This is a genomic window from Cohnella sp. GCM10027633 (assembly GCF_042675445.1).
Classification (GTDB): Bacteria; Bacillota; Bacilli; order Paenibacillales; family Paenibacillaceae; genus Cohnella.
This window is the reverse complement of record NZ_JBHTGV010000001.1, coordinates 1,033,234-1,090,904: the sequence shown is the minus strand read 5'-3', so window position 1 is coordinate 1,090,904 and position 57,671 is coordinate 1,033,234. Positions and strand designations below refer to the sequence as shown.

General features: G+C 56.6%; 37 protein-coding genes (2 of these 37 only partly in view). 27 read left to right on the top strand and 10 right to left on the bottom strand.

What is annotated here, in order from left to right; genetic code table 11:
- The 3 genes from ACFQZG_RS04695 to ACFQZG_RS04685 form a co-directional block, all read left to right on the top strand.
- Positions 1 to 13, top strand: the 3' portion of a protein-coding gene (locus tag ACFQZG_RS04695) for a hypothetical protein (RefSeq protein ID WP_378150362.1). 326 nt of this gene lie to the left of the window's left edge; only the last 13 of its 339 coding nucleotides appear in the window; its start codon lies beyond the left edge, outside the window; its stop codon occupies positions 11 to 13.
- 321 nt (positions 14 to 334) lie between these two features.
- On the top strand, positions 335 to 1,660 hold the full coding sequence (locus tag ACFQZG_RS04690) for an ABC transporter substrate-binding protein (protein WP_378150360.1): 1,326 nt from the start codon (positions 335 to 337) through the stop codon (positions 1,658 to 1,660).
- 327 nt (positions 1,661 to 1,987) lie between these two features.
- Positions 1,988 to 2,782: a divergent polysaccharide deacetylase family protein gene (locus ACFQZG_RS04685; RefSeq protein WP_378150359.1), complete on the top strand. Its 795-nt coding sequence runs from the start codon at positions 1,988 to 1,990 to the stop codon at positions 2,780 to 2,782.
- Here ACFQZG_RS04685 and ACFQZG_RS04680 read toward each other — a convergent pair.
- Positions 2,761 to 3,477: an N-acetylmuramoyl-L-alanine amidase family protein gene (locus tag ACFQZG_RS04680; protein WP_378150358.1), complete on the bottom strand. Its 717-nt coding sequence runs from the start codon at positions 3,475 to 3,477 to the stop codon at positions 2,761 to 2,763. The two genes, ACFQZG_RS04685 and ACFQZG_RS04680, sit on opposite strands and share 22 nt — an antisense overlap.
- Positions 3,478 to 3,645: 168 nt before the next feature.
- Between ACFQZG_RS04680 and ACFQZG_RS04675 the strand changes: the two genes are divergently transcribed.
- Positions 3,646 to 3,876 carry a YqzE family protein gene (locus ACFQZG_RS04675; RefSeq protein ID WP_378150357.1) on the top strand — a complete coding sequence of 77 codons (231 nt, stop codon included), beginning with the start codon at positions 3,646 to 3,648 and terminating at the stop codon, positions 3,874 to 3,876.
- A 4-nt stretch (positions 3,877 to 3,880) separates the two neighbouring features.
- On the opposite strand, the gene ACFQZG_RS04670 is transcribed toward ACFQZG_RS04675, so the two are convergent.
- The 3 genes from ACFQZG_RS04670 to ACFQZG_RS04660 form a co-directional block, all read right to left on the bottom strand.
- Positions 3,881 to 4,774: a hypothetical protein gene (locus tag ACFQZG_RS04670; protein WP_378150355.1), complete on the bottom strand. Its 894-nt coding sequence runs from the start codon at positions 4,772 to 4,774 to the stop codon at positions 3,881 to 3,883.
- 131 nt (positions 4,775 to 4,905) lie between these two features.
- Positions 4,906 to 5,778: a YqhG family protein gene (locus tag ACFQZG_RS04665; protein WP_378150354.1), complete on the bottom strand. Its 873-nt coding sequence runs from the start codon at positions 5,776 to 5,778 to the stop codon at positions 4,906 to 4,908.
- Positions 5,775 to 7,448 carry a DEAD/DEAH box helicase gene (locus tag ACFQZG_RS04660; protein ID WP_378150442.1) on the bottom strand — a complete coding sequence of 558 codons (1,674 nt, stop codon included), beginning with the start codon at positions 7,446 to 7,448 and terminating at the stop codon, positions 5,775 to 5,777. The genes ACFQZG_RS04665 and ACFQZG_RS04660 overlap by 4 nt, the downstream gene beginning before the upstream one ends.
- Before the next feature lie 431 nt (positions 7,449 to 7,879).
- Between ACFQZG_RS04660 and ACFQZG_RS04655 the strand changes: the two genes are divergently transcribed.
- The 4 genes from ACFQZG_RS04655 (at position 7,880) to ACFQZG_RS04640 (ending at position 14,360) form a co-directional block, all read left to right on the top strand.
- On the top strand, positions 7,880 to 11,395 hold the full coding sequence (locus ACFQZG_RS04655) for an LAGLIDADG family homing endonuclease (RefSeq protein WP_378150353.1): 3,516 nt from the start codon (positions 7,880 to 7,882) through the stop codon (positions 11,393 to 11,395).
- A gap of 142 nt (positions 11,396 to 11,537) precedes the next feature.
- On the top strand, positions 11,538 to 11,861 hold the full coding sequence (locus tag ACFQZG_RS04650; protein WP_378150351.1) for a hypothetical protein: 324 nt from the start codon (positions 11,538 to 11,540) through the stop codon (positions 11,859 to 11,861).
- Positions 11,862 to 12,148: 287 nt separating this feature from the next.
- The gene (locus ACFQZG_RS04645; RefSeq protein WP_378150350.1) at positions 12,149 to 13,366 is read left to right on the top strand and encodes a Gfo/Idh/MocA family protein; all 1,218 of its coding nucleotides are present in this window, start codon (positions 12,149 to 12,151) and stop codon (positions 13,364 to 13,366) included.
- Between the two features lie 28 nt (positions 13,367 to 13,394).
- Positions 13,395 to 14,360, top strand: a complete 966-nt coding sequence (locus ACFQZG_RS04640) for an aldo/keto reductase (RefSeq protein ID WP_378150349.1) — start codon at positions 13,395 to 13,397, stop codon at positions 14,358 to 14,360.
- 37 nt (positions 14,361 to 14,397) lie between these two features.
- Here ACFQZG_RS04640 and ACFQZG_RS04635 read toward each other — a convergent pair whose 3' ends face one another.
- Positions 14,398 to 16,635 carry a helix-turn-helix domain-containing protein gene (locus ACFQZG_RS04635; protein ID WP_378150347.1) on the bottom strand — a complete coding sequence of 746 codons (2,238 nt, stop codon included), beginning with the start codon at positions 16,633 to 16,635 and terminating at the stop codon, positions 14,398 to 14,400.
- 267 nt (positions 16,636 to 16,902) lie between these two features.
- On the opposite strand from ACFQZG_RS04635, the gene ACFQZG_RS04630 reads away from it, so the two are divergent.
- From ACFQZG_RS04630 to ACFQZG_RS04575, 12 genes are all read left to right on the top strand, one after another.
- Entirely contained in the window at positions 16,903 to 17,754 is an 852-nt protein-coding gene (locus ACFQZG_RS04630; RefSeq protein ID WP_378150441.1) for an ABC transporter permease, read from the top strand.
- Positions 17,755 to 17,778: 24 nt separating this feature from the next.
- A complete protein-coding gene (locus ACFQZG_RS04625; RefSeq protein WP_378150345.1) occupies positions 17,779 to 18,660 on the top strand; it encodes a carbohydrate ABC transporter permease in 882 nt (293 codons plus the stop codon).
- Positions 18,661 to 18,723: 63 nt separating this feature from the next.
- Positions 18,724 to 20,337, top strand: coding sequence for an extracellular solute-binding protein (locus ACFQZG_RS04620; RefSeq protein ID WP_378150344.1), 1,614 nt, complete (start codon positions 18,724 to 18,726; stop codon positions 20,335 to 20,337).
- A gap of 88 nt (positions 20,338 to 20,425) precedes the next feature.
- Complete coding sequence (locus ACFQZG_RS04615) at positions 20,426 to 21,253, top strand: sugar phosphate isomerase/epimerase family protein (protein WP_378150342.1); 828 nt, start codon at positions 20,426 to 20,428, stop codon at positions 21,251 to 21,253.
- A 25-nt stretch (positions 21,254 to 21,278) separates the two neighbouring features.
- A complete protein-coding gene (locus ACFQZG_RS04610; protein WP_378150341.1) occupies positions 21,279 to 22,253 on the top strand; it encodes a Gfo/Idh/MocA family protein in 975 nt (324 codons plus the stop codon).
- A gap of 2 nt (positions 22,254 to 22,255) precedes the next feature.
- Positions 22,256 to 23,398: a GNAT family N-acetyltransferase gene (locus ACFQZG_RS04605; protein WP_378150339.1), complete on the top strand. Its 1,143-nt coding sequence runs from the start codon at positions 22,256 to 22,258 to the stop codon at positions 23,396 to 23,398.
- A 16-nt stretch (positions 23,399 to 23,414) separates the two neighbouring features.
- A complete protein-coding gene (locus ACFQZG_RS04600; RefSeq protein ID WP_378150338.1) occupies positions 23,415 to 24,293 on the top strand; it encodes a sugar phosphate isomerase/epimerase family protein in 879 nt (292 codons plus the stop codon).
- Entirely contained in the window at positions 24,283 to 25,287 is a 1,005-nt protein-coding gene (locus ACFQZG_RS04595; protein WP_378150337.1) for an N-acetylglucosamine kinase, read from the top strand. Before ACFQZG_RS04600 ends, ACFQZG_RS04595 begins: the two co-directional genes overlap by 11 nt.
- Positions 25,277 to 26,287, top strand: coding sequence for a Gfo/Idh/MocA family protein (locus tag ACFQZG_RS04590; RefSeq protein WP_378150335.1), 1,011 nt, complete (start codon positions 25,277 to 25,279; stop codon positions 26,285 to 26,287). The genes ACFQZG_RS04595 and ACFQZG_RS04590 overlap by 11 nt, the downstream gene beginning before the upstream one ends.
- A gap of 14 nt (positions 26,288 to 26,301) precedes the next feature.
- Entirely contained in the window at positions 26,302 to 26,841 is a 540-nt protein-coding gene (locus tag ACFQZG_RS04585; protein WP_378150333.1) for an SGNH/GDSL hydrolase N-terminal domain-containing protein, read from the top strand.
- Positions 26,842 to 26,857: 16 nt separating this feature from the next.
- Positions 26,858 to 27,400, top strand: coding sequence for an SGNH/GDSL hydrolase family protein (locus ACFQZG_RS04580; protein WP_378150331.1), 543 nt, complete (start codon positions 26,858 to 26,860; stop codon positions 27,398 to 27,400).
- A 21-nt stretch (positions 27,401 to 27,421) separates the two neighbouring features.
- Positions 27,422 to 28,558, top strand: coding sequence for a Gfo/Idh/MocA family protein (locus ACFQZG_RS04575; protein ID WP_378150330.1), 1,137 nt, complete (start codon positions 27,422 to 27,424; stop codon positions 28,556 to 28,558).
- Positions 28,559 to 28,565: 7 nt separating this feature from the next.
- Here ACFQZG_RS04575 and ACFQZG_RS04570 read toward each other — a convergent pair whose 3' ends face one another.
- The gene (locus ACFQZG_RS04570) at positions 28,566 to 29,489 is read right to left on the bottom strand and encodes an AraC family transcriptional regulator (protein WP_378150328.1); all 924 of its coding nucleotides are present in this window, start codon (positions 29,487 to 29,489) and stop codon (positions 28,566 to 28,568) included.
- A 164-nt stretch (positions 29,490 to 29,653) separates the two neighbouring features.
- Here ACFQZG_RS04570 and ACFQZG_RS04565 point away from each other — a divergent pair, with 164 nt between their 5' ends.
- Entirely contained in the window at positions 29,654 to 32,128 is a 2,475-nt protein-coding gene (locus ACFQZG_RS04565) for a glycoside hydrolase family 38 N-terminal domain-containing protein (RefSeq protein ID WP_378150326.1), read from the top strand.
- An 11-nt stretch (positions 32,129 to 32,139) separates the two neighbouring features.
- Here ACFQZG_RS04565 and ACFQZG_RS04560 read toward each other — a convergent pair whose 3' ends face one another.
- Positions 32,140 to 33,012 carry a helix-turn-helix domain-containing protein gene (locus tag ACFQZG_RS04560; protein WP_378150325.1) on the bottom strand — a complete coding sequence of 291 codons (873 nt, stop codon included), beginning with the start codon at positions 33,010 to 33,012 and terminating at the stop codon, positions 32,140 to 32,142.
- 124 nt (positions 33,013 to 33,136) lie between these two features.
- On the opposite strand from ACFQZG_RS04560, the gene ACFQZG_RS04555 reads away from it, so the two are divergent.
- A complete protein-coding gene (locus ACFQZG_RS04555; protein ID WP_378150323.1) occupies positions 33,137 to 34,504 on the top strand; it encodes an MATE family efflux transporter in 1,368 nt (455 codons plus the stop codon).
- Between the two features lie 55 nt (positions 34,505 to 34,559).
- On the opposite strand, the gene ACFQZG_RS04550 is transcribed toward ACFQZG_RS04555, so the two are convergent.
- Positions 34,560 to 35,024: a ferritin family protein gene (locus tag ACFQZG_RS04550; RefSeq protein ID WP_378150321.1), complete on the bottom strand. Its 465-nt coding sequence runs from the start codon at positions 35,022 to 35,024 to the stop codon at positions 34,560 to 34,562.
- A gap of 141 nt (positions 35,025 to 35,165) precedes the next feature.
- On the opposite strand from ACFQZG_RS04550, the gene ACFQZG_RS04545 reads away from it, so the two are divergent.
- A complete protein-coding gene (locus tag ACFQZG_RS04545) occupies positions 35,166 to 35,561 on the top strand; it encodes a VOC family protein (protein WP_378150320.1) in 396 nt (131 codons plus the stop codon).
- A 126-nt stretch (positions 35,562 to 35,687) separates the two neighbouring features.
- Positions 35,688 to 36,560, top strand: a complete 873-nt coding sequence (locus ACFQZG_RS04540) for a sugar phosphate isomerase/epimerase family protein (protein ID WP_378150318.1) — start codon at positions 35,688 to 35,690, stop codon at positions 36,558 to 36,560.
- A 3-nt stretch (positions 36,561 to 36,563) separates the two neighbouring features.
- On the opposite strand, the gene ACFQZG_RS04535 is transcribed toward ACFQZG_RS04540, so the two are convergent.
- Positions 36,564 to 37,451 carry an AraC family transcriptional regulator gene (locus ACFQZG_RS04535; RefSeq protein WP_378150317.1) on the bottom strand — a complete coding sequence of 296 codons (888 nt, stop codon included), beginning with the start codon at positions 37,449 to 37,451 and terminating at the stop codon, positions 36,564 to 36,566.
- A gap of 128 nt (positions 37,452 to 37,579) precedes the next feature.
- Between ACFQZG_RS04535 and ACFQZG_RS04530 the strand changes: the two genes are divergently transcribed.
- Both ACFQZG_RS04530 and ACFQZG_RS04525 read left to right on the top strand, forming a co-directional pair.
- On the top strand, positions 37,580 to 40,963 hold the full coding sequence (locus ACFQZG_RS04530; RefSeq protein WP_378150315.1) for a DUF5107 domain-containing protein: 3,384 nt from the start codon (positions 37,580 to 37,582) through the stop codon (positions 40,961 to 40,963).
- 314 nt (positions 40,964 to 41,277) lie between these two features.
- Positions 41,278 to 48,768 carry an immunoglobulin-like domain-containing protein gene (locus tag ACFQZG_RS04525; RefSeq protein ID WP_378150313.1) on the top strand — a complete coding sequence of 2,497 codons (7,491 nt, stop codon included), beginning with the start codon at positions 41,278 to 41,280 and terminating at the stop codon, positions 48,766 to 48,768.
- A gap of 73 nt (positions 48,769 to 48,841) precedes the next feature.
- Here the strand turns inward: ACFQZG_RS04525 and ACFQZG_RS04520 are convergent, their stop codons facing one another.
- Positions 48,842 to 49,216, bottom strand: a complete 375-nt coding sequence (locus ACFQZG_RS04520) for a hypothetical protein (RefSeq protein ID WP_378150311.1) — start codon at positions 49,214 to 49,216, stop codon at positions 48,842 to 48,844.
- A gap of 410 nt (positions 49,217 to 49,626) precedes the next feature.
- Here ACFQZG_RS04520 and ACFQZG_RS04515 point away from each other — a divergent pair, with 410 nt between their 5' ends.
- A protein-coding gene (locus ACFQZG_RS04515) for an immunoglobulin-like domain-containing protein (RefSeq protein ID WP_378150310.1) crosses the window boundary here: on the top strand, positions 49,627 to 57,671 show its 5' portion. 460 nt of this gene lie beyond the right edge of the window; only the first 8,045 of its 8,505 coding nucleotides appear in the window; the start codon lies at positions 49,627 to 49,629; the stop codon falls past the right edge of the window.

The window sequence follows — 57,671 nt, the reverse complement described above, 5'->3', positions numbered from 1 at the left end:
AGCCGTCGACTAACGGCGGCGGATAATGGGTAATCTATGTGAGGCGATCGGCGCGGCTGGCGAGCTGCGACGGCGCCTCTTTTTTCTTCGGGGCGTGACATGGGAATTGACGAGTTAGGGAGGTGATAACGCAACAGCACCTAACAATACGCGCTCACCCGCATTTTGTAAACTAATTTTATTTAATTGTTATCATAATGCGAGACAATAAAAACAAAATAAAAGCATTTTCATTGGCAACGAAAAAATTTATATTTACAAATGTAAGCGATGTCAACGGTTCGGCCTCGCCGAGCAGGACTCGCAAAAATCGAAATATGGGGGTATACAGAACATGAAAAAAGCAATCGCACTTGCATCCGTTCTGACGTTGTCCGCCGGCATGCTGGCCGCTTGCGGCAGCAATAACAACGACAACGAAGGCGCTTCTCCATCCGCATCCGCACCGGCATCGTCCGAGGCGGCTAACCCAAGCGCATCCGCACCGGCCGAAGCTTTGACCGGCAAACTCGTCGTACTTACGCACCGTACCGACCTCGTCGACGACGGCACGATGGACAAATACGCGGAAGCATTCAAAGCCAAATACGCTCCTGACGCGGAAATCGAATTCGAAGCGATGACGAACTACGCGAACGATATCAAAGTCCGCCTGACGACCGGCGAAGCCGGCGACGTCAACATGATGGACTCCAGCTTGCCGAACAGCGAGCTCTCCAACTACTACGAGCCGCTTCCGGACGCCATGAAAGAAAACGTATGGTTCTCGGACTACAGAGCGCAAGACGGCAAAAGCTACGGCCTGCCGACCGGCGTGAACACGCAAGGCATCGTGTACAACAAGCAAGCGTTCGCCAAAGCGGGCATCGACAAAGTGCCTACGACGCTCGACGAATTCTACGCGGCGGCTCAAAAGCTCGAAGACGCGGGCATCGTCCCTCTCTACATGAACTACGGCGCGCAATGGCCGATCGGCAACTGGGCGGAGAACTCCGTCAAGTACGTCGCCGGCGACATGAAGTACTTCGACAAGTTCGTATCCTCCGACACGGTATGGACCGTAGACAGCCCATGGGGCACGCTGATGAACATCGCCCGCAAGTTCGTATCGGAAGGTTGGACGGAGAAAGACCTCGCGACGAACAACTGGGAAATGTCCAAAGGCGAAGTTGCATCCGGCAAGGCCGCGATGTACTTCCTCGGCAACTGGGTAATCCCGCAAGTCATCGGCGCGGGCGCTAAATCCGAAGACATCGGCTTCTTCCCGCTCCCTTACGACAACAGCGGCAAGGTGAACGCTCCGCTCGGTCCGGACTACTTCATCGGCGTCAGCAAAAACAGCGAGAGCAAAGACCTCGCGTTCAAATGGGTCGAGTTCTTCGTGAAAGAATCCGGCTACGTGGACGCTCAAGGCTTCATGCCGGTCGACAAAACGCAGGAAGCGAAAGTGCCGCAACTGGCCGAGTTCCAATCGTACAACCCGACGCTGCTCGAAGACCAAGCGACGGATCCGAAGTGGAACGAAATCGCGAACAAAGCGGAAATCGACCTCGGCGTAGGCAAATACACGCAAGACGCGATCGTCGCGAAAGACCTTGCGAAGTATTACGACGAGCTGAACGCGAAATGGAAAAAAGCAAGAGAAGCGCTAGGCTACTAATAGAATCGATGAATCACGAAAAACCTCGCGGGCTCCGCGAGGTTTTTTTTGCGCAAATGGGTAGGTGTGGCGACTAACGTTATGACACAGCGCTAAACCGTTGAACTCGCGCCGACTCGCCAATTAACGCTATGAGGCAGCGCTAAACCGCTGAACTCGCATCGACTCGCCGATTAACGCTATGAGACAGCGCTAAATCGGCGAACTCGCACCAACTCGCACCCAATCGACTCGCGCGTCGGTAATATTTTCTTCCAAATGAAGGAATGCTGAAGAGGTAAGTTCGACTATTCCCTCGAAACGAGATACGAAAGGTGTGGCCCCCGAATGAAGCGAATTGTCCCGAGCTTGCTCCTAGGCGCAGCAGGCTTCCTCCTTATCCTCGGCAACGACGCTGCCGCCGCGAGCGCGGCGCCGGCGAAGCAGATCGCGATCGTCATCGACGACTTCGGCAACGGGATGAAGGGGACGGAGCAGATGCTCGACCTCCCGGTCAAAATCACGGTAGCGGTCATGCCGTTCCTGCCGACGACGAAGCAGGACGCGGAAGCCGCCTATCGCAAAGGCCACGACGTCATCGTGCACCTTCCGATGGAGCCGATGCGCGGCAAGCGCAGCTGGCTCGGTCCGGGATCGATTACGACCGACTTGTCCGACGAAGAGATCAAGAAGCGCGTGGAAGCGGCGATCGACGACGTGCCTCACGCGATCGGCATGAACAACCATATGGGCTCCAAGGCGACGTCCGACGAGCGCGTCATGAGAGTCGTGCTCCAAGTGTGCAAAGATCGAGGGCTGTTCTTCCTCGACAGCCGGACGTCTTACCGGACCGTCGTTCCGAAGGTCGCGACCGCGCTAGGCGTGCCGACGCTCCACAATAACGTCTTCCTCGACGACGTCTACACGCAGCATCACGTCTCCCGCCAGATCGTCGAGGTCCGCAAGTATCTCAAGGACCACGAGCGCTGCGTCGTCATCGGCCACGTCGGACCTCCGGGCATAATTACGTCCGGCACGCTTAAGAGCGCGATACCGGGTCTAAGCAGCGAAGCGACGTTCATACCGATCTCGGCCATGCTCTCCACTCCGCCGGCTCCGGTTCACGGAGACAAGCTCAAGTAAGCGATGATGCCGCCGGCGATCGCGGACGCGATCCGCGTCTGTCCTGGGGACGACGTCAGCATGGCGCGATCTTCCGGATCGCTCAGAAACGCGGTCTCGACGATGACGCTCGGCGCTTGGACGCGGTTCAATAAGTAAAATTTGCTCGCGACCTCCGGCAACCGGTGCCGATTCTGCTGCTTGTTCAGGCTGCTCTGGATGAGCGCGGCCAGCAGGGCGCTGTGCCCCTCTTCTTGGTGAATAACGAGGGGGCCGCGCTTGTTGCCTCTCGGCGACCAATTCACGTGGACGCTGACGAACAGATCGGCGATGATCTCGTCGGACAGTCCGCGGCGCTGGGTGAGGTCCCTGCGATGCCGGGAGCGCGACAGATGCCACCGGTTGTCGTCGCTTAGCGCATAGTCGCCCGTTCGGTTCAAGATGACGACGAGTCCTTTGCTTCGCAGCAGCAGATAGAGCTTGCGCGTGATGGCGAGGTTGATGTCCTTCTCCATAATGTCGCCCCAGTGGGTACCGCCGTCGATGCCGCCGTGGCCCGCGTCGATCAACACGTCGGCCGTCGGCAAGGCGCGCCGGATATCGGGCGTCTCGGCATGGGCCGGTTCCCCGGGAACGGCTGGGATACCGCCGGCTTCCGGCGTGCGCCATCCGACGAGCAAGAGGAGCGCGCATCCGGCGATCAGCATTCGAATCATAAGCAGTCGTCTCCGTTCGCATGTAAGTTCACCCTTTTATCGTGGCTTACTTGCTACGCGCTCATGCAATGCCGTGCCGGTGGCCGCATTCGCCAAATCGAACCAGCCGGACTACCGTTTGACGAGGTCGGAAAGCGGGCATGCTAGTACCCGAGGAGGCGATCCATTATGAGCGACAGCACCGATTACGTGAAATACGTGACCGAGAAATTCGTAGGCTACTTGGACAAATCGCCGGAAGCGGTCGAGAGCAGGCAGGAGAAGAAACAGCATCGCGAGCATTGGGCGACCCGCTGGTTCGGCGTCGTTCCGCTGGGCGTCAGCATGTGGTGGGGCAACTTCGATTCCCGCCGCAACAAAAACCGCGCCGAAGCGCGGTCCGTTAATCCGCCGAACTAATGAGCTAACGATAGAACAGTCCATCTTGCAATAGCGTGCCGAGCGGGATGAATCGTTCACCATGCATGTCGAGCGCCACGTCGACCCGTCCGCTGGCCCAGCGCTGATAGCCTATTACGGATAGCGCGTACAGCATCGTGTTGCCCAGCGGTTCCGTTACATATCTCAGGTGCTTCCGTTGATCGAGACGCGCCTGAAGCTTGGAGACCTCTTTCGCCGGGAAAGGGGTCTCTTGCATGAGCCACGGGATGCGCTCGTACACGTCGAACGTTTCGTTCAGCTTGGCGCGGCTGATCTTGTCGGCATCGGCGATCGTCGCCAGCGCCTTGTATTCGGTCGGGAACAGCTTCGGAAAGTTACCTTCGTCCAGCGGGAGCAGCTCCGCCGTCTTGGCATCAAGCCAATACGTATCGCCGCCGATCGTCACTTCCCACGCGGCCGCGAACGGATGAACGTATATTTTGCGTACGGCGGCGGGCATCGGAAGATCCGACGTCAGCAGACCGCCGTTCTCGAGCGATTGCTTCAATAGCTCGTAAGAGAACAGCGGATAAGGGCCGAGCCCGTACTCGCCGAGCTTGAACGTGCCGTCCAGCGCGGCGTTCACGACCATATAGCCGATATTCTTGCCTTCCTTCGTGAACAGGACGAGCCAGCTGTGCGTGCCCGGACCGAGCGCTTCGATCTGGGGATCGGCGCCGTGCCAAGCGGCGAACGGCTTCTGCTTCGAGAGGGCGCCTACCCAATCCGCGACTTGCCGTTCGAGCTTGGACGGCATCTTCGCAGGGGCTGCCGGATCTTCGGCGCGCGCGGGGGCCGCGGAAAACGCGGTCTCCGGAACGACCGCAAGGAGCAACAGGGCAGCCAATAGGATCAATCGTATTCGTATTCGCATCACGTACGCACCTCCTTGCGGATAGCGGTTTAATGGCTTCATTGTGCTTCATTGTAACGGACAAGCCGCGCCGAAGCTGTTGAATCGTGTCAGCGCGGCGCCGTGCCGATGGGGCTATTTTTGCGCGCGAGCGCTTAGTGGATACCGGGCAGGTGGAAAATTCCGCAATTAATCGTCGACAACGTCACTCTCGGCCGGTACTGCCAGTCGATCTCGGCTTTGCGCTGCTCGAACCGGCTCTGAAGCGCCTGCCGCTGTTCCTCCTCTTCGGCTTGCGCGAGCAGCGGCTCGTAGTAATGCCCGATACGCGCGAGCTCGTCCTGGCGGCGCTCTTCGGCCTCGGCGGCCCATGAGAAGTCGGCGTTCTTCAGCTTGCGCTCCATCGCCGTCTCGAGCTGGGACATGCCCTTGCGCAGCGACAGCCCGTTGCGCAACAGATGAATGTTGGCGGGCAGGCGCGGCGTCAGCTTGCGTCCCTTCAGCCGGTCCATGAACTTGTCGTCGACGATGCCGGTCGCGAGAGAGATGCCGTAGCTGTGCAGCTCCTCCCGGCGCATGTCGCAGGCGAAGCTGACTTTGAAGTTGGCGCCGAGCCAGGCGGTATACGGCTGCGAGCCGAACGGGTCGAGGCCGCCGCGGGCGGGCTCCTCGAACAGCGTGACGTTGCGCCCGCCTTGGCGGACGACGTCGAACAGTTGCTGCAGCCTCCGCGAGCCGAAGTAGACGCCTTCCTGCACGATTCGGCCCGACGGCGTCATCAGGTAGGACAGCGGCGACGATTGGCCGTCCTGCGCGGAAGGCGGCTCGAACGACCAGCCGTACGTCAGCGTCTCGGGCGGCGTGCCCGTGCGGTCGACGAAGCTCCAATAGAACGGACGGTTCGTCAGCGCGCGGTCCGCTTCGGGCGACAGCTTGACGGTAATGCGGCCCGGGGCCTTCTCAACGATCTGGCAGTCCATCGATTCGACGTAGGACATGACGAACTTCTGCACTTGTTTCGTATTCATCGCGGTTTCTCCTTGCCGTCCTTGCCTGTCTGCTTGGTCGCGAGCAGCGCGTCGCCGAAGCCGTCGATCCGTTTGCGCAGCTCCTCGCCGCTCTCCGATTCGAGCACGATCTGGGCGATCCGGCGCTCGAGCGGTTCTTCCTTCTCCAACTGTTGAATGATCTCGTCGAGCTCTCCGATGACCATCTCGAACATGTTGATTTTCTCATGGAGCAGGTGCACGATATGCTCTTCGATTGTGCCAAGCGTGCATAGGTTGAAGATGCGAACGTCCTCGGATTGTCCGAGCCGATGGACGCGGCCGATCCGCTGCTCGACCCTCATCGGGTTCCACGGCAAGTCGAAGTTAATGATATGGTGGCAGAACTGCAGATTGATGCCTTCGCCGCCGGCTTCGGTCGCGACCATCACTTGGGCGCGCCTGCGGAACAAGTCCATCATCCAGTCTTTCTTCCCGCGGTTCATGCCGCCGCGGTAAGGTACGGCGGACAGGTCGTGATCCTTGAAAAACTTCAACAAGTAATCCTGCGTCGCGCGGTATTCCGTGAACACGATGACCTTGTCGTCGATGCTCCGAATCAGCTCTAGCGTCTTGTCGGCTTTCGTGTTCGATTTGATGCCCTTGATGACGTCGACGAGTTCGCGGATATTCCGGCCGAGAGGAGAATCCTCTCCCATCTTCTTCACCATATTGAACAGCGTAAGGAACACGGCGTCCCGACTCGAGCACACTTCGCGCTGCAGCGTAACGAGCGACAGCATGCTCGTCAGGTCCATGCCCGTCTCGCCTCTGGCGTGCTTGCGGACGTAATCCGTGACGGCCTCGTATAGCGCCATCTCTTCCGGCGACAGGCGAAGCGGTACGTTCGTGACGTGCCGCTCCGTGAAATGCACGCCGCCGTCGCTGCGGCGGTTGCGAATCATTACTTGGCTGAGCGCGGCATGGAGCTTGTCCTCGTTCTTCGGCACGCGGCGGTCGAGCACGAAGTTCGACGCGAAGTCGCCTTCGCCGCCGAGCTGGCCCGGCTTCAGCAGGGTAATGAGGTTATATAACTCGGATAAGTCGTTCTGAACCGGCGTAGCTGTGAGCAGCAAGCAATACTTCTTGCGGAGCCCGCCCACGAACTGATAGTTGCCGGTTCGCTTGTTCTTCAGCTTGTGCGCCTCGTCGATGATGAGCAGGTCGAACTCGGCGTCGAGCAGCATCGCCCGGTGCGGGTCGCGCTTGGCGGTGTCCATGGAAGCGACGACGACGTCGTTGTTCCAGGAGTAATCCTTCTTCTGGGCGACGGCGGGAATATCGAACTTGCCGTTCAGTTCGCGAACCCATTGCAGCACCAACGAAGCGGGGACGAGGATGAGCGCCCGCTTGACGAGTCCGCGGATCAAGTATTCTTTCAATATTAGTCCGGCTTCGATCGTCTTGCCGAGGCCGACCTCGTCGGCGAGAATGGCGCGGCCGCGCATCTCGTGCAATACTTTGCGCGCGGTCTCTACTTGGTGAGGGAGCGGTTCGAACCGGGGGAGCAGCTTCGTGCACTGCAACGCGTGGAAGTCGGTCACGAGCTCCGTCTCTTCCGCCTCCAGCGCCATCTGGTACATCGTCCAATCGTCCCACGGCCCGTTCCGTTGGACGCGGCGGTCCAGCTCCTCGAAGGCGCCTCGGTCGATATGGAGATCGACGAGCGGATGGAGCTTCCGGGGATGGGGGTCGACGAACGCCGTGGCGGCGCCTAACGGCGCGGCGGGAGCCGGTCCGGCGTCCGCTTGCTCTTCGGTCCCGGAGACGCCCAAGCGACTAGATTCGATCGTTTCCTCGGTATAATTCGCTTCCAAGGCAGGCTCGGACGATTGCAAGGAACATTCCTCCTAAGGTGCCGCGTAACGCAGGCGGATGGCAGTCAATCCTTAGTATGGTCTTTCGTCCCTTATTCAAAACAAAGGAGTTCTCGATTCATGAGCAATGTCCTATGGAAATACCATATGTGGTATAATATAATGGTTAATGAACACAATATATTGACGATTGTACATATGCGAATCGGGTTGCGAGCTTTGTCTTACGCTATTATCGACTACTTTTCGGAGAGGGTGCACCGGAATTGGGAAACGCGAAGACGAACGACCGGTTGGAAGGATTGAGCGAGAAAATCTTCTTGGATCGGTACGCGAGGAAAAACGCCGATCCGAGCCATGCGCAAGTTGGCGACGTCGTCCTCGTGCTGACGAAGGACGATCCGAAGTTTCCCGCCAAGGACGTAGGGGAAGTCGTAAGCCGGGACGGAGACAACGTTACCGTCAAGCTGCGCAACGGGGAGCTCGTTCAGTCCACGGTCGAGAAGCTGACGTTATCGATCGAGAAGACGCCGGAAGAGATGTGGACCCGCCTCGCCGGCGCGATGTCGCGCGTCGAGTCGACGCCGGAGAAGCAGCGGGAATGGGCAGATAAGTTCCGCTGGGTTCTCGACGACTGGAAGCTCGTGCCGGGCGGCCGGATCGCGGCCGGCGCTGACGCGAGCGACGAGCTGACGCTGTTCAACTGCTACGTGATCCCGTCTCCGCGGGACAGTCGCGGCGGCATCATGGAGACGCTGACCGAGATGACCGAGATCATGGCTCGCGGCGGCGGCGTGGGCATCAACCTGAGCTCGCTGCGTCCGCGCCGGGCCATCGTCAAAGGCGTGAACGGCACGTCCAGCGGCGCCGTGTCGTGGGGCGGCTTGTTCAGCTATACGACGGGGTTGATCGAGCAGGGTGGTTCAAGGCGAGGCGCCTTAATGATGATGATCAACGACTGGCATCCGGACGTGCTCGACTTCATCACGGTCAAGCAGACGATGGGCCAAGTGACGAACGCGAACTTGTCCGTCTGCGTCAGCAACGGCTTCATGAAAGCCGTCAAGGAAGACTTGGAGTGGGATCTCGTCTTCCCGGATACCAAGGATCCGGCATACAACGAGCTGTGGGACGGCGACCTGGACAAGTGGAGAAGTCAAGGCAAGAACGTCGTTCACTACCGCACCGTTCGCGCGCGCGACGTCTGGAAGACGATTATCGAGAGCGCGTGGAAGTCGGCCGAACCGGGCGTCGTCTTCATGGAATACTACAATCAGATGTCCAACAGCTGGTACTTCAACCCGATCATCTGCACGAACCCGTGCTTCCACCCGGATACCCGAATCACGACCGAATTCGGCTTGATTCGCATAGAAGATTTGTATAAGAAGATGGGAAGCGAATCGTTCTATGTCGGTACGGATGCCCGATTGGCGGAACAGGCCCGCGTCGTCGGCGGGCGTTCCTACGAGGTACCCGGCGTGCATATGCGATCCGCCACCGTTTATCCGACAGGCGTCAAACCGACGGTCACCGTTGCCCTGCGCAACGGGATGGAACTCAAAGTAACGGCCGATCATCGTATCTATACGAACAACGGCTGGAAGGAAGCGCAGTATCTCACGGAGGAAGATGCCGTATACGTTCAATCCGGCGAAGGAAGATTCGCCGATACGGACGAACTCGGCGAACAATGGGGAGCGTCGTTAGGTTTGCGTTTAAATCGCGATCCCGAGAAAGAGGTGCCGGAAGCGATATTTACGGCATCCAAGGCCACGGTTACGGCATTCTTGCAAGGACTCTTCAGCGCGGACGGGACGGTATACGACAAAGACGCGATGCATCGCACCGTACGATTAGGCTCAACGTCGAAGAAGTTATTGCAAGGCGTTCAGCTGTTGCTGCTGAATTACGGCATTCATGGTTCCATCTACGCACGTGCCAAGAGCAATCAGGCGCTGTTCGAGTATACGACCGCGGACGGCGAGCACCGTACGTATGAAAGCCAACCGTTCTTCGAGCTGATTTTGTCCGGCAACAACATCGTCGTATTCAAGGAAGAGATCGGCTTCAAGTACGTCCATCGGAAGCAAGAGGCATTGGAGAGAATTACGCGTGTTTCCCGCAAATCGGAGAAGTTCATCTCCAAAGTCGCAAGCGTTACGCCGGGCGAAACGATTACGGTATATGACATCACGGAGCCGATGACCCATTCGTTGATCGCAAGCGGACTCGTCGTGCACAACTGCGGCGAGCAAGGACTGCCGGCTTGGGGCGTATGCAACCTGTCCGCGATCAACCTGTCCAAGTTCTACGACGAGGAGAAGCATGACGTCGCTTGGGACGAATTGGCCAAGGTCGTCCGTTATTCGACGCGCTTCTTGGACAACGTCATCGATACGACGCCTTACCACTTCCCGGAGAACGAGCGCAACCAGAAGAACGAGCGCCGCATCGGACTCGGCACGATGGGGCTGGCCGAATTGATGATCCGCTTGGAAGTCCGCTACGGAAGTCCGGAGAGCCTCGCGTTCCTCGACAAGCTGTACGGCTTCATGGCTCGAGAAGCTTACCTCGCATCCACGGAGATCGCGGCGGAGAAGGGCTCGTTCGAAGCATTCGAAGCGGAGCCGTTCCTGCAATCCGGCTTCATGAAGAACATGGTCGAGACGTATCCGGAAGTCGGCGAAGCGGTGAAGAAGCGCGGCATGCGCAACGTTACGGTCATCACCCAGGCGCCTACGGGCTCCACGGGCACGATGGTCGGCACGTCCACCGGCATCGAGCCGTACTTCGCGTTCGAATTCTTCCGCCAGAGCCGTCTCGGCTTCGATAAGCAATTGGTGCCGATCGCGCAGGAGTGGAAGGGCGCGCATCCGGGCGAAGAGCTTCCGGATTGGTTCGTTACGGCGATGGATCTGTCCGCGAAGGACCATATCCGCGCGCAAGCCGCGATCCAGCGTTGGGTCGACAGCTCGATCTCGAAGACGGCGAATTGCCCGGCGGACTTCACGGTGGAAGAGACCGCCGAGCTGTACGAGCTCGCGTTCGAGCTCGGCTGCAAGGGCGTCACGATCTACCGCGACGGCAGCCGCGACGTGCAAGTACTGAGCACGGCGAAGGACGAGAATAAAGCCGAAGCTCCTGCAGCCGAAGCCCCGACCGCGGCGACGCCTGCGGAAGCGGCATCGGCGAACGCCCTCGGCGCGTCGCTGAACGTATCCGTCACGCCGGCGCAGCGGCAGACGTTCGATAAGCAATACAAGTCCCGTCCGAAGGTGCTTCGAGGCGCGACGTATAAGTACAACACGCCGTTCGGCATGGCTTATATCACGGTCAACGACATCGACGGCACGCCGGGCGAGATCTTCCTCAACGTCGGCAAAGCCGGCTCCGACGTGTTCGCGATGGCGGAAGCGCTCGGCCGCGTCTGCTCGCTGTTCCTCCGGTACGGCGACCACGGCGACAAGGTTCAGTTGCTCGTGAAGCATCTCAAGGGCATCGGCGGTTCCGGCGCGGTCGGCTTCGGCCCGAATCGCGTGGAATCGATTGCCGACGCGGTGGCCAAAGCGCTCGAGCAACACGCTGGAATGCCGGATGAGCATGCGGCTGTATACGAGACATCCGCTTCGTCTGAGCCGTACAATGCATTGGCCGACAAGCCGAAGAGCGCGAGCGCGTACACGTCGAAGGACTTGTGCCCTTCCTGCGGCTCGGCGTCGCTGCTGAACGTCGAGGGGTGCAAGACTTGCGGAAATTGCGGGTATAGCAAGTGTAACTAAGATAAGCCCTCCAGCGACGGAGGGCTTATCTTCTGTTGTGACGGGGGATCTCGTTATTTTCGCATTTTGTTGACATCAATTTATACGAGAACACATTTTTGATAAAATGAGGTTGTCAAGAATCGCAAGGAGGGGGACGTCTTTGTCGGAGGAACGATTGCAGAGAATGGAAGATATGCTAGGGCAGTTGATCGGGATGGTGGGCAAGGTGATCAGCGAGCAGCATGAGATGCGATCGGATATGAAGGCGATGAATTCGAGAGTCGATAGGCTGGATGAACGATTCGACAAGCTGGATGTACGATTCGACAAGATGGACGAACGAATCGACAAGCTGGACGAACGTCAAGATCGTTTCGAGCAACAATGGCTTCCTTCTAACGACACCTTATCCTATTTAACGAATAAGACGGCCGAGCACGATCGGGATATTCATATGCTTAAGAGTCGGTTGTCGAAGACGTAAGGAATCATTCGCTATATTATCTTAGAAGCTTGCATGGATGTTCATGCAAGCTCTTTTTCGTTCTCGGTTCCGTGGTTGGAGTTATTGCCTTTCATGTTGAAGAAATCGATTGCTATATCTCCGGTGCTGATCTATAATCGCGGTATAACGTTATCCGGTATGCTGCGGATAATGCGGTCCGGACATTAACTTGAGAGTGTCTGGGCCGTTTGTTTAACTTAATACAGCAATCGATTACTATACCTAATTACAAAGCAAATCATCATCGATAACGGGGGAAATAAGCGATGCGTAAAAAATATGCATTGATCGGCACGGGCCACCGGGGATATACGATGTTCGCCAAGCCATTGCACGAGAAGTTCTCGGATGTCGCGGAATTCGTCGGCGTCTGCGATCCGAATCGGGTAAGGGCCGAATACGTGAGCGAGAAATGCGGGGGAGTTCCCGTGTACGACGACTTCGACGACATGTTGGCTCGCAGCGGAGCAGACACGGTTATCGTCACGACGATCGACAGCACCCACCACGAATATATTATTCGATCGCTTCGAGCCGGCTGCGACGTGATATCGGAGAAGCCGATGACGACGGACGACGAGAAATGCCGCGCGATACTGGCAGCGGAACAAGAAACGGGACGGAAGGTAACGGTGACCTTTAACGTCAGGTTCATTCCCTACGTGCGCCGGGTGAAGGAATTGATCGTTAGCGGCGCGATCGGCGATATTCTAAGCGTTAATCTGGAATATACGCTCGATACCGATCACGGGGCCGATTATTTCCGCAGGTGGCACCGTCATATGGAATATGGCGGCGGTCTGCTCGTGCACAAGTCCACGCATCATTTCGACATGATCAATTGGTGGGTGGATGACGTGCCCGACGAAGTGTTCGCGTTCGGTTCCACGAAGTTCTATGGACCTACTCGACAGGAACGCGGCGAACGGTGCTCGACATGCGCCTATACGGCAACCTGCGAATTTTACAAGGATATTTCCAAGGACGAGGATCTTCGCGGATTATACGTCAATGCGGAGCATGTGGACGGCTATTATCGGGATCAATGCGTATTCGGCGACAATATTACGACCTACGATACGATGTCGGTTCTCTTGAAATATGCCAAGGGGGCGCAATTAACGTATTCTCTCGATGCGCATGCACCTTATGAGGGGTGGAAGGTCGCGATTAACGGGGTGAACGGACGAATCGAGGCCGAGGATTACGAGGACCCGCTCGCTCCCGGAAGCGGTAAGCAGATTCGCGTGTACGACCGGCAAGGCGAAGTAACGGTCCATCACGTGCCGCAAGTGCAAGGCGTGCATGGCGGCGGGGATGAAAGACTGTTGCGAATGCTGTTCCGCGGCGACGTGGCGGATCCGCTGCGGCAGCAGGCCGGTTCTTGGGACGGCGCGCAATCGATCCTGATCGGAATCTCGGCCAATCGATCGATCGCAAGCAAGCAGTTCATCTCGGTCCAGCAGCTATTGACCGAAGCTTAATGCAACCTTATCGCGAGGAGAGATCAAGATGCAATATCGCAGACTAGGGAATAGCGGCGTCAAGCTCAGCGAGATCAGCCTGGGTAGCTGGAGATCTTTCGGCCATTCCGTGGATCGCGCGGAGGCCGAGAAGCTGATCGACTTCGCCTATGAATCCGGCGTTAATTATTATGATACTTCCGACAACTACGAGAGCGGTCAAGCGGAACGGTTCATCGGTTCGATCTTACGGAAGTACTCTCGCGATTCTTTTGTCGTCGGAACGAAGGTATGCTCGATTACCGCGCCTCACGCTAACGGGAGCGGTCTATCGCGCAAGCATATCCGGGATTCGTGCGACGCCAGCCTGAAGCGGCTGGGGCTTGAGTATATCGATCTCTACCAATGTCATCGGATCGATCCGGAGACGTCGATGGACGAAACGTTGCGCACGTTGGACGATTTGGTTCGCGCGGGCAAAATCCTGTATTACGGCATAAGCCACGAATTCCCCGATCTGGGCCAAGTTCAGGATAGCGTCCATACGACGGAGCGATACGGTCTTCATCCGATCGTATCCAATCAACAGCAATACCATCTGCTTGACCGACGATTGGAGAACGAAGTGATGCCGTATGGAGCGAGCCGCGGCATCGGTCATCTGATCTATTCGCCGCTCGCCCAAGGCGTCCTGACAGGTAAGTATAGGCCGGGCAAAGCCGAGGAGACGGAATCGGTCAGACTATCGCTAGGCAAGGGTAAGGTGAAGCGAGAGTTAAGCGCTTGGTTGTCCGAGGAAGTGTTGAGCCGGATTGAACAACTTGGGGAAATCGCCGAGGAGGAACGAGTGTCGTTGACCCAGCTGACGTTGGCATGGACGTTAAGCCATCCCGAGGTAACGAGCTGTATCGTCGGAGCATCGAGCGTGACGCAGCTTGACGAGAACATAAGGGCATCCGGCATCGCTTTGTCCGCCGAAACCGTTAGCCGAATGGAAGCCATTATGACGGTTTAACGAGCGAATTTCAATGCTATACGAACGACAAGGGGAGCTAATCGCTCCCCTTGTTCGTTTGCCTGAATTCGTTAGGCGTTAACCCGGTATATTTCTTGAACATCCGATTGAAGGAATTGATATTGTTATAACCGACCTTCAAGGCGATATCTTGTATTCGCGAGTTCGTATTCGCAAGCAAGCCCTTCGCCTTATCCGTCCGGATCTGATTCAAGTAATCCAAATAATTGATGCCCGTCTTTTCCTTGAAGTAGGTGGATAGATAGCTCCGCGACATGTTCAGCTTGTCCGCGAATAAGTCCATCGTAACCTCTTCGTCGTAATGCTGCTCCAAGTAATTGCAAATATAATCCGTCGTGGGGTCTTTCTGCCCCTTGGCGAGCTGAATTTGTTCTGCGCCGGCTCGAATGCAGGCGGAGAGAATATCCTGCAGCCGCTCGTAAGTATAACATTCGGAGAGTTGTTCTCTCGCCGTTTCTATAATCGCCGTATCCGCTTGCAGCGATGCAAGCGTCTTTTTGGTTCGATTAAGCAGGGCATCGGCGAAATCGACGACGATCAAGGCGCGGATACCGTTCTTGCGCGCGTAACTTAATTTGCGAGTCAACAGGTCGATCGGAATCGCGGGATTTCCGCTCTTGATGTTGACGTCCCATTCGTTCTCCTGCGTGGCCGTTAAAGCAAGAGCAAGCGGAGCGTTCTCTTTAACGTTCGCCGAATGAACGATCAATTGCGTCTGGTCGTCGTAGACGCGATTGTCCGCCAGGATCAAGTTGTTCTCATAGGCGCGATTGAGCTCCGAAGAACGATGGATCGGTTCCCCGATCACGATCGTGGAGAAGAAGTAAGCGCGGTCCAGATCGAGTACTTCCTTGATCGAGACGATCGTTCTGCTCATTTCCGACTCCGGGTAATCGCCTACGATCAAACACAAGATTTGATCTTTCTCCACCTGGAAGGTTAGTGACTCGGCATAAGCTTGCGACACCGTATTGTTAATGAACTCCCTGATATAGAACGCCGCGCGGGGGCCTTCTACGTCGAAATCCTCTTCCAGCTTGCTTTTGAAATAAAATCGGAACAACACGAGGCGGTAAGGGTACTTCTCTTCTACGAACACCTTCATGCTTACGAGCGGATCATTGATCTTCTTGACCTTATTAATGTACGAATAATACTGCAGCAACGAATTTTTCTCGGATAGATCATGATGATACATATCGTTCGTTTGTTTCATGTCCTGCATTCGGTTGTGAAGCACGTTGTATTCATCGATATAGCTGTAGCGGGAATGAACGGCATGCGACGCGTTTAAGGAATCGATCATGCGCTGCAGGGGCTGGTTGAGTTTCTTGCGGAAATAGAACGATGCAAGCACGCTGATGAGGATCGTCAGCGCGAGCAAGGAAACGAAGTTCAGCTTCCATTTGTATTGCAAGGTGATGCTGTTCGCCGGGATGATGTACAAGTAGGTAAACCCGGAGAAGGAACCCTTCTTGGAGAAGAAGTAGTGGTCTCCGAGTTTTTGGAAGTTGGTTCGGCCTTGCAGCTCGGGAATTTTACTCGCATCGAACGCTTGGGAATAATACAAAGGCTGCTGCCGGTCATCCATAATATAGAAGATGTTGTCTGCCGGCAGCGTGTCGACCTGACGCATCGCTTGAACGTCGAGCATGGCCGTAATATCGATGTCCGGGAGCATGGCGTTATGTACCGTGAGCGGCAATAAAACCTTCGTGCTAAGCTTCTTCTCGTTCACGTCGAGTTCGCTGAAATCGGCAATGGGATATAGGCGATACTTCAGATTGTCTCTCGATAGGGATGTCCAGAACGAGGCGGGATATCGTTCGCTGACCAAGTATTCTCCGAATAATCGATCCGGCGTCTTCCCCCGTACTTTCTCCAGCACTAAATCCCTCTTATTGTAATAGACCAACAAATTGTCAAGGAACAACGATTTGTTCTCGAGAAACTTCAATATATCGCCTTGGAGCCGCGCGGCTTGCAAATAGTCGAAGTCCGAACTCGCTTTCTGCGGAATGTTCTCGTTAAAGGAAAAGTTAAGCGTCGAGTCGATAATGAGCTGGAATCGGTTCTCGTAAGTTTGGACCGTATTGGACAAGAACAAGTCATTGTACTTAATGATTTGTTCTTTTACTTGTCCGCGAAAGTAACCGAGCGTGTACAGGATGAACAGAATCAGAAGCGAGATGATCGAGAAAAAACTCATGAGAAGCCAGAAGGACATGGATCTTGCCTTGAATGAAATTCGCATCGCGACGGTCACCTCTATATCGAATATATGTCGATTCCGACTAGAAGTCATTATGCAATTTGTTGGTTTGTTCATCATTTGTTCGATAATCCAACTTCGAGAGAACGATCGTACATACCGGCGATATACGGGACGGGCGCGTACCCCTTACGATGAGTCCAAGACATTCGAGGAGCAACATCAGCCACCGATCGAAAGGAGCACGCCGCATTGAACCGGACCGCATTGAATCGGATATGGAATCAGAGATTTTTATTTCTTCTCGCCATGCCGGGAATCCTCTACTTCATCGTATATCGGTACGTTCCCTTTTTCGGCAACATTATCGCTTTCCAGGATTTCAGTCCTTTCCTCGGCTTCTTCCATAGCGACTGGGTGGGTCTCAAGCATTTCAACAAAATATTCGAAGAGGTCGAAGTCGTCCGCGTGTTATGGAACACCTTGTACCTATCCCTGCTGCAAATCGTATTCGCTTTCCCGGCTTCCATTGTCCTTTCCTTAATGTTAAACGAGGTAAGAAAACAATCGTACAAGCGGATCATCCAGTCCGTCATCTACTTGCCGCATTTCCTGTCATGGGTCATCGTAATCGGCATCGCCAACGTCTTCCTTAGAAGCGAAGGCTTGATCAACAAATTGACGCACCTGTTATTCGGAATGGATTCCATTCCCTTCCTGCAGTCGCCGGGCTGGTTCATGCCCATCATCTTGCTGGAGGTCATCTGGAAGGAAGCCGGCTGGGGAACGATCATCTTCCTCGCCGCGTTGGCTGGCGTCAATCCGAGCTTGTACGAAGCGGCGATCGTCGACGGGGCGGGCCGTTGGAGGCGCATCTGGCATATTACGCTCCCGGCGTTAAGAAGCACGATCGTTATTCTGTTCATCTTAAGGCTCGGCCATGTTCTGGATAGCGGATTCGAACAAATTTTCTTAATGCTGAACCCGCTGACGATGGAAGTCGGCAATGTTCTGGATACTTACGTCTACTTCAAGGGGATCCAACAATCGGACTTCAGCTTCGGGGCGGCCGTCGGATTGTTCAAAGGGTTTATCGGCTTGCTTCTCATCCTCTCCGCGAACAAATTAGCCAAGAAATTCGGAGAACCGGGCGTATTCTAGTAAACTTAGGAAGGAGCATTCCTCTTGCGCAATCAGAGAACTTGGGCGGAGATCGTCGGAGAATCCATCAATGCGGTTCTATTGCTGCTGCTCGCTATCACCATGATTTTCCCTTTCTATTATATCCTCGTCGTTTCTTTCGCTCCTTATAGCGAGTACGTGCAATCCGATCTTCTGTTATGGCCGAAGCAATGGGTGATGGATTCTTACCATTTCATTCTGGGATCCAAGGAATTTATTCGCTCCATCGGGGTGACTCTGTATGTGACCGGACTCGGGAGCTTGGTCAATCTGGCCATGACCGCGACGATGGCCTACGCATTGTCGAGGAATATCGCCGGACAGAAGCTCATGCTCATGCTCGTGTTGTTCTCGTTCCTGTTCGGCGCGGGCTTGATTCCTACTTATCTGGTCGTCAAAAACACAGGTCTAATCGACAGCTTCTGGTCGCTCATTCTTCCGGTCGCGATCAACCCGTTCAATCTGATCGTCATGCGGCAGTTCTTCCTGGGCATTCCCAGCGAGATGAGCGAAGCCGCTCATATCGACGGCGCGAACGAATTGCAAATTTTCCGCAGCATTATCCTTCCGTTGTCTAAACCGGCACTCGCCGCGTTCGGGCTGTTCTATGCGGTCAATCACTGGAACACTTACTTCTCGGCGATTCTGTACTTGAACGATCCGTCGAAATGGACGGTGCAAGTCGTCTTAAGGCAGCTCGTCGTTCTGAACGATGCCAGCGCGTTAACAAGCGCCGCCCGGGACTTTCTCGACGGGAGTAGTCCCCCGGCCGAGACGATCGGAATGGCGGCCATCATCGTCGCGACGTTACCGATTCTGCTAGTCTACCCTTTCCTTCAAAAGCATTTCGCGAAAGGGGTGATGCTAGGATCGGTCAAGGGTTAGGCAGCTTAGAAGATTCTCAGACACCCGAAACGCATGAATATACTTATTCAAGGAGGGTTTCGCATGAAAAAACAGATGTCCGGTCTATTAGCTTGTCTCCTGCTCGGTACGGTATTGTCGGCTTGCGCCTCGAACAACGACAATGAGGCATCGTCGTCGGAAGCGCCAAGCCCGGAGGTATCCGCCAGCCCGTCCGCATCCGAGCCGGCAGCGTCCGAGTCGCCGCAAGCCGGAGAGAAATTCGAGGTTAGTCTGATCAAGGGGACTTGGGAAGCGCCGATTCCTCAGCCGGACGACGTAGGCTCCAAGATGATTAGCGAGAGGTTCAACATCGATTTCAAGCCGCAGCTCGTTCCGTTCGAGGAGTACGACGCGAAGCTGCCGGTCGTCATGGCGGCCGGCGATCTGCCCGACGTCATCGGTCAATCCTATGCGGATACGAACTTCGTGAAATGGGCCGAGCAAGGCGCGTTTATGCCCTTGAACGATTACGTGGATAAATTCGAGACGTTCAAGCTCGTTCCGGACAGCGTCTGGGAAGCGATGAGCGTCGACGGCAAAATATACGGCATCCCGCAATATTTCTCCTTCAAATACGGGAAGAAGCCGGTCATTCGCAAGGACTGGCTTGACAATCTCGGCCTTGCGATGCCGACCAATTACGAGGAGCTCAAGAAGGTCGCCATCGCGTTCACGAAGGACGATCCGGACAAGAACGGCAAGAACGACACGCTCGGTCTGGGCATCGGCAAAGACTTCGTGTTCGGCGCTTGGATGGGTACCTACTGGGATACGTCGTGGTCCCATCGCAACGAACAAGGGCAATTGATCCCTGGCGTTATCTCTCAAGGCTTCAAGGAGCAGGTCCAGCTGTTGCGCGATCTCTACCAAGAGAGCGCCATTCCGAAGGATTGGGCCGTAACGAATTACAAGGACGTGCGCAAAGACTTCTATGCGGGGAAGATCGGCATTTGGTACGAGCAGCCCGGCGACAATCAAAGCCTGTTCCAGACGCTGCAAGATGCCGTGCCGGGCGCGGAGGTCGTCATGATTCCTCCATTCAAGCAACCCGACGGAAACCAAGGCTTCACGGGCAGCAGAGGGTATTACGAGCTGATCTCGCTTAACGCCAAGCTGGCCGACGAGCCGGAGAAGGTAGAAAGAATATTAGGCATGTACGATTACTTCCAGACTTTCATTCCCGTAGACCAACGCATTCCTTCGAATACCGAGTTCAACTGGCAGAACGGCTTGGAGGGCAAAGGCTACAACATGGTCGATGGTACGCCGGTTCCCGACGAAGCGCAAATGGGCTTAAGTCCGAACACGTATATTCTTCGCAGAGGTTGGGCTCCGACCGACGAAGCGACGGAGCTGGGCAAGCTGACCCCGCAGCCGTTGGCCAACAAGTTTACGCAATCGACGATCGATACGTTGAAGAATATTAAGTTCTACGTGGATCCGATCAATAGCATCCATTCCAAGCTATGGTCGGAGAAGGAAGCCGAGTTGCTTAGCATCATGAACGTACACCATACGAAGATGATTCTGGGCGACGAGCCGATCTCGGATTGGGATAAAGCGGTCTCCGAGTTTCTGAGCAAGGGCGGTCAAGCCGCCATCGACGACGTCAACAAGCTGTTGTCCGAGAACAACATTACTCCGGAATGGAAATAGCCCGGCAACGACCGGGGATGGGGGGAGCGATCCCCCCATTTTTGATCCTATTCGCCCGCGTGGGCGTCCTTCAAGGGAGAGAGACGAAATGCTGAAAGGAATCAATCAATGGTGCTTCCCGGAAGGGACCTCGCTTGAGCATATGTTCGACGTGTGCGGCAAGGCAGGGATCGAGAGCGTCGAGCTGAACGTGAGCGAATCGGATCCGGTCGGCTTGACGATGCAATCGACGGCCGAAGACGCCCGCGCTATCAAACAGTCGGCCGATCGTAAAGGAATCAAGCTTACGAGCCTATCGACGGGGTTGCTAGGCAAATATCAGCTCTCGTCCGCGGATGAAGCGACAAGGGCGCAAGGGCGCAAAGTCGTCGAGCAACAAATTCGGCTGGCAAGCGCATTAGGGGCGGATACGATTCTCGTCGTGCCCGGAAGGGTGAACGAGGTCACCTCGTACGACGAATGTTACGAGCGAAGCCAAAGAGAGCTCCGCGCCTTGTTACCTCTCGCGGAAGCGAGCGGAGTATGCATCGCCATCGAGAACGTGTGGAATAAATTTCTGTTATCTCCGCTGGAGTTCGCCCGTTATATCGACGAATTGGATTCGCCCGCGATCGGCGCTTATTTCGACGTAGGGAACGTGTTGCAATTCGGCTATCCCGAGCAATGGATCAGAATTCTGGGACAACGAATTCGCAGAGTACACGTGAAGGACTTCCGCGTGTCGGTCGGCTATTACGACGGATTCGTACCGTTGTTGTCCGGCGACGTGAATTGGACCGAGGTCAGATCCACGCTGCGGGAGATCGGGTACGACAACGCGGTAAGCGCGGAATTATCCGCCTACAAGACGGATCCCGATCAATCGATCTATGATATCTCCTCGCAGCTGGAGGTCATTCTTGGGCGCAAGCCGTAACTATCGCGGAGAGAGGGTTTCACTTATGGGGATTAAAGTGGGAGTGGTCGGAGCGGGCGGAATCGCCAAGCTTCATTTGAAAATCGTTAGCGAGCTTCGGGAAGCGCAGCTCGTCGGCATCTGCGACGTCGTGAAGGACAATGCCGAGCAAGCAGGCGCCGAGTACGGGATTCCGGCATTCGAGGACGCGGTCGAGCTGCTGAATAAGACGAATCCGGATGTTCTGTTCATTTGCGTCCCTCCTTTCGCTCATGGTCCGATCGAAGAACTGGCCGCGGAGCGAGGGGTGCACTTACTGATCGAGAAGCCGGTCGGACTGGATATGGACACCGTTCGCCGGAAAGCGGAGCGCTTCCGCCAATCGAACGCGATCGTATCGACAGGATATTGCCTGCGTTACATGGAGTCGCTTAGGAAAGCACGGGAGTATTTGCAAGACAAGCAAATCGCGACGGTCAGGGCGCAGCGCTTCAGCGGGTTGGTCCAGGCTCCTTGGTGGAGAGAGATGAGCAAGTCCGGCGGTCAACTGGTTGAAATGACGACGCACACCGTGGATATGATCCGGTATTTGGCCGGCGACGTGACCAAAGTGTACAGCGACTCGGCGCTGCTCCTGAACGATCATGTCCCGAACATCTCGATTCCCGACGTGACCGCGGTTAGCTTCGTGCTGGAGTCCGGCGCGATCGGCCAGCTCATGACGTCGTTCATTCCGCAGCCCGCGGGGCGTTCGGATTTGGAGATCGCAGGCGACGGGTTCTTCCTAAGGCTAGAGGGTACGACGGTTACGATAACGGAGAAAGACAGAACGATCGTCTACGAAAGCTCCGCCGACTTCTACAAGGAGCAGGACGAGGCGTTGATTCAAGCGATTATTCGGCAAGATCGCGGACTCGTCCTTGCATCCTACGAAGAGGCGATGAAAACGCTGGAAGTGACTCTGGGCGCGAACGAGTCGATGAGAACCGGGCAGCCCGTGTCGCTCACGCAGGGGTGGTAGCGATGGAAGAGATCCGTCTTGTCCGACCGGAAGAGTTTTCCGAAGCGATTCGATTGGCCGACCACGTATTCCGCAAGGGAAGGAGGCCGTCGGTTCAGCACTCGTATCCGCATTCGTTCTCGTCCGCGCTATCGCAATCTTACGGCGTCTTCGAGGACGGCGAGCTCGTTACGTTCATGGGCCTCGTGCCGACGACGGTGAACGTTCATTCGGCTACGCTCTCGGCTTTCAAGATCGGTCAAGTGTGCACCGCGGAGCAAGCGCGAGGCAAAGGATTCGCGGGTCAAATCCTGGAGAAGGCCCTATCGCATGCGAATCTGAGCAATGCCTCCCTCATCTTCGTATCCGGAGATCGGCCCTTATACGAGAGAGCCGGCTGTTACCGTTACGGGCAAATCGCGTACGCCGAGCTTGACGGTCAGTGGGCGAAGAAGCGGGGAACCGCCGAGTCCCGTTCCTGCACGGTCAGGGAGATGAGCCCGTACGATTGGTTGGAAATGCACCGCCTTTCCGCCAAGAGGACGGTTTCGTTCGAATATAGCGTATGGGACATCGCCAATCTTGTCGAAGCGGCGTCGCTCGCCAGCACGAGCAAGAGGATCCATCGGGTTCTGATCGCCGAGCGGGAAGGCAAGATGACGGGGTGGCTCGTATGCGCCGTGGCGCTCTCGAACGAGACGAAGGGGACGTCGGAAGCGATCGAATGGTCCGGTTCCGCCGAGACGGTGGTCCAATTGTTGGCGGAGGCGATTCATAGATACGCGATCGATAGGTGCGTCATCGGCGTGTCCTGGTTCGAGGAAGAGCTGCTGCAGGAGCTGGAAGTTCCGTATTCGGTAAAGGCGGCAATCCCTGGCACCATTCACGTCGTCGATCCGGGACGGCTGCTTAATCAGCTGCGGCCTTACTGGGAACGGGAGCATGGCCCGGTTCCGAGCGACCTGCATGCGTACTACGATAACGAACGCAACGTCGTTATGAAGTCGGAAGGCAGGGAATACCGAATGACGGGTCAGTCGTTCGTACGGCTCTTATTCTCGCCGGAGCAACCCGCGTCTATCGATAGTCCTATCGATCCGGGAGACTGGATGAGGCGATGCTTGCCGGTGCCGCTTCCGAATCCGAACGGGTTGGGTTTCGTATAAGGGAGGCATTGGATCAATGAAGCTGGGCGTGAGTTCCTATAGTTTGGCTCCCTATCTAAGAGAAGGCAAGATGACGATCTACGAAGCGATTCGCTGGGTTGCGGACAATGGGGGAGAGCACATCGAGATCGTTCCTTCGAGCTTCGATTTCGATCCGGAGCGAATGCCGGAACGAATTCGCGAGGCAGCCGACGAGGCGGGAATCGCGATCTCGAATTATGCGATCGGCGCTAACTTCCTATGCGATTCGGAAGAAGACTTAGACCGTGAAATTCGGCGAGTAATGGATCATGTCGATATCGCGAGAAGACTAGGCGTTAAGAGGATGCGCCATGACGTCGGTCGGCGCGAGAAGCCGTATATCGCGAACCTCGTTACGGATATCCCCGTATTCGCGCGCGCATGCCGCGAGATAGCGGATTATGCATCGGCCTTCGGGATCGTGACGAGCTTGGAGAATCACGGTTACTACCTTCAAGGGACGGATCGCGTGCAATGGTTGATTCACGAAGTAGGCAGAGAGAATTTCCGGCTTACTCTGGACGTAGGCAACTACCTGTGCGCGGATGAGAATCCGGTCATGGCCTTGAACGATAATTTGCGACTGGCTTCGATCGTTCACCTCAAAGACTTCTACGTCAGACCACCCTCCCGCTATCCGGGGGAAGGATGGTTCGCGTCTTCGGGCGGGTCTTGGCTGCGCGGCGCGATCGTCGGCCATGGGGACATCGATATGCAGGAGGTCATCCGACAATTGATTGCATCGGGCTATGATGGCTTCGTTACGATAGAATTCGAAGGATTGGAAGATTGCTTGAAGGCCACGAGGCTAGGCTTGTCCAATGCGAGACGAATCGAGGCTGAGATTCGCGGGGGATATACGAATGGTTACTAACGATAACGTCTATCTGGTCGGCGTTGACGGCGGAGGAAGCAAGACGAAAGCCGTGGTCGCCGACGCACGAGGTCATAGGTTAGGCCAAGGGACGGCGGCGGGCAGCAATTACGTACGAAGCGGAATCGGCGAAGCGGTCGCGAACATTAAGCGAGCGGTCGACGATGCATTGGCGGAGGCGGGCCTAACCGAGGGAGACATCGCCGGCGTCCAATACGCCTTAGCCAGTGCCGATCGCCAAGAAGACTTCGAGATTCTTATTCCCGCGCTCGCGGCGCTGCCCTTCCGAAGCTTCGAAGTCGTATGCGACACGCTGGGCGGTCTAAGAACCGGGAGTCATGACGGTACGGGCGCCGTCGTCATCTGCGGCTTCGGCACGAACGCGGCCGGAAGAGACGGACGCGGCAAGCTGCATCAAGTCGGCGGCTTCGGCAGCTTCTTCGGGGACTATGCGGGCGGGAATTGGTTAGCCCGACAGACCTTCCAAGCGGCGATTCGTTCCTGGGAAGGCAGGGAGGAGCCGTCGTTGCTGACGGTCGCGGTACCGAAAGCGCACGGCTTCGAAGACGTGCAGACGATGGTTGATCATTATTTGAATAATGGGATAGATCGAGTACCCCCCGAGTTGACGATTATCGTACACGAAGCGGCGATGAAGGGAGACCGCGTCGCCATTCGTCTGCTCGAGAATATGGGCAGGGAATTGGGGCTGGCTGCGTCGGCGGTCCTTCATCGTCTGGAACCGCAAGGCGTTGAAGAAGTTCCGGTCGTCTTGATCGGCAGCGTTCTGCAGAAGGGAAGAAGCCCCCATCTGCTCGCCAAGCTGAAGCAGATCGTAATGGACGATCATCCGAACGCGCGTATCCGTCTACCCGAAGTCGAGCCGGTCATCGGCTCCGTCTTGCTTGCGATGGATCGGCTCCGACTCCCGGTCGACGATAGCGTCTATCGGAATCTAGGCATGAAGGAAGGAATGGGCAACAATGACGATTAAATTCGCGATCGCGGGGACGGGTTGGGTTGCGGGTCAATATTTCCAAGCGATTCTCTCTAACGAGGGAGCGGAATTGACCGCCGTATATTCGAAGAACCGAGAGAGAGCCGTACGGAAGCTGAAGGAACTGGGGGTGGAGGCTCGCGTGTACGACGACTTCGAGGATATGGTTAAGAATCCTCTCATCGATGCCGTCATCCTGTGCTCTACTCCCGATGTTCGCCCAAGTCAGGCTATTATGGCGGCAAGGGAAGGCAAGCATCTCGTATTGGAGAAACCGCTTGCGCTCGACCCGGCCAGCATGGGAGAGATGGCCGAAGCGATCGCTAGAACTCCGGTGAAGACGGTCGCCAGCTTCGTGCTTCGCTGGAACCCCGCCTTCAATATGACCAAAGCGCTTATCGAGGACGATGCGCTCGGGCGTATTCATATGGCGCAAATCGATTATTGGCACCACGTAGGTCCGCAATACGCGCAGTACCGATGGAGCAGCGGCAAGGCTCTCGGAGGAAGCAGCATTCTGTCCGCAGGCTGCCATGCCGTCGATGCGTTGCGTTATTTCGCCGGCGACGTTGTCGAAGTGTTCGCCTACGGAAGCAAGACATGGGACCATTCCGAGTACGGATTCGATCCGAACGCCTTGGCGATTTGCCGTCTGAAGAACGGCGGATTAGGCAAGGTTTCGTCTTCGCTCGAATGCAAGACGACCTATAAATTCAACGTTCACTTGCTTGGAGAGAAAGGCACGATGTTGAATAACAAGTTGTTCTCCCATAAGTTCCCCGGACAGACGGATTATGCCGATATACCGACGCAACTGCCGGATAGCGGCGACGTGAGCCATCACCCGTTTCAAGCGGAAATCAATGATTTCGTGGATGCGATCCGCTACGATCGTACGACGAAATGCGATTTCTTCGATGCTTATAAGTCCATGGAAGTATCTTTCGCCATCGATGAATCGATAGCGACGGGCGCTAAAGTCGTCTTGCCGCATTAAGGAGAGGAAATTCAATGTCCGAAGCAAGACAGACGCCGCTCGGCGAGCTGGACGAGAACATGCGGATCGATAGCAGCCCGGCAGACGGCTTGCGTTGGTTATCTCCCAAGGAGGAGCCGTTCCGCATCGTCGGCTTCGCTTGGTACGATCAAGAGAAGCAGTATCGTAGGCTTCCCGCGAACCCGGACTATCCGATTCCGCCCGCCATAGAGGAGCTTGCCTCTCATTGCGCGGGCGGACAGATCCGGTTCCGCACGAATTCTTCCCGCTTGTCGGTTCGCGTCGTTCTGGGCGCGCCTCCTTCGGCGGACCATATGACGGCCGTGGCGGAATGCGGCATCGATTGCTACGTCGGAACGAACGGCGAGCTTCGCTTCGGCGGCACGACCAGGTTCGATCGTCTGAAGGACCGTTACGAATGTTCCCTCATGAAGGGATTAACGTCGGAGATGCGGGATATCGTCCTGAATCTCCCCTTATACCAAAGTAGTACGGAGCATCGAGATCGGATTAGACGCGGACGCCGACGTCGATATATCGCCGTACTCAAGTGATGCCGGCAGAATCATATTGTACGGTACCTCGATCACGCAAGGGGGTTGCGCCAATCGCCCGGGCATGGCCTATTCCAACATCCTGAGCCGCAGATTTCCGAACGAGTTCATCAATCTTGGATTCTCCGGCAACGGCAAGGGAGAGCCGGAGCTGGCACGGCTTATCGGACAAATCGAACGTCCAGCGTGCCTCATCCTCGACTATGAAGCGAACAATCCTTCGCCGGCTCATATGGAACGGACGTTGCCTGCTTTCATTCGAATCTATCGCGAGAAACATCCGATCGTGCCTATCGTTGTCTTGTCGCAACCTCGAATGAGTTCCGATACTTTCCATGCCGATCATCGCGAAGCGCGATCGGCTCGGCTGGCCGTTCAGGCGCGAGCGGTAGAGGAGCTTCGGCAGGCAGGCGACGCTAACGTCTATTTCTACGACGGAGGCGAGTTGTTCGGTCGCGATTTCCCGGAATGCACCGTCGACGGCTCGCACCCAACGGATCTTGGCTTCCAACGCATGGCCGATCGGCTGACTCCGATCTTGGCCGATATCCTCGGTTAATTACCCGTTAAGGAGAGTGCAATGCTGGTGAACCGTAAATTCAGAATAGGCATCATAGGTGCAGGGACAATTTCCAGTATGCACGTACAAGCTTATCGGCGACTCGGTGAGCAATGCGAGATCGTCGCGGCCGCGGACCTGACGGAGGCGAACGCGAGGCAATTGCTGATCGGTAACGGCATCGAAGGGACGTCGTACGGACATTACGCGGACCTGCTGAAGAGGGACGACATCGACGTCGTATCGATTTGCACGCCTCCCTTCGCCAGGGAGGACCTGGTCATCGCGGCGCTTGCGGCGGGCAAGCACGTCATGTGCGAGAAGCCCTTCGCATCTTCCTTAGAGGAATGCGACCGCATGCTTGAAGCGGCGCAACGTTACGGGATGAAGCTAGGCGTGATGCTGCAAACCCGTTGCGAGGAGGATGTTCGCCGCGCCCGGCATCTCGTCGAGACGGATGCGCTCGGTCCCATCGTGTACGCAAGGGGAGCCAACCATCATTGGCGGGGAGACGCCTATTACAACAAAGCGTGGCGCGGAACCTGGGAGCGGGAGCGCGGCGGTACGCTCATGAACTTGGGTATTCATACGCTGGATGTCATGCTCTGGATTCTCGGCGACCTTGAAAGCGTCAAAGCGGAGGCCGGTACGCTGGCGCATAACATCGAGACGGACGACGTCAACTTGGCGCTGCTTAAGTTCCGCCGCGGAACGATCGGAGAGTTCGTCTGTACGACGACTTTCCCGATTAGCGGAAGTCGGCTGGAATTGTCGGGCAAGACGAGCATGGTGGGTTGTTTTCCGTTCGAAATCGCCGCCGCGAAGGAGAAGGCGAGCGGCTTCCCGGTCGAGGACCGCGAGGCGGCGGATGAACTGTCGAGACGGGCGGAGGAAATCAAGCCGGGGTTGGACGGCTTCGAAGGTCCGATCGAGGACTTGTTCGAAGCCATTCGAGAGGGCCGGGAGCCGGTGACGGGAGGGCAGTCGGTACGCCGTACGGTGGAGGCGGTTACCGCCATCTATAAGGCGGCGACGCTGGATACGGCCGTTAAGCTGCCGATCGGCAAGGATGATCCCTGGTATACGACCGAAGGATTCCATCGGTTGGTTCGCAAAGCGACGCGACAGCCGGATGGCCGGATCAGCCAAGAATCGTAACGATCGGTTACTTGTCCATAAGAGAGTGCTGTAAGCCCTTCCTGCGATAGTGGGAAGGGCTTACGCCGTATCTTGCCTTGAATTGGCGACTGAAATAATAGAGGCTCGCGAAACCCGTCCGTTCGGCGATCTCGGTTAACGGCGAGTCTTCCTGCAGCAGCAGCTCCGCGGCTTTGCCGAGCTTAATCTCCGTCATCCGTTCGATAATCGTCATGCCGGTCTGCCGCTTGTATGCCCTGGCGACGTGGGCGTAGCTTAGGTGCATGGAGGCAGCTAGCGCCTTCACGTCGAGTGGTCTGTCCTGGAGGTCGTTCAGGAATATATCGACCCGTCTGCCGATCGTCATCGCCGACTTGTCCGCCGGTCCGCCGAACGGGGTAGAGGGGATGGCCGATTCGGAGAGTCGCAGTAAAAACCGGAGAAAGCACATTTGCACGATAATCGCTTGTTCCCCCGCCTCGGATGCCGAGAGCAGCTCTTCCAACCGACCCCCGAGCCCGATCTCGTCCATGAGCGGCGCCGGCGTTCCGGCGTTCAACCGCTTCAATTTCTCGTAAACCGCGATTTCGTCCGTTCGCTTCGGCGCCGTATCTCCCTCCGTCCTGCGCGTCATGCGCCATCTCAGGCACAAGCCTTCGTGCGGGTCGTCGGGCCGATACCGATGGGAATGGACGGCGCCCGGCGGAATCCAGACATAGGTGCCGGCTTCCATCGTCAGCATGCGCCCGTTCTCGAACGCGATGTCCATTCTCCCTTGCACGACGTAGTTGAACTCGTACCAATCGTGCGAATGGGGCGGACAATACGACGCGCCCGCCGCGTTCTCGAACAAAATATCGATCCACTCGACGGCGACGTCGTTCATCGTGAGGAAGCGGCACGCATGATGCGTTAGAAAAGTCGTCTGGGCCTTCAGTTCCAGCAGTCGCACGTACATCCCTCCCTCGTCATTGTCCGCTATATTCTTCGTCGGACGGCGCTCTTCCTGCCTAACGGATCATTATCGTGCAAATTTCGATCATTCCGCGCAATTCCCGCCCGTTGCCCCCTATGCCACAATGGAAGCAATTCGAATCCCGAAAGGATGCAGATCACGTGAAGAAAAAATTGCATTTGCTCAGCAACGCGCACCTGGACCCGGTATGGCAATGGCAGTGGGAGGAGGGAGCGGCGGCCGCGGTATCTACGTTCCGCGCGGCGGCCGATTTTTGCGAGGAATTCGAAGGCTATATTTTCAACCATAACGAGGTCATTCTGTACCAGTGGGTCGAGGAATACGAGCCGGAGCTGTTCGAGCGGATTCGCAAGTTGGTCGCGGCCGGCAAGTGGCGCATCATGGGCGGATGGTACTTGCAGCCGGATTGCAACATGCCGTCCGGCGAATCGATCGTTCGTCAGATTATGGCGGGACGGACGTACTTTCGGGACAAGTTCGGCGACTACGAAGAGCCGACGACGGCGATCAACTTCGATCCGTTCGGCCACTCCCAAGGACTCGTGCAGATTATGAATCAGGCGGGCTACGACTCGTACTTGTTCATGAGGCCGGACGGCATGACGCTGCCTGCGCAGGATTTCGTGTGGAAAGGCTTCAACGGCAGCTCCGTCATGGCGCACAAAATTTGGGGCGGGTACAACTCATTGCTCGGCAAGTCCGCGGATAAAATCAAAGAATGGCTGTCCAATAACGCGGAGGAGCCGACCGGACTCGTGCTCTGGGGCGTCGGCAACCACGGCGGCGGACCGTCCCGCATCGATCTGAACCTGATCGCCGAGCTTGCCGGGCAAACCGATAGCTTCGACATCGCGCATTCCACGGCGGAAGCGTATTTCGCCGAACTGGCCAAGACGCGCAACCTCCCGTCGTTCGAGGGCGACCTGAATCCGCGATTCGTCGGCTGCTACACGTCCCAAATCCGCATCAAGCAGAAGCACCGCAAGCTCGAGAACGAGCTGTTCATGACGGAGAAGATGCTATCGGCCGCGGCGGCCGAGCGGTTGCTCGCTTATCCGCACGACGATCTGCAGGCCGCGCAGCAAGACTTGTTGACGAGCCAGTTCCACGATATTCTGCCGGGCTCCTCCGTGCAAAGCGTCGAGGATACGTCCCTTCGCGGGCTCGATCACGGTCTTGAAATCTTGAGCCGGCTGAAGGCGCGCGCCTTCTTCGCGCTGGCTGCCGGACAGCCGGTCGCGGCTCCGGGCGAATATCCGATATTGGCGTATAATCCGCACCCTTATTCGGTTCGCGGCGTCTGGGAGTGCGAATTCATGCTCGAGGATCAGAACTGGAAGGAAGAATTCTCGCTGCCGGTCGTCTACAAGGACGGCGCGCGCCTGCCTTCCCAGCCGGAGAAAGAAGACAGCAATCTGAACCTCGACTGGCGGAAAAAGGTGACGTTCGAAGCGGAGCTGCCGCCGATGACGATGACCCGATTCGACTGCCGCATCGAGACGTTGCCGGAGAAGCCGAAGCCGGCGCTGGCCGTACGCGACGGCAAGCTTGAATTCCGGACGGACCGGCTGCGCGTTACCGTTAACGCGACGACGGGGCTGCTCGACGAGTACGCGGTCGACGGCGTCTCCATGCTCGCGCCGGAAGCTTGCTTGCCGATCGTCGTGAACGACAACGGGGACCCGTGGCGCATGGACGTCGACGCGTTCCGCGACGTGCTGGGTCGGTTCCAGCTTATGCCGCCGGGGCAAGGCACCGACTTCTCCGGCGTCGGCGGGGCTTTGCTGCCGTCGGTGCGCATCATCGAAGACGGCGACGTGCGCACGGTCGTCGAAGCGGTGTTCTTCTACCGCGACTCCCGCCTCGTGCAGACGTACAAGCTGCCGAAGCAAGGGACGGAGATCGAGATCCATGTGCGCGTCTTCTGGAACGAGAAGGACAAGATGCTCAAGTGGTCGCTGCCGACGCTGCTCGGACCGGACGCCGGTTACCGCGGCCAGACGATGTACGGCGTCGCGGAGCTGCCGCATAACGGCAACGAAGCGGTCGCGCAGCGCTGGGTCGCCGCGACCGACGGCAAGCGGGCCCTCACCGTCATTAACGACGGCGTGTACGGCTCCGATTGCGCGCAAGGGGAAATCCGCATGACGCTGCTGCGGTCGCCGGCTTATTGCGCCCATCCGATCGGCGAACGGCCGCTCGTGCCGCAAGACCGGTTCCTGCCGAGAATCGATCAGGGCGAACGGCAATATAGGTTCTGGCTGAACGCGTCGGGAACGGCGCGGCAACGGTTCGAAGCGATCGACCGGGAGGCGGCCGCGCGCGGGGAGAAGCCGTTCGTGCTGTCGTTCTTCCCATCGGGAAGCGGCAAGGCGCCGGGAACGCCGATCTCATTGGAAGACGACGTCGTGCAATTGACGGCTTTCAAGCGGGAACAACGCGGAGACGCCTTCGTTCTCCGGCTGTTCGAACCGACGGGCATCGCCCGAAGCACGGCGATCGCGACCGCAGGCGGCTCGCGCGTGCCGGTCGCGCTGCAAGGCTTCGAGATCAAGACGTTCCGCTGGGACACGGCGACGGATGCCGTCGTCGAAATTCCGCTGCTGGAACGATAAGCCGCCGGTGCTTATTGGGTTACTTTTCGAAATTTGCTTGGCGGTCCTCCTCTATATTGCTTGTATAGTTTGCTGAAGCTTTGCAGGCTGCCGCATCCGACGTTCGCCGCGATTTCGGATATGGGCAGCGAAGTATTACACAGCAGTCGTTCGGCTTCTTGGATCCTCTGCAGATTAACGAATTGAATGAGCGTCAGGCCCGTAAGCCGCTTGAACGTTTTGCAGAAATGATAGGGGCTAAGATGGACCATTCTAGCGGCTTGGTCCACCGAGATGGGCTCCATATAGCGTTGGCTGATAAAGTCCAGCAGGTGTTTGAAGCGTTCGGACTTATGCCGGAACTGTTGCAGTTGGCCGTCGGCGGTATTCTCCGTGAACCAACGAGCGAACCAAATGAACGCGGTGCGACAGAGCGAACGAACCGCTTGTTCGTAGTGATCTCCCCGACCGCCGAATTCTTCGATCAACAGATCCAGAACCCCGTTGATCATCCCGTAATGTTCGTTGCCTGGACGGAGCGCGGCGGTAATCGTGTGGAGACCGGCCGTATAAGGCGCCGCGAGTTCCAAGGATGCCGAATCCGCCGCATGCAGAGCGGTAAGAGAGGGATGGAAGACGATCGCGTACATAAGAAAGTCGTCTTGCGGCTCGTATACCGCATGCAGTTCTCCGCTGTTGACGAAGTAAATATCTCCGGAGGTTCCGATCGATTGCTTGCCGCCGACTTGGATCTTCGCGGTTCCTCTTTCGATCCGAATGATCTCGAAATGTTCATGCCAGTGCAAGGCAAGAGCTTCGTTAGGTTGGAAAGCGGTATGGAAGACGTTAATGGGGAAAGCTTTGTCGACCAAATCTATCGTGTCTTGCCACAACTCTTTCCGCAAGGGACACCTCCGCGCAATTGATCGCAAGATCGGTTAAATATACCGCAATATCGGGATCGAATGCACGACCTCTTATCGATATGATGGAATCGTATCATATACCGATGGAGAGTGGCACCGCAATATGAAACAAGTCGCAACAAGACGAGACAGACTTTCCCTATGGCATTTGTCCTGGCCTATCGCGATCGAACTCTTCTTGCAATTTTTGATGGGGACGATCGATACCGTTATGGTGAGCCGTATCGGAGATCAAGCAGTATCCGCTTCCGGCATATCCAATCAATTGATTACGGCCGCCATGACCTTGTTCGCATTGATTAGCGCGGGAGTCTCGATCGTGCTGGCGCAAAAATGGGGAAGAGGGGACCTGGAGGGGGCAAGAAGAGTCGCCATCATCGCGATTCAGGCTAACTTGGCCGCGGGTCTCGCCGTTAGTTTGTTTTTCGCCATCGATTCGGGAATGGTCCTGGACTTGATGAACACGCCTCCGGATGTGGAACCGTTCGCCGGCACTTATCTCCGAATCGTCGGAGGAAGCACGTTGATCGTCGTCTTGCATGCCGTCGTGAACGCTGCGATTCGCAGTACCGGCAACACACGGGGACCGATGTACATATCCGTCGGGATGAACGTTGTCCATCTTGTCCTGAACTGGCTATTAATCTTCGGACACGGAGGCTTCCCCGAACTCGGCATCGAAGGTGCGGCTTACTCGACCGTAATCAGTCGCTTAGCCGCTTTAGCCTTTGCGGGATGGCTGCTATGGAAGACGTTCCAGCCAACCTGGCAATGGAGGGAGTGGTTGATGATCGACCGCGCTATTCTGCGGGAGGTCATGAGGATCGGAGTGCCCGTCTCGCTTACCGCCGTTTCCTGGGGGTTCTCGCAAGTCGTCATTCTGAGACTCGTGTCCGACATGGGTTCCGACCGACTAGCCGCGTACGCGTATCTTCAGACGATTCAGCAGTGGCCGTGGATCGCGGCCAGCGCGATCGCGGGGGGACTGGGCATTCGCGTGAGCCAATTGTACGGCGCGGGCGAGCACGCGGAAATGTACGCAAGCCTTCGCCGCGGGATTGTGCCGGGGATGGCGTTGGTGGTATTCGTGTCGGGGCTGATCTACTTGTTGGGCGATGAAGTGCTGTCCCTGTTCACTTCTTCCTCCGATATCATCGGAATCGCGATGCCGATTCTTGCTCTCACGATCGGGTGGATGCCGCTCCGGACCATCGGGTTGCTCGCTTCGACGTCGTTGAATGCGGTCGGGGAAGCGCGTTCGGTCGGTTACATGTCCGTGTTCGGGATGTGGGTGCTGGCGGCGGGCGGGGCCTATTGGTTGGGAGACCTTGCAGGCTATGGCTTGCTCGGAGTTTTCGTTGCGGCGGTAATCGATGAAATCGTCCGTTCTTCCTTCTTCATATGGCGTTGGCGCCGACTGAAACCGCAAACGCATCAGTCGATCCCGTCTATGGCGGAACGATCGGGATAAACGAGGCGAGGCTGGCCATGCGGCCAGCCTCGTTTACCATACGATAAGTCCGATATTATTTATTGCGCAATAGCAGGTTGTTATATTTGGCGGCATGCTTCTGCTCATCAACGATAATGCCGTACAAGGTGTCCTTATAGATACCGTGAGGAAGCCCGAACCAGATCCTTCTGTATTTCTCGACCGCCGCCAATTCGCCATCGAACGCTTGCTGCAAACCGCCCATGTACGATTTCACGACCGGAATGTCTTCATCGACCGATCCTGTGATTTCAGATCCGGTGAAGTCCCTGTACATTTGCCGAAACATGCGATTATGGCTGCGTTCATCGTCTCTTATCGAGGCGATGACGGCAGCTTGCTGCGCATTCGGTGCCATCTTAATCAACTGGTCATAGAAGAGCTCGTCGCTTCGTTCTCCTTGCACGGACTCCTTTATTAATTCAATGGCTTGCTGCGGGGTGGTGAGCCATACGGGAACAAGAGAAGTCGTTCTCCAATAATAATTTACGTAATACATCATTATCCTCCGAACCAAGCGGATAGTAGGCACATGTCATCCTATGCACGACTGCTCGAAAGGTGTGAATTAACGAATAGCGAAGTAACCCCAGTTTAAGGTAAAATATTGTCCAGCGAAAGATATAGGGAGGAATATAGAATGGACAAGGTAATCCCCTTCTTAATGTTTCAAGACGGCAAGGCGGAAGAAGCGATGAATTTCTATACGTCGATCATCGAAGATTCCGCAATCACGCGCATTGTTCGATACGGCCCTAATGAACCGGGAACAGAAGGAACCGTGTTCCAGGCTACTTTCACGTTAAAGGGACAAGAGTTCATGTGCATTGACAGTAATGTCAAGCATGCCTTTACTTTTACGCCGTCATTCTCGATCTATATCGCATGCAGCACGGAGGAAGAAATCGACGAGCTATACGGGAAACTTAATGTAGATGGAAAAGCGCTAATGCCGTTAGGTAATTACGGGTTCAGTAAAAAGTTCGGTTGGTTGAACGACCGATTCGGCGTTTCATGGCAAATCAATTATGAATAAGAAGTCCTCTATCCTCTATTTCATGTAGCAGGATTCCATAAACAATATAGCAGAATCCTTACTGCCATATTCTCTCCATGCGGCCTATACTTGGGTTTGAAATGAATCCGGATGGAGGATATTGCGGTGACGAACTCGATTATCAATGCCGAGCTAGAGCGATCGCCTAGACTCGACGTGCAGATGTCCTGGTGGGGGATGACGGGGTTGGAACCGTATATCCAAGCCCGCACGGTCGAAGAACGGGTGGCTATGATTGCCGAAGCCGGGTTCGACGGAATCAACGGGTTCATTCCCGCTCTCGAGGACGAGGATAGATGGAAAAGGTTGCTCGAGAAGTACAAGCTGTCGTTTAGCGTGAATGCTTATCCGAAGTCGGCGGAAGATATGGAGCATTATCTAGCGCGAGCGAAGGCATACGGCGATATCCAGCATATTAACGTTCAGGTCATGACGCCTTTTCTCGTGGATCGGCTTGCCGTGGACTTCCTTCAGGATATCCATAGATTGTCCGCCTGGCATGGAATTCCGGCGTATATCGAGACGCATCGCGGCACCATTACGCAGGATTTGCTCCGCACGGTCGATTATATCGAACGTCTTGAGAATCTTCGGTTGACGATCGATCTGTCGCATTACGTGGTGGCGGGCGAGATGCATACGATCACCGAAGAAGCAGAGGCGTTATTCGGCAAGCTGCTGCATCGGGCTTCCGCCTTTCATGCAAGAGTATCGAACGGCGAACAAGTGCAAGTCGACATCGGCAATGACGGCGAGCATCCGATGATGAAGCACTTCGAGCGTTGGTGGGGGCAAGGGATGGAGCATTGGCGCTCCAGCGCAGGTTCCGGAGACGCGTTGCCTTTCGTTGTCGAGCTTGGCCCGCCTCCATACGCCATCACGGCGGATGAATACGCGGGTCGCTCGCAAGAGCTAGGCAATCGTTGGAACCAGTCTCTCTTGTTGTTGCGGACGGCGCGGCGGTTGTGGGGGAAGTAAGCCTTATCCCTTCGGTACGCTGCGGTATTCGGACGGAGAGACGCCCATCAGTTTCTTGAACATGCGAGAGAAGTAATACGGGTCGCCGAACCCGAACTCGGCGGCGATTTCTTTAATGGAAAGTCCGGTCAGGCTCAATTGCTGGCCGGCTTTTTGCATTTTCAGGCGCAAATAGTAGTCCACCGGCGGGAAGCCCGTCTCTTGCTTGAACAAGTAGATGAGATGCTGCTTGGAAAGTCCCGTATGCATCGCGAGCTCCCCGAGGGTGACGGACGACCCGATATGCGCGTTCATGTAGCGGATCGCGCGCTCCAAGTCCTCTTCGCGCTTGCGAAGGCGATTGGAGCCGGACGACGCGAGGCCGACGGCGCCGAGCAATTGTCCGATCGTCTGGGACACATGGACTTGCGCGGGAAGGGAGTACGGCTTGTCCGCCAGCAGTCCGTAGCAGCGGTCGAAGCTGTCGAGAAGCCGATCCTCCAAGCCGAGAGAGAGAGAGACGGGAGCGCCGCCTAGTCCGTACAGCCGCAGATGGGCCGCAACCTGTTCGCCTTTCAGATGGAACCAGTAGATACTCCAGGGAGCCTCCGCGGACGCGCCGTAACGGTGCGGCATTCCCGCGGGAATGACGGCAAGCTGCCGTTCGCCTAGCGGAGCGAGCTTGCCGTCGAATTCCACCCAGCCCTGCCCGTCCGCGCAATAGATGAAAATATGCGCGTCGCAGCCCTCCGGGCGCTCGCGATAATGATAGAGGGCGCGGGGGAAGTAACCGATATCGCTGACGTATAGGCTCCGGGTTAGTTCGAACGTCATCAGCTCGGCCGCCAAATAATCGGGCAGCACGAACAATTTCTCCTCGTGGAATCCTTCGCGCTTTTGGATCGAAGCCATCTATGTCACCTCTGTCATTGGTTTAATGAAAAATAAGAATATACTCCATTATAATCCGAATACCGTGAATTGGCTAAGTGTTATTAAAATCTTAAAGTAAGAATATCAAGCAAAGGAGGAATATGAATATGGCACATCAAGCAAAGACGTCCGGCGTGAACGAATCCGTTCGGATTCGGGAAGAAGACGTCTCCATTCCGACTTACGGGATCGGCGAACCCGATCGCAATCCGATGTTCCTGGAGAAACGCGTGTATCAAGGAAGCTCCGGAAGAGTATATCCTCATCCGGTCATCGATAAGATCGAAGACGACAAGAAACCGCAAACGTACCGCATGGTCATATTGGAGAACGAATACGTGCGCATCGAGATCATGCCGGAGCTCGGCGGCCGGATCTATCGCGCGCTGGACAAGACGAACGATTACGACTTCGTCTATTACAACCGCGTCATCAAGCCTGCGCTAGTTGGCTTGGCGGGACCGTGGATCTCGGGCGGCATCGAGTTCAATTGGCCGCAGCACCACCGTCCGAACACGTACGGACCGGTGGAGTACAAGCTCGAAGAGCGCGAGGACGGGAGCGCCACCGTATGGGTGAGCGAGATCGATCGGATGTACGGCACGAAGGTGACCGCCGGCTTCACGCTCCGCCCGGGCAAAGCGTACTTGGAAATTTCCGCGCAGCTGTACAACCGGACGCCGGAGCCGCAGACGTTCCTCTGGTGGGCGAATCCGGCGGTCGCCGTCAACGATCACACGCAATCGGTATTCCCGCCGGACGTGACGGCCGTCTTCGACCACGGCAAGCGCGACGTGTCCAAGTTCCCGATCGCGACGGGGACGTACTACAAGATGGACTATTCCGCGGGCGTCGATATCTCGCGCTACCGCAATATCCCTGTACCGACGTCGTACATGGCTTACAAATCCGACTTTAACTTCGTCGGAGGATACGATCATGGGGTTCAAGCAGGTCTGCTGCACGTCGCCAACCATCACGTATCCCCGGGGAAGAAGCAGTGGACGTGGGGCAACGGGGAGTTCGGCCAAGCGTGGGACCGCAACCTGACGGACGAGGACGGACCGTACATCGAGCTGATGACCGGCGTCTACACGGACAACCAACCGGATTTCACTTGGCTTGCTCCTTACGAGGAGAAATCGTTCACGCAATACTTCATGCCGTATAAGAACATCGGCGTCGTCAAGAACGCTTCGATCGACGCGGCCGTCAATCTCGAGGTCGACGAGGCGAAGCGCGAAGCGACCGTGCTCGCTTACGCGACGTCCGTCTTCGAAGGCGCGACGGTCGAATTGAAAGGGAAGCGGCGTACGTACTTCAAGGATGCCGTTACGCTATCCCCGGTGTCGACGTTCAAGACGATCGTCACCTTGGACGAGGACGACCGGCCGCACGACTTGATCGTGTCGGTTCGCGACGCCGAAGGCCGACTGCTCATCTCCTATCGGCCGGCGGAGCCATCGATCGAGGAAGTTCCCGAAGCGGCGAAGCCGTTGCCGGAGCCGCGGGAGCTTCGCACGAACGAGCAGCTGTACTTGGCCGGCTTGCACTTGGAGCAATACCGTCACGCCACCTTCGAGCCCGAAGCGTACTATCTCGAAGGGTTGAAGCGAGATCCTTCCGATATCCGGATTAACGTCGCGTACGGCACGCTGCTGCTCCGCCGAGGCTTGTTCGCCGAAGCAGAGAGCTGCTTCCGGACCGCCGTGAAGTCGCTCACTTGGCGCAACCCGAACCCTTACGACAGCGAGGCGCTGTACCAGCTCGGCGTCGCGCTGAAGTTCCAGGGCAGAGATAAGGAAGCGTTCGCGGCGCTATACAAATCGACGTGGTCCGCGGCCTGGCAAGACGCCGGCTATTTCACGCTCGCGCAGATCGCTGCCGCCAACGGCTCGTTCGACGAAGCGCTGGAGCTCGCCGAGCGTTCCATCGTTCGCAACGCGCGCAACTACAAAGCGCGTCATCTGAAGGCGGCGCTGTTGCGCCGGCTCGGACGGAACGGCGAAGCTGCCGCCTATGCGGCGGAGACGCTCGCGATCGACGTCGCGGACTTCGGTTCCGCCAACGAGCGAGCGCTCGCGCTGGCCGCGGCAGGCGATCGTGCGGGTTCCGCGAACGGTCTGGCCGAGCTTGCGAAGCTGATGCGCGACGATCCGCACAACTACTTGAACCTCGCTGCCGACTATGCGTTCGCGGGCTTGAACGAGGAGGCGATCGCCGTCCTGAACCGGATCGCGCCGGATGCGTCCGCCGCCGCTTACCCGATGGTTCACTACACGCTCGGATACTTGCACGAACGCGCCGGAGACGCGTCCGCCGCGGCGAGCTACAGAGAAGCGGGGAGACAAGCTGCACCGGACTATTGCTTCCCGAACAACCTGTTCGACTTGCTTGTTCTGGAGAGCGCGATCCGCGCGAACGGCGCCGACGACAAGGCGAACTACTATCTGGGCAACTGGTTCTATGACAAGAAGCGGCACATGGACGCCGTCGCCGCATGGGAATCGTCCCGCGAGTCGAACGACGCCTTCCCGACCGTGCATCGCAATCTCGCGCTTGCCTATTACAATAAGCTGAACGAAGCGGATCGCGCGCTGACGTCGCTGGAGAAGGCGTACTTGTCGAACGAAGACGACGCCCGCGTCCTCTACGAGCTGGATCAGCTGTATAAGAAACTGGCGTACGCGTCCGAATGGCGCCTCTCGTTCTTGTCCGCCCGCAAGCCGATCGTCGATCGGCGGGACGATCTGTACTTGGAATACGTCGCGCTCTTGAACGCGACGGGACAACATCAAGCGGCGCTTGTCGCGCTCGAAGTCCGCACGTTCCATCCGTGGGAAGGCGGCGAGGGCAAGGCGACGGGACAGCACGTCCTGTCGCACGTCGAGCTGGCGAAGCTGGCGCTTGCCGGCGATCGGAACGATGAGGCGATCGCGCACCTGGAGGCGGCTCTCGTCTATCCGGAGCGTCTCGGGGAAGGCAAGCTCGAAGGCGCGCAAGAGAACCATATTTACTACTATCTCGGACTCGCTTACGAGCGCGCGGGACGAGCCGAGTTGGCCAAGACGAGCTTCCGCCGGGCATCCGAAGGGCTCGAAGAACCGACCGGCGCCATGTACTACAACGACCAGCCGCCGGAGATGATCTTCTATCAGGGATTGGCATGGCTCAAACGCGGCGTCTCGAAGGAAGCGAAGCGCCGGTTCTACAAGCTCGTCGATTACGCGGAGAAGCATGCGCGCGACGACGTGAAGTTCGATTACTTCGCCGTATCGCTGCCGGACTTCCTCGTCTTCGAGGACGATCTGAACAAGCGCAACCGCATCCATTGCTTGTTCATGCGCGGACTCGGTCTGTTCGGCCTAGGACGCGAAGCCGAAGCGAAGCGGGAACTCCAAGCCGCTCTCGCGCTCGACGCGAATCATGCGGGCGCCGGCATTCACTTGGCGTTAATCGAATCGCAAGCTACGCTCGTTGTAAGGGAATAGCGGCAGGAGCCGTCGGTCTAGCGCCGACGGCTCTTTTATCTCCTCGCCGATTCCATGCAGTCGGACAATATTGCCTACGTAAAGGAGAAGATTGCCCCATAGGAACTCGATTTCAACATTCGTATGATAGGATTAGTCCGCAATACATACAGAGTCAGTCCCGGGAACAGGGTAAATAAAGTAGTAAGATTACGTATTTGCACGTACGCTTATCGCTTTCTTTATCCTGTTTTTTTGTTGCCCGTGAAAGCGCTAACAACGTATCGGTTGCGGACGATGCAACAAGCCATTATAGATTGGGAGGAAAATTAGGAATGTTTAAAAGACGGTTTCTAGCACTGTTGCTCGTATCGGCGATGCTATTCACGATGTTTACTCCGTCTAAGTCAGTCAGCGCGGCATGGGGAGACGCACTTCAGCTATTGACCGTAAACGCAGGCTCGGACGGCAATACGGCGACCGCAACCCAAGCGCCGGACGGTCAGACCGCGTGGAGTTTGAACACCGGAACGGCGAAGGGCGGCGGTCCGTGGGATAATCTCTTCACGCCGAGCGTGTCTCCGCTAAGAGACGTATCGGCTTATCGGGACGGCTACTTCGTCTTCGAGCTGTACGTTCCTAATGCCAGCTTCAAAAATATGGCGGGGAATAACTGGCTCGTTATCGTAAGCGACAGCAACCCCTCCGGGGATAAGTTCAACAACGATTCTCGCCTTCAACTGAATCTGAGCGGGGTCGCGAGCGCGGCGGTCGGCACATGGGCAACGGTCTATACGAAGCTATCTTCGTCCAGTACCGTAGCCGGAAACTTCAATGACGCCTGGCTGGACCAAGTAACAAGACTGGCCATGCACCTGCAATGGGATCCCAGCGTTCCTAGCACCCCCGTGTTCATGAAGAACCCTCGGTTCCAGAAAAGCACGTTAGGCGCCCCGCTGACCCCTTCGACGGTTCCCGCTCTCGACGTGGCAACGCGAACGGTATCGGCGAACGCGCCGGCTAGCGGCCAAGCGGTGGAATTCGCGATCAGCGAAGACGGGAACGCTCCCGCGTCCGGTTGGGCGGACGGCGTGAACAACGGCGGCGTCTATTCCTACCAGTTCGCCTCTTTACCTTCGGCTAGCACCTATTATGTATTCGCACGCGCGAAGGCAGACGGCACTTACGGCTTTATCGGCGCATCGACAAGAACGACCGTAACGTCGATCGACGAACAAACGTTGGTTGATACGGCGGCAGCGTCCTTGACTTGGGATACTATTAAAGGCGGTAATGCGCAAGATAGCGACGTGAAATCGCAGCTGAGTCTTCCTACCGCAATCGGCACGACGAACGTAGCCTGGTCCTCGGACAACGCGGCGATTAGCAACTCCGGTAGCGTCAATCGCTTGCTGAATAGAGAAGCGGACAAAACCGTCGTGCTCACGGCGACGATTACCAAGGGTGCCGCAAGCGCTACGAAAGCTTTTACTTTGACGGTGAAAGCCGCGCCGGCGGCGGTCAACGCTCGGGCCGCGACGTTCTTCCCGAATAGCAACGAGGGAGCGAACGCGGTCGCGCCGGACGGCAATAACGCGTTCAAGCTGGGCGCCGGAAGAATCGGCGCGGGCGCCGAACGGATCTGGGATGCCCGCTTCATCAATAGCGGCGGCAATCAGGATTTATTAGGCTACGCGAATCAGTATTTCGTGTTCGATATGTACGTTACGCATACGGACCTATTAAATTTCAACGGAAATAACTGGGTTGCCATTGCGGCCGGCGGCAACAATCTTGATACGAATTCACGTCTGAACCTTAACGTTAGCGAGATGAGAAACGGACCGGCTAACGGATGGATCACGGTAGCCGCGCAATTATCGGCGGCTAATTCTCCGAATGGCTTCAATCCCGTTAAACTGGACACGGTTGACGCCGGGAGATTGCAAATGCAATGGGCATCGTTGCCCCAAGGCGACATCTACGTGAAGAACCCGCGCTTCCAGAGCTCCGCGGATTCTCCGAGACCGGTTCCGTCGGCAGTAGAGACGGCCGGCAACGTTACGCTGTCTTCGGCGGCGCCGGCGAACGGTCAGGCCGTGCAGTTCGCGATCAACGCGACCGGCAGCGCTCCGGCGGAAGGCGAATGGACGACGGGTACCCTTAATTCCGGCGTGTATGCCGCAACGGTTGTCAAACCTGCAGGCAACGCCTATTATACGTTCGCTCGCACGGCTTCGAATACGCAGTATCCTTTTGCGGGAACGCATACGAGAGCGAAGGTCGAGCATCTCGACGACAACCAGGCGATAGCGGACGCCGCGGCCCAGCTCACCTGGGACGCCATCAAGAACGCGAACGCGAATCCGTCCGAAGTAAGAACGGCGTTGACGCTTCCGACAACGGGCGCGAACGATACGGCTATCGTCTGGTCGGCTGCACCGACGGGCATCATCGACACCGCGACGGGCAACGTAACCCGCGACTCCGACGATGACCAAGCCGTAACCCTTACGGCGACCATAAGCAAAGGCAGCGCAACGCCTGTTCAGGTACCTTTCGCTCTGACGGTATCCAGTACGGCTAACGAGCTTGCCGAAGCGTTCATCGACTTCAACGATTCCGGCACGTTCGTTCAATCGGGCAACAAGCTTCAGGGCGACGGCGTCGGCATCAGCCTAGACGGCGACGGCAGTCCGGTCGTGTACGGACAGCAAGGCGGAGCGGGCGCCGAGAGGGGATCCGTGAAGGTCGGCGACTTTATTTACGTCATCGCGAACGACGATCGGCTGGCGCAAGTGAACAAGGCCGAACTGGCGGTCACCTACTGGAGACCGAGCGCGACCGGCGGCATCTCGTTGCACTATAATACCATCTATCCAGGCAACTTCTCCGGGTATGACGCGTATCGTTCGGCCAGCCTTCCGGCGACGGGAAGCGGCAACAATTGGGTAACGTCCAAGGTTGTACTGAACGGAGCGAACTTCGCGGCAGGTTTGCAAAATCAAGGCGCGCACCTACGCTTCGCTACGGCCGGAGCCATCATCCAGAGCATCCGAATTACCGAAATTCCGCCGACGGACGCGGAAGCGATTCAACTCGCATCGGACGCGCTCACTTGGGATGCGATCAAGGGGACCAACACGAGACAAGATCTGGTTGAATCCGATTTGACGCTTGCTACGGCGGGGTCGGCGAGAACGAACATCGTATGGGCCTCCACGAATAACGCGGTCATTAACGGCGGCACCGGCGCGGTAGCGCGTCAAGAAAACAACGAAGCCGTAACCCTCACGGCGACGATTAGCAAAGGCACGGCGACGCCGGTCGTCAAAACCTTCTCGATCGTCGTTCGCGGAACGGGTACCGGGACCGATGCGGATGCGGTGGCGCATATGATCAACAAACTAACATGGGATTCGATTAAAGGCGTGAACGTTACTCAGGCGAACGTGACGACGAACCTCGTACTTCCGTCGATGGGCGACAATATGACGGATATTACTTGGACCACGTCCGACGCCGCCCGCATTACCGCCGCAGGCGTTATCCCGACGAACCGTCCTGACGGCGCAGGTACCGTAACCCTCACGGCGACGGTGAAGAGAGGTCCGGTAGCCTCTCCCGTAACGCAGACGAAGCATTTCGCGCTGACCGTTCCGGACCGATACGATTACGCGAAGTACATGAGAACGGCAATCGCGCAGGCGAACGACGCGAAGGATTGGGCGATCTCCGACTACAACGTACTCGATTTCGGCGCGAAGACGGAAGCGATGGCAGCCGATGAGAACCTCGTCGATTTCGATAACAGAGAAGCCTTCCAAGCGGCCATCGACGCGGCTTACAATGACGGCGGCGGCGTTGTCTATATTCCGGCGGGAACCTATGCGTTCCGTACGGAAACGACGGGCGTTATCAGCGTTCGAAGCACGACGGGCAATACCACTTACGAATACAAGCAAGTGTTGCAATTGCGGGCTGGCGTACAGCTTCGCGGCGAATGGGATAACCCGGACGCGGCCGGCTACGACGGTACGATCGACGGAACCGTTCTTGCCGTCTATGCCGGCAAGGGATCCGCCAATTATGACACGTACGTCGACTCCGACGAGCGCGAGAATCAGACCGGCGGGAAGAAGGTCGCGAACGTATCGGATCGATTCATCGACATGGAGCAAGGAACGGGCGTAACGAACCTGTCGGTCTGGTATCCCGAGCAGGATCTTACGGCCGAAACCGTCGTCGAGAAGAGGAACGAAGACGGCCGGAAGACGGGGGAATTCGAGACGATTCGCGGCATTCCGTATCCGTGGACGTTCTATCAGAGAAGCGGCAACAGCGTAACGCTGGACAACGTCACTCTTGTCAACGCTTGGGGAGGCTTCATCTCCCTGCCGAGCGAGATGCATTACGTGCTGAACAGCAACATGACGGCGCTGTACAAAGGAATCGTGGTTCATACCTGTACGGACATCGGGCGAATTGAGAATGTCGACATCGACCCGGCGTATTGGGCGAATTCGGGACTTGAAGGCGCTCCGGCGCTTTCGGAGGTAAGAGCCTACACGAGAGCGAACGCCACCGGCTTCATGATGCACCGCTCCGACTGGGAATACGTATCCGGACTGAATATTTCCGGGTATAAGACGGGGATGTGGATCGGAAGAGAACCGGGCGGCGACGAAGCGCCGAACGCGCAATTCTACGGCTTGAAGATCGAGGACAGCCAGACGGGCATCTATCTCGACAACGTCAACGGCTTCGGTCTGCTGCTCTCGAATTCGGAATTCGGAGGCGACGTTGCGGCGTACTTCAACGAACGCTTCGACACGTCCGTCCAATTCAACGGCGTCACGTTCAAAGGTCCGATCGTAAGCGACGCCAGAGGCGGGGTCATCTCTTTCGAGGATAGCACGTTCGACGAGTATGACGATTACGCGCTCGACTTCCGCAATCGGGGTAATGCGTTGGTAACCCAGAGCAACTTCAAGCAAGCGGACAAACACGCGCGTCTCGGAGCCAACTTCGGAACGTTCAAGTCGGTGAATTCCGGCTATAACCTGAACATCGAGAGCGCTAACCTTGCGGAGCACATCGATAATCTGAATCTTGACGTTGATGGCGGCAGCAGCAACGTCACGGTTCAAATCGCGAATGACGTCGACTATCTGTTCGAACCGATTCCGAAGGACGTCAAGACGGATATCGACGCGCACCCGAGACCGGCATCGAACGCCGTGCTGAGACTGGACTTCCCGCGCTCGTTAACGAGCAGCGCGCCGACCGTGGATATCTCTGCGCGATTACAGGCTGCTCTGAACTATATTGAAGCTCAACACGACGGCGGCACCGTATATTTGCCGGGCGGCAGATACCTGCTGAATTCTCCCGTCATCGTTCCCGAAGGCGTCGAGATCAGAGGCACATGGGACGTACAGCACCATACGCAAGGCGGCGGCACGGCGATCTTCACGACGTACGCCGGCGGCGCCCAGGGAGAGAACGGAGCTTCTCTGATTCAGCTTCAGGCTAACGCGGGCATCAGAGGAATTAATGTTACGCAAGCGAACTTGACCAGCGTCAATCTTAACAATCCCGAACAGACGTTGAAGACGCCGTTCTTGGTGCAAGGGCAAGGCGCAGGCGTATACGCGATCAACTTAACGATCCCGATCGGGGACAAGGGCATCGACCTCGCTACCTACCGAACCGACGGTCATTATGTCGATTACTTGGGCGGCACGCTCTTGAGAGCGGGCATCTGGGTCGGCGGAGGCTCGGAAGGCGGATTCATCCGCAATATGCAGCTCAATCCGCATTACGCGCTAAGACTTCCGGGGGGCCAAGGCTACACGGCGCCTTCAGGCGATCTGTACGGATTCGTGCAAAGATACCTCAGCGCGCTCAAATTCACCGACGTGGAAGACGAGACGATTTTCAACAACTTCGTATTCGGTTCGGTCTACGGCGTGCACTTCCTGAAGAGAGACTTGGGCAACGGCCAATTCGCTTACCCGGGCAAATTAACGATGATCGGTCACGGCTCGGACGGATGCGCGTACTCTCTGTACGTGGAAGACGCGGACGAACACACGAAGATCATCGCGATCAACTCGGAACTGGTCAATACGAACATCGCGACGGAACCGAACAGGGCATACGTCAGGATGGGCGACGTGCCGAATACGACCAAGATCCACCCCGACGCCGAACTCGTCCTGTACAACAGCGCGTTCTGGGGCAGCCCTAGCGTAGCGGGAGCGATCGTCAATAACGGCATCGTTCGCATCCAGCAAGGCAACTTCACGCAGCTTCCGGCGGGCAATCCGGGGATTGAAGTCCATGCAGGCCAAGCGCACGTCTACTCTTCTTACTTCCAGCCGTCCAAGAACGGCCAGAACAATAACGTGTATGCCATGTTGCGAGAAGGCGGCACTTCGATCGAGCTTAGCAACAACTATTACGCGTCCGGCTTGAGGAACAGCGCGCCGACCAACAATCCGTACGGCATTTACGGCTCGGATTTACTGGCGGAACCGTTCGTGTTCAGTATGATCAATAGCGGCGCCGGACAACGATTCAACTTCAAGTATAACGTCGGAGGTAGAACCTCCGCGCCAGGGACGCTGACCATCGTATCCCCGTCGGCATACGCCGGCGATTTCGCTCCGATCCCGTTCAACGCGCTTGCGGCAGGCGAGTCCGTAAACGTAGATTTGCCGTATTACGTCGCGGGTCTGATCACGTTCAAGCTCCAGCTTGAAGACGGCAAGTCCTACACCTATACGGCGAAGTTCGACGAGGCATATGCCGAGAAGGTAACCGCCGCCGGTACGGTGAATCCGGCGAAGAACGCCGCAACCCCGGCATATGTCATGGACACCGAAGATTACGTAACGATGGGAATGTGGGACGGCCCGCAAGATCTCGGCGTACAAGCGCGTTACGCATGGGACGACGGCAATCTATACGCGTACATCGTCGTTACGGACGACGTGCACTATAGCAACCAGACTGGCGGCAACATCTGGAGGGAAGACAACCTGCAGCTAGGCATCGATCTGCGTAATCCCGCAACCAATAGTACGACGCGGAACGAATTCGGCTTTACGCTGAACAACGGAGGCGAAGAAATCGTATGGGCATGGACGCGTCCTTCGGGCGGCAATGCGCCGACGGCGCCGATCACGGATATCGTGGCGAACATTACGAGAGACGAAGCTGCGAATACGACGATCTACGATTTGAAGATTCCGTTCAATACCGTTCACGCGAATGCTGCATCGTTGCTCGCGAACGGCAGAATCGGCGTATCGATCATGCTCAACGAATCCGACGGACCGGGAGAATCCGAGGGCACCAGAGGTACGTTCGAAGTCGTGGCCGGACATCTGAAGAATTCGGATTTATTCACGAATCTCTATCTGTTGAACGCGGGCGAATACGAGGAGAAGCTTGAAGCGTCGGCAACGGCTGCCGTTAACATCGCTCTCGCGTCGGGAGCCGAAGCCGATCTCGCCACCGCGCGCAACTATGTCTCGGTACTGGCGGACGGCGATGCGAAGACGGCGTTACTGGCGTTGCTGGACCCTCCCGCCACGTTGATCGACGCGACGCCGACTGCATACGTAGAGAAGCTGAGCGGCAATCGGAATAACTTGCATATCACGGTTAGGGAAACCTATTCCGACGGTTCGTTCCTTGACATTCAACGGACGTTCTCGATCAAGAATAACGCGAAAGGGACGTATGCGGTGGGCGACTATCAAGTGTACGTCGACACGAAAGGAAACACGCAAATCCGCGAAATCTATATCGTGTAGTCGATTGCGAAGCAGAAGACAAGAAGCCGGGGAGCGCCTCCCCGGCTTCTTGTTCATATAACCGCAGCATGGATTATTTCAATTTCAAGTGCGCTAGATCGTGTTGCAGAACGTTGTTTCCTTCTTGGGGATCGAACGCGATTTGACTAAGACCGAAGACGTTCGTAACGACGTCTTTGTCTTTCGTATGAGTGATCCTGACTTCGTAAGCGTAGAGCGCCGGCGATAGTTGAAACGATCGAAAGGTTCTGTATTGGTCGGGAGGCAGCGTTTGCGTCGTCGGATCGACCATCGCGATGCTTACCGGGGATCCCGACGACCAATCGAACATTTGAACGGTGACGGAATGCGCATCGTCCGGATCGACGTTAAGCGCTTCGACGGTCAGGAACGCCGTACTGGAATGCCTGCGCAACACGCCGGTCGACAGAATAAGGTTATGGCCCAATCGTAGCCCTCCTTTTCTTAAAATTGGGACAATCTGTTCCCATTGTCATTAGATGAGGATGACGAGGATAACGAAACGAATACATGCGGAGAAGCGTTACGGAACGGGCTTTTTTTGCATCATCGCGATCTTTTCAGTCGGACAATTTTGCCCTCGTAAAGGAGAAGATTACCTCATAGGAACTCTTTTTCAACATTCGTATGATAAGACTAGTCCACGAGATCGGCAATGTTAGTTCCGGGAATATCCGTGAAAGCGCTAACAACGAGTCGGTTGCGGGCGAAGGAGCTTGATTAGATTCGACATCGGGAAGAGCAGAGGTGATGCGGCTGGACGTATATTGGCGATGTTCTCTAGAGGTATAGGGTCTCTTCTAAACTAACAACATGATTCGAGGAGGAAATAATAGCATGTTACAAAGACGGTTATTAGCCTGCTTGCTTGTGATGGCGATGCTAGTTACATGGTTTACTCCGGTTAAGCCGGCCAGCGCGGCCTGGGGAGACGACGTGTCTCTATTGACCGTTAACGAGGGCGGAGACGGCAATACGGCGACATCCGCGAATGCGCCGGACGGACAGACGGCATGGAGCTTGAACACAGGGACGGCGAAGGGCGGCGGTCCTTGGGATAACCTATTCACGCCGAGCGTGTCGCCTCTAAGAGACGTATCGGCCTATCGGGACGGCTACTTCGTCTTCGAGATATACGTTCCCAATGCCAGCTTCAAGAATATGGTAGGGAACAACTGGCTCGTCATCGTAAGCGACAGCAACCCCTCCGGCGACAAGTTCAACAACGATTCTCGCCTTCAATTGAATGTAAGCGGGGTCGCAAGCGCAGCGGTCGGCACATGGGCGACGGTCTATACGAAGCTATCGTCGTCGAGCACCGTTGCGGGGAATTTCAATGATGCCTGGCTGGACAAAGTCACCAGGCTGGCCATGCATCTGCAATGGGATGCAGGCGTCCCTAGCACACCGGTGTTCATGAAGAACCCGCGGTTCCAGAAAAGCACGTTGGGCGCCCCGCTGTCCCCTTCGACGGTTCCCGCTCTCGACGTGTCGACGCGAACGGTATCGGCGAACGCGCCGGCTAGCGGCCAAGCGGTGGAATTCGCGATCAGCGAAGACGGGAACGCTCCCGCATCCGGTTGGGCGGACGGCGTGAACAACGGCGGCGTGTATTCTTATCAATTCGCCACCTTGCCATCGTCCAGCACTTATTATGTATTCGCGCGAGCGAAGCCAGACGGCACTTACGGCTTTATCGGCGCATCGACAAGAACGACCGTAACGTTGATCGACGAACAAACCTTGGTAGACGATGCCGCGGCGTCCCTAACTTGGGATACGATTAAAAGCGGCAATACGTTGGTTAGCGACGTGAAATCGCAGCTGACGCTTCCTACTTCTATCGGAACGACGAACGTAGCATGGTCTTCGGACAACGCCGCGATTAGCGACTCCGGAAGTGTCAATCGTTTGTCGGATAGAGAAGCGGACAAAACCGTCGTGCTCACGGCGACGATAACCAAAGGCGCCGCAACCGCTACGAAAGCTTTTACCGTGATGGTGAAAGCCGCTCCGGCGGCGGTCAACGCCCGGGTCGCGACGTATTTCCCGAATGCCGAGGAGGGCGCGAACGCGGTCGCGCCAGACGGTAATAACGCGTTCAAGCTTGGCGCCGGAAGAATCGGCGCGGGCATCGAACGGATCTGGAATGCCCAATTCATCAGTAGCAGCGGCAATCAGGATTTATTAGGTTACGCGAATCAATATTTGGTGTTCGATATGTATGTTACGAACGCGGAACTGTTGAATTTCAGCGGCAATAACTGGATTGCCATTGCGACCGGGCTCAGCGATCTGGACACCAATTCGCGACTTCATCTTAACGTTAGCGAGATGAGGAACGGATCCGCTAACGGATGGATCACGGTAGCCGCGCAATTATCGGCGTCCAATTCTCCGAATGGCTTCAATCCCGTGAGTCTAGACAAGGCATACCTGGGAAGATTGCAAATGCAATGGGCATCGTTGCCCCAAGGCGACATCTACGTGAAGAACCCGCGCTTCCAGAGCACCGCGGAATCTCCGCGACCGATTCCCGCGGCCGTCGAGACGGACGACGACGTTACGTTATCGTCTGCGGCGCCGACGAACGGTCAGGTCGTGCAGTTCGCGATCAACGCGACCGGCAATGCTCCGGCGGAGGGAGATTGGACGACGGGAACGCTCGATTCCGGCTTGTACTCGGCGACATTGGCCAAACCGGCGGGCAATGCCTATTATACGTTCGCGCGCACGGCTTCGAGTACGCAGTATCCTTTTGCGGGAACGCATACGAGAGCGAAGGTGCAGCATCTGACCGACAGTCAAGCCATTGCGGACGCTACAGCCGCTCTGACTTGGGACGCGATCAAGAACGCGAACGCGAACCAATCAGGCGTTAGAACGGCATTGACGCTTCCGACCATAGGCGCGAACGATACGGCTATCGCGTGGTCGGCAACGCCGACGGGCATCATCGATACCGTGACGGGCAGCGTAACCCGCGATGCCGACGATGACCAAGCCGTAACCCTTACGGCTACGATCAGCAAAGGCAGCGCAACGCCCGTTCAGGTGCCTTTCGCGCTGACGGTAGCCAGCACGGCTAACGAGCTTGCCGAAGCGTTCATTGACTTTAACGACGCCAACACATTTGCTCAAGTGGGCAACAAGCTTCAAGGCAACGGCATCGGCATCAGCCTTGACGGAGACAGCGTCGCTGTGGCGAACGGACAGCAAGGCGGAGCAGGGGCCGAGAGGGGCGCCGCGAAGGTCGGCGACTTCATCTACGTCATTGTCAGCGATCCTGGTCTTGCGCATGTCAACAAAGCCGAATTAGCGGTTACCTACTGGAGACCGAGCGCGACCGGCGGGATTTCGTTGCAATATAACACGATCTATCCCGGCACCTTCGACGGCTTCGACGCGTATCGATCGGCCAGCCTTCCGGCAACGGGAAGCGGCAGCAATTGGGTGACGTCCAAAGTCGTGCTGAACGGAGCCAACTTCGATACGGGAAGACAGAATCAAGGGGCGCACTTCCGGTTCGCCACGGCCGGAGCCATCATTCAGAGCATCCGAATTACCGAAATTCCACCGACGGACGCGGAAGCGATCCAATTGGCTTCGGACGCGCTCACTTGGGACGCGATCAAGGGCGCGAATACGAGACAAGATCTGGTCGAGACGGATTTGACGCTTGCCACGGCGGGTTCTACGAGCACGAGCATCGTATGGACCTCTACCAATAACGCGGTCATCGATAGCAACACCGGCGAGGTAGATCGTCAGCAGAACAATGAGGCCGTAACCCTCACGGCGACGATTAGCAAAGGTACGGCGGCGCCGGTCGTTAAAACTTTCCTTATCGTCGTTCGCGGTACGGGTACCGGAACCGATGCGGATGCGGTGACGCATATGATCGACAAACTGACATGGGATTTAATCAAAGGCGCCAATGTCATTCAGGGTAATGTGACGACGAACCTCGTACTTCCGTCGATGGGCGACAATATGACGGACATTACATGGGCCACGTCCGACGCGACCCGCATCACCGCCGCAGGCATCATTCCGACCAACCGTCCTGACGGCGGCGGTACCGTCACGCTCACGGCGACGGTGAAGAGAGGTCCGGTAGCCTCTCCCGTAACGCAAACGAAGCAATTCGCGTTGACCGTTCCGGACAGATATGATTACGCGAAGTATATCAGAACGGCAATCGCGCAGGCGAACGACGCGAAGGATTGGGCGATCTCCGACTACAACGTACTCGCTTTCGGCGCGAAGACGGAAGCGATGGCAGCCGATGAGAACCTCGTCGATTTCGATAACAGAGAAGCCTTCCAGGCGGCCATCGACGCGGCATACAATGACGGCGGAGGCGTCGTCTACATTCCGGCGGGAACCTATGCGTTCCGTACGGAGACGACCGGCATCGTAAGCGTGAAGAGCACGACCGGCAATACGAATTACGAATATAAACAAGTTCTGCAATTGCGGGCGGGCGTGCAGCTCCGCGGCGAATGGGATAACCCGGATGCGGCCGGCTACGACGGTACGATCGACGGAACCGTTCTTGCGGTCTACGCCGGCAAGGGTAGCGACAATTACGATACGTACGTAGACTCCGTCGCGACCGAAAATCAGACAAACACGAAAGTCGTTGCCAATGTGTCCGACCGCTTCATCGACATGGAGCAAGGTACGGGCGCTTCCAATCTCTCGGTATGGTATCCCGAGCAGGATATCGCTCAGGAAACCGTTGTTGAAGTGAGAGGCGAAAACGGCCAGAAGACAGGGGAGTTTGAGACGATTCACGGCGTACCGTATCCGTGGACGTTCTATCAAAGAACCGGAAACAGCGTGACACTGGATAATGTCACTCTTGTTAATGCATGGGGCGGCTTCATCTCCATGCCGAGCGAAATGCACTATGTGTTGAACAGCAATATGACGGCTCTCTATAAGGGCATCGTGGTTCACACCTGCACGGATATTGGGCGGATCGAGAACGTGGATATGAACCCGAAATATTGGGTGAATTCTGGTCTGGCGGGCGCACCTGCTCTTGAAACGGTAAGAGATTACACGAGAGCGAATGCGACCGGCTTCATGATGCACCGTTCCGACTGGGAATACGTGTCCGGATTGAACATTTCCGGTTATAAGACGGGCATGTGGATCGGAAGAGAACTGGTCGGCGAAGACGCGCCGAACGCGCAATTCTACGGCTTGAAGATCGAAGACAGCCAGACGGGCATCTATCTCGACAACGTCAACGGCTTCGGTCTGCTGCTCTCGAATTCGGAATTCGGAGGCGACGTTGCGGCGTACTTCAACGAACGCTTCGACACGTCCGTCCAATTCAACGGCGTCACGTTCAAGGGTCCGATCGTAAGCGATGCCAGAGGCGGGGTCATCTCGTTCGAGGATAGCACGTTCGACGAATACGACGATTACGCGCTGAACTTCCGCAATCGGGGCAACGCGCTGGTCAGCCAGAGCAACTTCAAGCAAGCGAGCAAACACGCGCGTCTCGGAGCCAACTTCGGAACGTTCAAATCGGTGAATTCCGGCTACGACCTGCACATCGAGAGCGCCGATCTTGCCTCTCGCATCGATAATCTCGATCTCGACGTGAAGGCCGACGGTACGAACACCGCGGTACAGATCGTGAATGACGTCGACTATCTGTTCGAACCGATTCCGAAGGACGTCAAGACGGATATCGACGTTCACCCGAGACCGGCATCTAACGCCGTGCTCAGATTGGATTTCCCGCGCTCTTTAACAAGCAGCGCGCCTACTGTAGATATAGCTGAGCAATTGCAGGATGCTCTAGACTACATCAAGACGCATCATAATGGCGGCACCGTGTATTTGCCGGGCGGAAGATACCTGCTGAATTCTCCTGTCATCGTGCCTGAAGGCGTAGAGATCAGAGGCACGTGGGACGTCCAGCACCATACGCAAGGCGGCGGCACGGCGATCTTCACCGCTTACGCCGGCGGTGCCCAGGGCGAGAACGGAGCTTCTCTGATTCAGCTTCAGGCTCACGCGGGCGTCAGAGGACTTAACCTTACGCAAGCGAATATCACGAGCGTCAACCTTAACGATCCTAACCAAACGCTGAAGACGCCGTTCTTGGTGCAGGGGCAAGGAGAAGGCGTATATGCGATCAACTTGACGATCCCGATCGGGGATAAGGGCATCGACCTTGCTTCTTACCGAACCGACGGCCACTATGTCGATTACTTGGGCGGCACGCTCTTGAGAGCGGGCATCTGGGTCGGGGGAGGCGCGGAAGGCGGATTTATTCGGAATATGCAACTCAATCCGCACTACGCGTTGAGACTTCCGGGAGGTCAAGGCTATGCTGCGCCTTCGGGCGATCTGTACGGATTCGTGCAAAGATACCTAAGCGCGCTCAAATTCGCCGACGTGGAAGACGAGACGATCTTCAATAACTTCGTATTCGGTTCGGTATACGGCGTGCACTTCCTGAAGAGAGACTTGGGCAACGGCCAATTCGCCTACCCGGGCAAATTAACGATGATCGGTCACGGCTCGGACGGATGCGCGTATTCTCTGTACGTGGAAGACGCGGACGAACATACGAAGATCATCGCGATCAACTCGGAACTGGTGAATACGAACATCCCGACGGAGCCGAACAGGGCGTACGTCAGAATGGGCGACGTGCCGAATACCGCCAAGATTCATCCCGACGCCGAAATCGTCCTGTACAACAGCGCGTTCTGGGGAAGTCCGAGCGTAGCGGGAGCGATCGTCAATAATGGCATCGTTCGGATTCAGCAAGGCAACTTCACGCAGCTGCCGAGCAGCAATCCGGGCATAGAAGTTCATGCCGGCCAAGCGCACGTCTACTCTTCTTACTTCCAGCCGTCCAAGAACGGCCAGAATAATAACGTGTACGCGATGCTTCGCGAGGGCGGAACGTCGATCGAGCTCAGCAACAACTATTACGCGTCCGGTTTGAGGAACAGCACGCCGGTCGGTAATCCATACGGCATCTACGGCTCGGATCTAGAGGCGGAACCGTTCGTGTTCAACATGACCCATAGCGGCGCGGGTCAACGATTCAGCTTCAAGTATAACGTCGGGGGAAGAACCTCCGCGCCAGGGACGCTCAGCATCGTTGCTCCGGCGGCTTACGCGGAAGATTTCGCTCCGATCCCGTTCGGCGCGCTTGCGGCAGGCGAATCCGTAACCGTAGATTTACCGTCTTACGTCGCGGGTCTGATCACGTTCAAGCTTCAGCTTGAAGACGGCAAGGCATACGCCTATACGGCCAAGTTCGACGAGGCGTACGCGGAGAAAGCAAGCAATGTCGGGGCGGTTAATCCGGCGAAGAACGCGGCGACTCCCGCTTATGTAATGAACGCCGAAGATTACGTAACTTCGGGAACGTGGAACGGTCCGCAAGACCTCGGCGTACAAGCGCGTTACGCATGGGACGACGGCAACTTATATGCCTACATCGTCGTTACGGACGACGTGCACTACAGCAATCAGTCTGGCGGCAACATCTGGAAGGAAGATAACCTGCAGGTAGGCATCGATCTTCGCAATCCGGCGACAGACAGCACGTTGCGGAATGAATTCGGGTTCACGCTCAATAATGACGACGAAGAGGTCGTATGGGCATGGACGCGTCCTTCGGGCGGCAATGCGCCGACGGCGCCGATCACGGATATCGTGGCCAAGATTACGAGAGACGACGTTGCGGGAACGACGATCTACGATTTGAAGATTCCGTTCAATACCGTTCACGCGAATCCTGCATCGCTGCTAGCGAACGGTAGAATCGGCGTATCGATCATGCTCAACGAATCCGACGGTCCGGGCGAATCCGACGGTACCAGAGGCACGTTCGAAGTCGTAGGCGGACACTTGAAGAATTCGGAATTGTTCACGAATCTCTATCTGTTGAACGCGGGCGAATACGAAGAGAAGCTTGAAGCATCGGCAACGGCTGCCGTTGACGCCGCCGTCGCGACCGAGTCGGCTGCCGACATCGCGAAGGCGCGCAACTATGTCGCGATTCTGGCCGACGGAGCGGTGAAGACGGAACTTCAGGGGCGGATCGATGCCATTGGCGAAGAACAACCGGGCGGAGAGAACCCGGGAGGCGGTTCCTACGTACCGCCGGCTTCCACGGAGATTATCGTGGATAACAACGGCAACGTAAGCGTAAGAACCGTGTCGACGATGAATGCCGGCCTCGCGCAATCCGGCGTATCCCAGAGCGAGATCGACAACGCGTTCGGTCGCGCCGATCAAGAGGCCAAACGGATTAAAGTACAAGTATCAAGCATCCCGAGCGCGAACGGATACGGATTAGAGCTCCCGACCTCCTTGTTCAAGGGAGAAGCCGATCGAACGGTCGTAGTAGAAACGCCGTTAGGCTCGGTCGTCGTATCGAGCTCGATGTTAAGCGAAGATCAATTGAACGGAGCCGGCAATACCGTAACCATCGTTATTCGTCACGCGGATAAGAGCGGATGGAGCCGGCAACTGACCGATCAAGTCGGCGATCGTCCGGTCGTGGATCTGTCCGTCATGTCGGGCGGCAAACCGATCTCATGGAACAATAGCAAAGCTCCGGTAACGATCATGATCCCGTATACGCCGATAGGCGCGGAAGCGCAGCATACGGAGCAGCTTGTCGTTCGGTACGTGGACGGCAACGGCAACGTAACGCCGGTACCTAGCGGGAAGTACGATGCTTCGACAGGCCAGATCGTATTCCGCACGACGCACTTTAGCGATTATGCCATTGTCTATGCCAAGCCTGCATTCAACGACTTGCCTCTCTGGGCGTCGAAGGAAATCGAAGCTTTGGCAGCCAGAGGCATCGTTGACGGCCGGACGGGAAC

Bases quoted from the DNA above. Each gene is read 5' to 3' on its own strand.
- ACFQZG_RS04690 (WP_378150360.1), top strand. From the start codon at position 335: ATGAAAAAAGCAATCGCACTTGCATCCGTTCTGACGTTGTCCGCCGGC.
- ACFQZG_RS04685 (WP_378150359.1), top strand. From the start codon at position 1,988: ATGAAGCGAATTGTCCCGAGCTTGCTCCTAGGCGCAGCAGGCTTCCTC.
- ACFQZG_RS04680 (WP_378150358.1), bottom strand. From the start codon at position 3,477: ATGATTCGAATGCTGATCGCCGGATGCGCGCTCCTCTTGCTCGTCGGA.
- ACFQZG_RS04675 (WP_378150357.1), top strand. From the start codon at position 3,646: ATGAGCGACAGCACCGATTACGTGAAATACGTGACCGAGAAATTCGTA.
- ACFQZG_RS04665 (WP_378150354.1), bottom strand. From the start codon at position 5,778: ATGAATACGAAACAAGTGCAGAAGTTCGTCATGTCCTACGTCGAATCG.
- ACFQZG_RS04645 (WP_378150350.1), top strand. From the start codon at position 12,149: ATGCGTAAAAAATATGCATTGATCGGCACGGGCCACCGGGGATATACG.
- ACFQZG_RS04640 (WP_378150349.1), top strand. From the start codon at position 13,395: ATGCAATATCGCAGACTAGGGAATAGCGGCGTCAAGCTCAGCGAGATC.
- ACFQZG_RS04635 (WP_378150347.1), bottom strand. From the start codon at position 16,635: ATGCGAATTTCATTCAAGGCAAGATCCATGTCCTTCTGGCTTCTCATG.
- ACFQZG_RS04630 (WP_378150441.1), top strand. From the start codon at position 16,903: ATGCCGGGAATCCTCTACTTCATCGTATATCGGTACGTTCCCTTTTTC.
- ACFQZG_RS04620 (WP_378150344.1), top strand. From the start codon at position 18,724: ATGAAAAAACAGATGTCCGGTCTATTAGCTTGTCTCCTGCTCGGTACG.
- ACFQZG_RS04615 (WP_378150342.1), top strand. From the start codon at position 20,426: ATGCTGAAAGGAATCAATCAATGGTGCTTCCCGGAAGGGACCTCGCTT.
- ACFQZG_RS04610 (WP_378150341.1), top strand. From the start codon at position 21,279: ATGGGGATTAAAGTGGGAGTGGTCGGAGCGGGCGGAATCGCCAAGCTT.
- ACFQZG_RS04605 (WP_378150339.1), top strand. From the start codon at position 22,256: ATGGAAGAGATCCGTCTTGTCCGACCGGAAGAGTTTTCCGAAGCGATT.
- ACFQZG_RS04600 (WP_378150338.1), top strand. From the start codon at position 23,415: ATGAAGCTGGGCGTGAGTTCCTATAGTTTGGCTCCCTATCTAAGAGAA.
- ACFQZG_RS04595 (WP_378150337.1), top strand. From the start codon at position 24,283: ATGGTTACTAACGATAACGTCTATCTGGTCGGCGTTGACGGCGGAGGA.
- ACFQZG_RS04590 (WP_378150335.1), top strand. From the start codon at position 25,277: ATGACGATTAAATTCGCGATCGCGGGGACGGGTTGGGTTGCGGGTCAA.
- ACFQZG_RS04585 (WP_378150333.1), top strand. From the start codon at position 26,302: ATGTCCGAAGCAAGACAGACGCCGCTCGGCGAGCTGGACGAGAACATG.
- ACFQZG_RS04575 (WP_378150330.1), top strand. From the start codon at position 27,422: ATGCTGGTGAACCGTAAATTCAGAATAGGCATCATAGGTGCAGGGACA.
- ACFQZG_RS04555 (WP_378150323.1), top strand. From the start codon at position 33,137: ATGAAACAAGTCGCAACAAGACGAGACAGACTTTCCCTATGGCATTTG.
- ACFQZG_RS04550 (WP_378150321.1), bottom strand. From the start codon at position 35,024: ATGTATTACGTAAATTATTATTGGAGAACGACTTCTCTTGTTCCCGTA.
- ACFQZG_RS04545 (WP_378150320.1), top strand. From the start codon at position 35,166: ATGGACAAGGTAATCCCCTTCTTAATGTTTCAAGACGGCAAGGCGGAA.
- ACFQZG_RS04535 (WP_378150317.1), bottom strand. From the start codon at position 37,451: ATGGCTTCGATCCAAAAGCGCGAAGGATTCCACGAGGAGAAATTGTTC.
- ACFQZG_RS04530 (WP_378150315.1), top strand. From the start codon at position 37,580: ATGGCACATCAAGCAAAGACGTCCGGCGTGAACGAATCCGTTCGGATT.
- ACFQZG_RS04525 (WP_378150313.1), top strand. From the start codon at position 41,278: ATGTTTAAAAGACGGTTTCTAGCACTGTTGCTCGTATCGGCGATGCTA.